Below are 57,671 nucleotides of genomic sequence, written 5' to 3'. Positions count from 1 at the left end.
GGCTACAACAACCGCCCCGAATCCCTCTTCCTTCGGAGTGTCCCATGCTTCGCGCGCTGCTCGCCGTACTGGTCCTCACCCCGGCCGCCCTCGCCGCCGACCCGCCTTTGATCCACCTCTGGCAGAACGGCCCGCCCGGCTTCGAGGGCAAGAAGGACGAGAAGGAAGTCCGCGACCGCGAGAGCAAGACGACCGGCGAGTACCGGCTCACCAACGTCCACAACCCCTACGTCACCGTTTTCCTCCCTTCGAAAGAAGCGGCCACCGGCGCGGGCGTCGTCGTCGTGCCGGGCGGCGGCCACCGCGAGCTGTGGGTCAAGCACGAGGGCGAGAACCTCGCCGCGTGGCTCGCTGAAAAGGGAATCGCGGCCGTCGTGCTGCGCCACCGGCTCCCCCGCGAGAAGGACTCGCCGTACAAGCTCGACGTTCACCCGGCCCAGGACGGCCAGCGCGCGTTGCGACTGATGCGGAGCAAGGCGAAGGAGTGGAACCTCGACCCGGCCCGCATCGGCATGATCGGGTTCTCCGCCGGCGGCGAGACGGTGGCGATGGTCTGCCGCAAGAACGAGAAGGGCGACCCGAATGCAACCGACCCGATCGACCGGGAGAGCGCCGTGCCGAGCTTTCAGGCGCTCGTTTACGCCGGGCCGCTCGGCATCCGCGGGGCGGACGTGACGAAGGAGAACTCACCGCCGACGTTCCTGCTCGTCGGCGACGAGGACGGGGCCGGGGCGTGGCTGGTGCAGCACTACCTCGACCTGAAGAAGCTGAAGGTCCCGGCCGAGCTGCACGTCTACGCGAAGGCCCCGCACGGGTTCGGGTTCCGCCCCGGCCGCGCGACCGGCAAGCCGTGGGAGACGTGGCCGGCCCGGTTCCACGAGTTCCTCGAAACGCAGGGGATGCTGAAGAAGTGATGCCCGACCGCGCGGCGGCCGGAACTTGAACCGAACTTCCGAGCCGGGCCGGATTGCCGTTGAAGCACGGCAACCCGCGCCCGGTTTGTGCATTATTTCGCCCTGCGTGTCCGAAATACCGATTCCCCGGCTTACGATTCCTCTTCCTCGCGTGCCGGGAATGTCGCTTCTAGGGATGAGCGGCGGTCGCACGACGGCGGCCGGCCGAACCCTTCCCCGAGGTCGCCATGACGGCGCGTAACAAACTCCTCGCCTTGGCTTGCGGCATCGTCGGCCTCTCCTCGCCGCTGGCCGCGCAAGACCCCGGCATCGAAACGGTCTCTTGGCCGTTGAAGAGAGGCCCCCGGCTCGCGCCCGCGGCCCCGCCGTTGGTCTGCCCGCCGGCGGTCGCGCCGGCCTGCCCGCCGGCCGTCGATCCGACCGCGCCGACGCCGCCCGTCGCCCCGATCCCGCCGATCCAGCCGGACACGAACGCCGCGCCGCTGCCGTCCAACCTGACGGCCGCCCTGACCGGGGCGGAAGCCGGCGGCACGTCGGCCCGCGCCACCGGGTTGCCGCAGGTGTTCGGCGACCTGCTCGGCGGCGGGTTCATCGCCGGGCCGCTGCCGGTGCTCGTCAACCCGGACGGCACGTTCGCCGGGCAACTGCCGGTCGTCGTCAATCCGGACGGCAGCCGAGAACTGGTCGGCGGCATCGGCCGGTTCGAGCCGACGGACGAGAACATCCTCGGCCGGGCGTCGTCGCCGCAGCCGGGGGCGCGCGTGATCGGCGTGCTGCCGGGCAAGGGGCAGGTGTTCGACCCGTCGCTCGCGGACTTCGTCGCCCGCGTGCCGCAGGTCGTCCGCGGGGCGTTCAAGGTGACCGAGAACGACACCCCCCGGCCGACGACGCGGGCGTACTTCACGTACAACTTCTACGACCAGGTGAGCCGGTCGATCGGCGGGTTCGAGGTCCCGCGGATCGTGCTGCACCAGCAGGTCTTCGGGTATGAGCAGGCGTTCGCCGACCGGCAGTTCTCGGTCGGGATTCGGTTGCCGTACAACCAGCTGACCAGCCCGCGGTTCGTGAACGAAACCAGCCTCGGCGACATCACGCTCACGTCGAAGGCGGTGCTGCTGGAGAACCCGCGGACCGGGAACCTGATCTCGGCCGGCATGTTGCTAACCGTGCCGACCGGCTCGCTACCGTTCCCGAGCAGCATCACCGGCACGAACATCCGCGGCGTGCTGTTCCAGCCGTACCTGGGGTACATCTTCACCGGCCTGAACGGCCGGGCGTTCGCCCAGGGGTTCAGCTCCGTCATCATCCCGTCCGAGGACAACGACGTGACGTTCATGTCGAACAGCGTGAACGTCGGCTACCGGCTGTTCGAGTTCGAGACGGGGCGGCTGGCGGCCATCGTTCCGGTCGCCGAGTGTCACGTGAACACGCCGTTCGACAACCGCGGCCGGCGGTCCGAGCCGGTCGGGTTCGTGGACTCGGTGACGTGCCTGGGCGGGACGCACTTCCTGTTCCGCAGCGGGGCGAGCATCGGGTTCGCGGTCGGCACGCCGATCACCGGCCCGCGGCCGTTCTCCTTGCAGGCGACGCTCCAGGCGGGTTTCCAGTTCTGATTTGAAACGTGGAAACGGCGTGGCCCCGGTCGAAACACGACCGGGGCCACGCCGTTTGTTGCTTCGATCAACCGACGTAGATGCTCGACGTGCCGATGTCGCCAAACGGCAGGATGGTGTCGAGCGTCTCGAGCGTGTCGCCTTCGGTCAGGCGGAGCCGCTTGATTAGCCCGTCACTCCGGGTTCCGGGGCCGATCACGATCGTCGGCTCGCCGTTGACCGGATCGCCGCCGGCCACCCGGACGCCGCCGCGGAACGACGGGTCGAACCCGGACGCCGCCGGCCCGGCCGTGACACCGGCGTCCGTGACGAAGAACGTCCGCACCTCGGACGGGCGGTCCAACTCGTCGAGGATCGCCCGGCGGCCGGCCTGCAACCCGTCCGTGTTCGGCAGCGACGGGAAGAATGTCTCCAACAGCGTGCCCCGCGGGTCGGCCGTGCTCTCCGGCCCGACGACGATCACGCCGCCGCCGCCGAACTTCGGGGCCACGCCGACGAACACGCCGCCCCGGTACGTGCTGTCCAGCGCGAAGAAGCTGGCCTGCTTGGACAGGGTGTTGTCGGCGTCGATGTCGTAGACGATGACGTTCGGCCCGCCGGAGATGCCCGGCCCCGTAACGATCTCGGCGGTGTCGTCGCCGGCCTCTTGGTCGCCGTCCACGTCGCCGACGGCGACCCGCACGCCGCCGCGGAATCCGGGGTCGTAGGCGAAGAAGTCTTGCACCACCTCGAACGTCGCGCCGTCGCGGACCTGGACCCGCGGCCCGCCGAGCGACCCGGCCCCGACGACCACGTCCGCCCGGCCGTCACCGGTCACGTCGCCGACTGCAACGAACACCCCGTTGGTGAACGTCTGTTCGTAGGCGAAGAACGACGCGAGGACGCCGCCGGTCTTGCCGTCGATAACGACGACCCGCGGCCCGCCGCCCGGCCCGGCCCCGGCGGCCACGTCGTCGAACCCGTCGCCGTTGAAGTCCCCGGTCGCGACCCGGACGCCGCCCCGGAACGTGGACTCGAACGGCTGGAACTGGCGGCTGAACTTCCCGTCGTTCGTGAACAGCCGGACGAGCGGCAGCGCCCCGGCCCCGGTGGACGCGGCGAACAGCTTGCCCGGATCGACCACCTCGTCGTCGCCAGTGATGGTGAACGTGTGCGTGGCCGGGTTGCCGACGACGGCTTGCGTCCCGGTCGCGTCCGCCTGCACGGCGAGGGCGAACACGATCGTCTCGTCGCCCTCCTTGCTAAAGTCTTCGACGAGGTCGAACGCGATGTCCTTCGTCGTGGTCGTGAAGTTCCCGGCGGGGAACGTCAGGTCGGTCGGGTTCGTGAACTTGTAATCGACGCCGTTGGTCGCGGTGCCGCCGCTGCTGACGCGGACGGTGATCGGTTGGTCGAGGCCGTCCGGCCCCGCGCCGACGGCAGTGACGGTCAGCTGCACGGTCGCCGTCACGCCCGTCACGTCGTCTTCGAGCCGGCTATTCGCGGCCTGTGTGAAGCTGAACACGGCCGTGTCGTTGTCCGTGATCGTCGCCGTGTCCTGGGCCTTCGCGACGGTCACGAACGCGTCCACGCCGGCGTCCGTCGCCTTGTTGGCGACCTTCGCGTCGAACTGCTCCGCCCCCTCGACCCGGCGGTCGTCGATGATCGGCACGGCGACGGTGACCACCTGCGCCTTCGCCGCGAACGTGAGCTTCGACGCCGTGACGGTGAAGTCCGCCCCCGCCGTGGCCGGCCGTACGCCGACCCCGGCGAGCGTCGAGAAATCGACCGACACGTCCTTCGACACCGGGTTCGACAGCGTCACCGTGTAGATCAGGTTCGTCCCCTCGGCGCTCGTCGCACCGGCGAGCGTGATCGTGGCCGTGTCGTCGTTGGTGATGACCCCCTTCGCCGTGTCCGTCGCGTCGATCTGAGTCGGCGACCTGAACGACCCGAGGAGGACGACGTTCGCCAGGCTGACGGTGAAAAACTCGTCGTTCGGCTCGACGAGGTTCTCGTTCAGCACGACGACCTGGAACGTCTTCGCCTCCCCGGCCGTGCCCGCGAACGTCAGCGTGCCGGTCGTGGCGGTGTAGTCCCCGTCCGCGACGAGGGCGGTGCCGTCGGCCGTTTTGTAATCGACCGTGAACCCGCCCTGGACCGGGTTGGACAGCGTGACGGTGAACGTCATCGGGCCACCCGCCTCGGCCTGCGTCACGTCCTGGATCGTGAGCGTCGTCGCGTCGTCGTCGAGAATGGTGCCGGTGCCGACGTTGTCCGTCGCGGAGATGAAGACCGGCTGCCCGCCGTCCACCAGCCCGCCGAGGGTGACGGTGAACGTCTCGTCCGCCTCGACCGCGGCGTCGGCGGCGGTAAGGACCGTGACCGTCTTGCTCGTCGTCCCCGCCGGGAAGCTCACGACTTGCCCGGCGAGGGCCGTGTAATCGTTGCCTGCCACGGCGGTGCCGTCGGCCGTCGTGACCGTCACGGACGTGTCCGCGTCCACCGGGTTCGACAGCGTGACGGTGAACGTGACCGGCCCGCCCTCGACGGCGGAGGCGGTCCTCGTGATCTTGAACTCGGCCCCGTCGTCGTTCGTGATGGTGCCGGTGGCCGTGTCCGTCGTGTCGATGCCCGCCGGGTCCGTGCCCGCGGCCGGGACGACGTTGAACAAGCTGACGGTGAACGCCTCGTCCAGCTCGACCGTGTTGTCCGCGATGATCGTCACCGCGAACGTCTTCGTCTCCCCGGCCGTGCCGGCGAACGTCAACGTCCCACTCGTGCCTACGAAGTCGCTGCCCGCGGCCGCCGTCCCGCTCGTCGTCTGGTAATCGACCGTGAACCCGCCCTGGACCGGGTTGGACAGCGTGACGGTGAATGTGACCGGCCCGCCGTCCTCGGCCTGCACCACGTCTTGGACCGTGAGCGCCGTCGCGTCGTCGTTGACGATCGTGCCGATGACCGTCCCTTTGGCGATGGTCACGGCCCGGCCGTTTGCGTTCAACCCGCCTAACGTGGCGGTAAACGTCTCGTTCGGTTCGACCACGGCGTCCGCGACCGTGCCAACCGTCGCGCTGGCGTTCAACGACCCGGCCGGGATCGTGATGACCTGCGGCGCGGTCGCGAAGTCCGTGGTCTCGGTTGCCGTGTCCCCCGCCTGCTTGCTAGGCGTCAGCGTCACCGTCACGGCCGTGTCCACCGCGTTCGACAGGGTTGCGGTAAACACCACCCCCGCCCCCTCGACCGCCGCCGCCGGGGCAATCGTCACCGTCGCCGAGTCGTCGTTCAGGATCGTCCCGGTCGCCGTGCCGTCCGCGATGGTGTCGTTGATCGACGGGTTGCTCAACGTGACGGTAAACGTCTCGTCTAGCTCGACGGTCGTGTCGCCGTTGACCGTCACGCTGATGGTCGTGCTCGTGTTCCCGGCCGTGATCGTCCCGGTCCCGACGAGGGCGACGTAGTCCGTACCCGCCGTCGCCGTCCCGTCGGCGGTGGCGAAGTCGAACGTGATGTCGCCGGGACTGGCGGGCACGTCGGACGTGACGGTGAACGTCAGCGTGTTCCCTTCGATGGCGACTGCGTCCCCGATGCTGATCGCCGCGGGCGTCACCCGGTCTTCCAACTGTAGAAGGGTCGGCCGGAGGCCGGGGCGGGCGGCGGGTTTGCGAGCGGTCGTCCGGGGGAACCGGGCCTTCAACCAGGTAGGGGCCATGGGAGGGACTCCGCGCGATGTGGACGAACGAGGGTGAGATTCGACGGCCGACCGCGTCGTCGTGGCCGTTGCGGACGGATTACGGGCATCGTAATGTATGGAGCAAACCCGGGCCTGGTACAAGCCCTTTCAGGTGGTACAGTCGGAATAACTTCGCCGAGCGCCCGGAAAGAATGCCCAAGTCGATCAATCCGACCTAACTGAGTACGACGACCCGTCCCGAACGGATTCCGAACTCATGGACCCGCCGTGCAGACCGCCCAGGGCGGCCCGCGGCTCAGCCACCTGGCCACGACGAGCAGCGGCCGCCGGCCCTTGTTCGTCTCGCCGTTCATCTCCGGCGGCTAGCGAATCGGAAACCGGGCCGCGGTCCAGGCCGTACTCTCAGTGCGGGCGTCGCCTTGTGTTCGGCCGGTTCGTGCGGGATGATGGCATGGTGTCTCGGTCCGCAGCCTTCTCATCGGAACGCGGGGTGACGGCGTGAGGTCGTTTCTGTTCGTCGTGGCCCTCGTCGCCGTCGGAGACGCTCCCCGCGCCGCGGCGCAAACCGCCCGGCTGCGGGAACTCGACCCGGCGATGGCCGTCCGGTCGCTCGGCCGCAGCGGCGCGTGCGACGCCCTCGCGTTCACCCCGGCCGGCGAACTACTCGGCGTCGGCGACGACAAGGTCCTCCACCGCTGGGCCGTGACCAACGGCCGCCTCCGCTACCTCGAACCGTACCTGTGGAACACGTTCCGCGAGACCCGCGGCGCGATCTACGCCCTCGCCCTGTCGCCCGGCGGGAGGTTCGCCGCCGTCGCCGGGTACGGGCGGTTCACCTCGGACGTGTCGGTCCTCGCCCTGGCCGGCGACCGTACCGGCGAGATCGTTCACGGCCTGTCGTCCGGCACGCACAAGGACTACGCCGCCGGCGAGGCCGTCTGGGCGCTCGCATTCGACACTTCCGGCAACCGGCTGGCCGTCGGGCACGACGACGGCTCCGTCTGGGTCTGGACGCTGACGACGAACGCGATGCAACAAGTCGCACGGCCGAAGGCAGACAAGGCAAAGGAAGGAACCCGCGTGCTGTGGGTCGGGTTCGCCGGCGACCGCGTCCGGTTCGTCCGCGCCGACGGCGGGGTGTTCGACGTTGCCGCCGATGCCACCGCCGACCCGCAGCCGACGTGGGCGTTCGAGAACGGGCCGCTGTATCAGGTCCGGGCCGCCGCCGCGGCGGGTACGTTCGTGGCGTCGCCGCTGCGACAGGCGGGTGAGTTTTCCGCTCTGGAAGTCCGCGACGACCGCGGCCGGCTTCGAGGACACTTGAAGTACAACCGCGAGAAAGTGGTCAACCGCGTGGCCATCGACGCCGACGGGCAGCGGGTCGCCGTCGGGCTGAAGGACGCCGCCCAGGAAGGCCGCACGTTCTTCCAGTGGGCAGATGGGTCCGTCGAGGTTTTCGACATCAGCGGTTCGCGACCCCGCAAGATCGCGACCTCCGACAAACCCCTGGGCTTCGCGCCGGAGGCGTTGGCGTTCGACGGGACCGGCACGCGGCTCGCCGTCGCCGCGGGGCCGGACCACGAGACGAGCCTGTGGGCCATCGAAGGAACGTCCCTCAAGCAGACCGGCATTCAGTCCGGCGTCGGGTCGAGCCTGTGGGAACTCCGCGTCGCGCCGGACGGGTTCGCCGTCGGCTTCCGCGACCGGCCGGCGCTCGACCCGAAGCACCCGAACGCCCGCGGCGACGGCCCGTGGCGCGTCTTCGACCTGAAGGCCCGCCAGTGGAAGCGCGACGAGCCGCCGGCCGGGGCCGCGCTCAACACCGTCAACGGTTGGAAGATCGAGTTCGACGCGAAGGACGAGTCGAAGTGGACGCTCGTGTCGGCCGACGGCACGTTCCGCTACCCCATCGTCCTCGACCCGCTGCGGGACGAGCGGCCGATCTGCTACACGTTCCTGCCCGCGAGGCCGGACACGGACCGGGTGCGGCTGGCCGTCGGACACTACTGGGGGTTCAGCGTGTTCGAGGCCGGGCCGGGCGAGAAGCCCCGCCGCGTCCGCTGCGCGTCCGGGCACGCCGGGTACGTCACGTCCATCGTCCCCGCGGCCGACGGCAAGCTCCTGTTCACCGCCTCGCGGGACCACACGCTCGCCGTCTGGAGCACGGACGACTGGAAGCACCACGGGGAACTCGGGGCGGCGTTCGGCGTCGAGGAGAACAAGCTCGTCGTGAAGGAGATCGACCCCGGCGGCCCGGCGTGGGAGGCAGGGTTACTGCCGCGGGACCGGATCGACCGGCTGATCGTGGACGGGGCGGAGGTCGTGAAATCGACGGAGTGGCTCGAACGCCTCGGCAGCCCGGTTCCGGGGCACGAACTCGCGTTCGTCGGCAAGCGGCCTGGCGCGACCGAGCCGGTACGGGCGAAGACGCTCCTGTTCCAACGGCCGCAGTGGCGGTTCTTCCCGACCCGCGACGACGAGTGGGTCCTCTACCGCTACCAGGACTTCTATTACGATTGCAGCACGAACGGCGACGCCTACGTCGGCTGGCTGGTCGGCGGAAAGACGGCCGCCGACTCGCCGCGGTTCTTCCCGGCCGAGCAGTACCGGAAACTGTTCCACCAGCCGGACCGCGTGCGGCAGTTGCTCGAACGGTTCGCCCGCACCCCCGGCGAGCCGTTCTCCCCGGACGTGCTGCCGCCCACCATCGCGGCCAAGCTCTCGGCCCCGGCCGCGGACGGGTCGGTCGCCGTGGACTTCACCGTCACGCCGCGGCGGAAGTACGCCGCCCCGGACCAATCCATCCCGCTGGAGCGGGTCGAACTCTGGCTCGGCGACACGGACAACCTCGACCACCTCTTCTGGGAGGAAGTCCCGACCCGGCCCGAAGAGGTATTCGAGCAGAAGAAGCTGACGATCCCGGCCACGCTGTTGCGGAACGGGACGAACCGGCTCGTCGTCGTCGCCTACGCCCAGGGGGTGCGGACGGAGCGGGCGCTGGACTTCGAGACGAAGATCGTCGTGAAGCGTGCCCGCAACCTCCGCGGGCTGGTCGTCGGCATCGACGCCTACCCCGGCGGGAAGTGGAAGAAGCTGGAGGCGAGCGTCGCCGACGCGACGGCCGTGCACGCGGCGTTCAAGTCGCTCGCCGACGCCCGGTTCTTCGACAAGGTCACGTTCGAGGAACCGCTGCTCAACGAGAAGGCCACGCCGGAGGCGATCTTCGCGGCCATCGACAAGCTGACGGCCGAGGCCGGGTCGGAGGACTGGACGATGATCTTCCTCGCCGGGCACGGGCACGGGAAGGTGCGGAACGGCGTCGTCGAGCCGGGGACGTGGTACTTCGTCGGATACAATCCGGAGAAGAACGCGACGGCCGAGGTGTCGGGAAAGGCGATCTTCGACAAGTTGAAGGCGGCGAAGGGGCGCAAGTTGATCTTCCTCGATGCGTGCCATTCGGGGGCGGCCGACGAGTCGCGATTGGGGGATGGCGCGCGGGACCTGCGGCCGGACGGCAAGGGGCCGGTCGTGCTGACGGCCGCGGCCCCGGACCAGTTCGCGTGGGAGGCCCCGGTCGAGGTCGGCGGGAAGCTCACGACCCGCGGGTTCTTCAGCACCGGCCTGGGCGAGAGCCTGAACTTCCGCCGGGCCGACGCGGACACGGACGGCGACGGCATCCTGACCGTCGGCGAGGTGTTCCTGTTCACCCGCGGCCGCGTCCGGGAGCTGGTACGGCAGTACGAGAAGCCGCCGCAGACGGTGCAGATGTCGCCGAACCCGCTGTGGGGCCTGCCAGTGACGCGGGTGAAGTAGGGTGGGCCGAGTCTTCGAGGCCCACCGGTGGGGCGAACGCCGACGCGGTGGGCCTCGAAGACTCGGCCCACCCTACACATTGACGGAACGAGGTGCGTTGTGACTCGGTTGCTCACGGTTGTCGTCGTCGCGGGGCTGGCCGTCGGCGGCGTTCGCGCGGACCAGATCGACAAGAACATGGTCGCGCAGGCGGACCAGATCGCGGCCGCCGTCGGCAAGCTCGGCGTAAGGAACGTCGCCGTCCTGAAGTTCGAGTTCAAGGCCGGGGCCGGGGACGGCTCGTTCACCGCCGGGACCGTCAACGCGCGGATGGCGACGCGGCTCGAAAACCTGCTCATCCTCACGAACGACCCGAAGAAGCCGCGGATGATTTTGTCCGACGCCGGGCTCGTGCTGGCGGAGACGGCCGAACGCACAAAGACGCCGATCACCTGGCGGACGCAGGCCGGCCGCAAGCAGATCGCGCAGGTCGGCAAGCTGCCGCTCGCGTGGGACGATTCGACGAAGCTCGCCCCGGACGGGTTCGTCACCGGCGAGGTCGTCACCGCCCCTGACTACCAGACCACGACCGTGAGGTTCTACGGGTTCACGACCGCCGACCCGGCCGCGCTCAAGGAACTGTACACGCTCGACGACAAGGCGGGCGGGAGCGGCATCCGGACCGACCGCGGCATGTTGGCGAGCTTCGGCCAGAGCTTCAACCTGACGGCCAAGTCGCGGTCCCTCGGCATGGAGGCGGACGACGAGGAAGCGGCCCAGGACGCGGCCAAGCGGGACCAGTCGAACGCCCCACCGGTCGCCGCCCAGGGCCAACAGCCGGACGACACGCAAAGCCCCGTCCGGCTGCAAATCTTCTTCGACGGCAAGGAGCAGCCGTGGGCCCAGGACAAGGGCGAGCCGCGGATCGCGGTGACGCCGGGGGCCAAGCAGAAGGTCCACTTCGTCCTCACGAACACGAGCGCGACGGAGAGCTACGGCGTGCTCCTCGCCGTGAACGGCAAGAACACGAACGCGATCAGCAACGACTCGCTCATGGACAAGGCCGCCCACGAGCAGCGGAAGTGGGTGCTCGGGCCGAAGGACTCGTACAAGATCGAGGGCTTCTACATTAACGCGGACGGGAAGTACAACCCGTTCGAGGTGCTGCCGGAGGACGAGTCGGCGCGGGCCTACGACCAGTTGAACCCGATGTTCCGCGGCAAGATCAGCCTGCTCGTGTTCGGCAAGCGGGCCGAAGAAACCGAGAAGAAGGTCGAAGTGAAGCCGGAGGCGCAGAAGGTCCGCGACGACACGGCTACGGCGACGGCCCTCGACCTCGGCGGCGGGGCGTGGAAGATTCGCAACACCGGCAGCCTGGTGGCCGCGCAGAAGCTGCTGAAGGACTCGACGCACGTTTCCGACGCCAACGGGTCGCTGGCCGTCGCGGTCGTCGAGAAGGCGAAGTACGCGGCCGGCAAGCGGGGGCTTCTCGCCGCGTCCGGGGAGACGCGGACGAGCGGCGAGATCAAGAAGGTCGCCATCGAGTACGACCCGCTGCCCATGTGCTGCGTCCACGTCGTTTACTACGTCCCGGCCGCGAAAGGTCGCTAGATTTGACGTAGGGCGGGTCAAGGCTTTGCGCCGACCCGCCGCGGGGACCGCAACCGCTTCGGAGAACCGCCGAACCGGCCGGGGGGCGCGACGGCGGGTCGGCGCAGAGCCTTGACCCGCCTACGAGGACCGAGCGGGCCGCCCTCATCACCTTCCGCGGGAATTCGCATGGCTCGGCGCAAGCTCGACGTGGGCGACCAACCGATCGCCGGGTATCAACTCGTGGAGTTCCTCGGGCAGGGGAACTTCGGCGTCGTCTGGAAGGCGGTGGACACCGAGTCCGGCATCTTCGTCGCCATCAAGATGATCGACCTGTCCCGCAGCCCGAGCGCCCGCAAGGAGCTGAAGGGCCTCAACCTCGTCCGCAACCTCCGCCACCCGAACCTCATCCCGATCTACACCGCCCGGCTGAAGGACAAGGACGGCCACGAACTCCCACTTCACAAGGCGCAGGAGGTTCAAGAGAAGGATCAACTCAGCGAACTCGTCATCGCGATGGGCCTCGGCGAGCAGAACCTGTCATCCCGGCTGAAGGAGGTTAACCCGCCGGACACGCCGCCGGCCGAGTTGCGGGGCCTGCCGCTGGAGGAAGTCCTCGGCTACGTCCAGGGGGCGGCGAAGGGGATCGACTTCCTGAACAAGGCCGACCACGGGATCGGCGCGGGCGACGGGCCGATCATCCACTGCGACATCAAGCCGGACAACATGATGCTCGTGTCCGGCGAGGTGCAACTCGCGGACTGCGGCGTCGCCGTGCTCGTCACCCCGGACGCCCGGCAGACGAAGGCCGCGTTCTCGCTCGCGTACAGCGCCCCGGAGCTGACCGGCAACAAGCCGATGCCGGGCACGGACCAGTACGCGCTGGCCATCAGCTACTTCGAGCTGCGGACCGGCGGGCTGCCGTTCGACCGGGCCATCGGCCAACTCGGCCTCATGCTCGCGCACGCCGAGGGGTCGCTCGACTTCGCCCACCCGGCCCTCTCGCCCGGCGAGACGCAGGTGCTGAAGTGGGCCACGTCGCCGCAACCGAAGTCCCGCTACCCGTCGTGCCGGGAGATGGTGAAGCAACTGGAGCGGGCGGCGGCCGGCCTCGACCCGGTGTCGCCGGCCGGCGTCGTGCCGAGCAAGTCCGGGTCCGTGGCGATTCCGCATCAACCGCCGCGGCGGGTTCCGGAGAAGCCGGCCCCGCTCGCCGGGACGCAACCGCCCGCCGTCGGGTTGGAAGTGAGTTCGGCCGCGATCATCCTCGACGTTCCGCCGGACGACGCGCTGTTCGAGACGCACATCCCGAACGTCGGGACCGACCCCCGCGAGACGCCGGTGGCCGAGGGCAAGACGCAGACGCCGGCGTCCGGCATCGACGTGGGGCCGTACAACAAGACGCTCACCGGCCCGGACGTGTCGCTTCCCGTGGCCGACGAGAAGCCGGCGAAGGTGGACCGGCCGAAGCTCAACCGCGAGGCCGACGACCCGGCCGGGCCGCTGCTCGGGACCGTCGCCCTCGGCGACGAACTCCAGGCGATCCTGCGGGGCGAGCAACCGCCGAAGCCGTCGCCGCCGCCGACCGTGCCGGTCGCGGTGACGCCCCCGCCGCGGCCGAGTCCGCCGGTCACGCCGAGCCACCACAAGACGAAGTCGTTCCCGGTCGTCGAGGAGGAGGAATCGACGCTGCCGTCGCCGAAGTGGCGGTCGAAGCCGAACATCTCGCCGCCCGCCGACCCGCGGCCGACCTCGCCGCCCCTGCCGGTGAAGCCTCCCGCGCCGCCGCGGAAGGCCGGCCTCGGGCTGCCGGCGAAGGTGCTCATCGGCGGGCTGCTCGCCGGCGGCGTCACGTTCGGCGCGCTGGCGGTCTTCAAACCCTTCAGCGACCGCCCGCCCGAGAAGAAGATCGACGAGACCAAGACCACCGTGCCACCGCCGCCACCGCCACCGGTGGACGACGACTTTAAGATTCTCGACACCGTCCCGGCCGACCGCTTTCAGGAGACGGTCAACGAACTGTCGAAGAAGCAACTCGCCCCGGAACAGCAACAGAAGCTCGCGCGGAAGCTAATCGAGATCGGTAAGGCGGCCCCGGACCGGCGGGCGTTCGTCACGGACGTGCTGACCGCGGACAGGAAGTTCGCCGACCGCGTCCCGGACGCCGGCAGCCGTTCCGAGGTCGTCGGCTGGCACGTCCCGAAGCTAGAGGCGAACGAGTACGCGGCCGCAACGTCCGCGATGCAGAAGGTCGGGGTCGCGGCCACGGCCGAGAACGTCGAGGCCGCGAAGAAGCGCGTCGGCGAGCTGCGGGCGGCGGCCGACGCCCTCGGCGAACGGTTCGGCCGGACCGAGTTGCCGGCGAAGGTGCGGACCTTCCTCGCCGCCGCCGACGTGTGGGCCGCCGCCCGGTCCGGCGAGAAGCCGAACCTGACGGCCTACGCGGCCCTGTTCAAGACCGAGGCCGACGTGCCGCTCCCCGGCCCGTTCGCAGTCGAGCTGATGCGGCTCGGCACGAAGCACGCCACGCCCGTCGCCGACCTCCGCTCTCTCCGCGACCGGACGAAGGCATGGACGACCATCCCCGCCGCTGAGAAGCAGCAACTCCAGGACCTGTTCCAGGAGGCGCTGGCCGTCCACGTCCGCGACGCCCTGACCGCGAACGAGCCGAACCTAGAACTCCTCCGGCAGGCGTGCGGCGAGGACGACGCGCAGGGGTGGGTGCGGCTCGCGGCCGCCGAGCAGACGACGGCGCGGCCGGACGCCCCGGCGGCCAACCGGTTGCTCGACGAGGCCGAGAAGTTCCCGGCCACCGAGTCAACGGCCGCGGACAAGAAAGCGTTCGTCTCCTTCCTCCGCGCCGTCTCGGAGAAGGGCGAGGCGTCCGCCGAGAAGCTGTTCGAGCTGTACCAGAAGCCGCCGAAGATTCTGACGACGCCCGCCCGACAGGCTCGCGCCGCGACGGCCCTGGCCGCGCCGGTCCTTCAAATGAAGTTGCAGGACAAGACGAGCGAGGACCTGCTCGGCGAGAAGTCCAACCCGTACCCGAAGGACGTGAAGGCCCTCGGCTGGCTGAAGAAGGCCGACGAGCTGAACGGCAAGGACCACAAGGAGTGGGCCATCCCGCTCGCGCTGCTCGCGGCCGCGTGCGGCGACCGGCCGACGGTCCGGGCCGTGACCGGCATGCGGACGCTCGACCCGGCGAAGGTGCTGGACGAGGACCTGCCGCTGGCCGCCGCGTTCCTCCGCCTCCAGGCGCAGGACAGCGAGCTGCCGGACGAGGACCGGGCGACCGCGGCCGCGGCGTTCGCCCGCGTCGGCTTCCGCATCGTCGAGAAGAGCTTCACGGGGTACGAGAAGCAGCGGGACGTTCACGCCCTGGAGCGGAAGCTCCTACCGAAGATCGACGCCGTCGTCGAGGACGCCCTGCCCCGCGCCCCGATGGGCAGCGGGGACGCCCTGGCCCTGCGGGTGGCGCGGGTCCGGTCGCAGGTCGCCCTGGACGCGCTAGCCGCGGACCGGCAGACGGCCCTCGCCGCCGAGCTGACGTTCCTCATCAACCAGATGGCCGGCCAACACCCGGACAAGGCCGACGCCCACGCCTTCCGGGCCTACGTCGCGATCCAGGGGTTCAACGCCTACTCCGACGGGTCCGGGAAGCCGGTCGGAAACCTCGTCGCCGCGCCGGAGGACGACCGGGTCAAGGCGTGGCAGCAGATTTCCCAGGACGCGGCCGCCGCCCTGCGGCTCGACCCGGCCAACCGGGTCGCGCACACGATAACGGCGTACCAGGTCGCGGCGGAGTTCGACGCGCTGCCGCCGTTCGCCGCGCCGAAGGCGGCCCGCAAGGCGGACTTCGTGGCGAATGAGCCGCGGGGGGCGAAGGCCGTCGCGGCGTTCGAGGCGGCGGACAAGGCGATGGGGCCGCGGAAGTCGGTCGCGTTCCACGCGGCCCGCGCCGGGTTCCTCCTCGCGCTGGCGACCGACCTCGCGAAGGCCGGCCGCGCGGCGGCCGCGAGGCCGTACCTGGACGCCGCCGAGGCCGCGGTGGCGAAGGCCGACGCCCAGGCGTCCGACCCGATCCCCGGCGTCCCGGCGGACAAGCAACTGTTCGCCAAGCGGTACGACGAGCGGCGGCTCCGCGGGTGCGTTCAGGAGGCGCGGGCGTGGGTTCTGAAGGAAGCCCCGGCCGAGAACTTCAAGAAGGCCGTCCTGGCGCTGAAGCTCGACCGCGCCCCGCGGACGGACGTAGAATTTGAAGGCTCGGTCGATCTCGCCCGGTGTCTCATCCGCGGCGTCCGGGCCGGCCACCTGCCGGAGGCGCAGCGGCTGGAGGCCGAGGGCGTGCTCGACCGCCACCTGAAGGCGCTCGACGACCTGGCCGTCGAGCTGCAGCGGAACCCGGCCCTCGCCCGCGACCTGAAAGCCTCCGTCGAACGCCACCGGACGCGCGGCGAGTACTGGCGGTCGATCCTGTTCGTCCACCGGGCGGAGGCGCAACTGGACGACCCGAACGCGACGCCGCGGGCGAAGGCCGACGCGACGAAGCAGCTCGAAGACGAGGCCGACAAGCTGGAGCGGCTGGCGAAGGCCGACCCGGCACTAGAGCAGACGACGGCGTTCGTGCCGGACTCCCTCCGCGGCCGGGTGGCGCTGAAGAACAACAAGGCGGCGGTCGCGGCCGGGCACTTCCGCAAGGCGTTCGACGCGCTCGCCCGGAAGACGCCGGCGGAGCGGCCGCTGCGGATCGACGACACGTTCGCGGTGAAGGCACTCGTCCACGAATTGACCGGCTGCTACACGTTCCTGACGAACACCGACCGCGGCCGGCGGAAGGCCCTGCTGACCGACCTCGAACGGCAGTACGGCTGGCTCCTGACGGACGCGGACCGCGAGTTGTTGAAGACCGTCAGTAAGTTGAAGTGACCCCCCGCCCCTCGCGAAAGGCCGTCGCCCATGACGTGGAAGCTAATCGTCGCCGCCGTCCTCGCCGTGACGCCGATTCCCGCGTTCGCACAAGCCGAGAAGGCCGCGGCCGACCCGCTCGACGGCCCGCCGTTCGTCACGGCGAAGAGCTGGATCGTCATCGACGCGAAGGCCGGCACGGCCCTCGGCGGCGGGAACGAAGCCGAGGCCCGGCCGATGGCCAGCACGTCCAAGGTCATGACCGCGTGGGTCGTCCTCCGGCTCGCGGCCGCCGACGCGAAAGTCCTCGACGAGACGGTCACGTTCTCGGACCGCGCCGCCAAGACCGGCGGCAGTTCGGCGAAGCTCGAAGCGGGCGAGAAGCTGGCGGTGCGGGATCTCCTCTACGGCCTCCTGCTGCCGTCCGGCAACGACGCGGCCGTCGCGCTGGCGGAACACTTCGGCCCGCGGTTCGGCACGGCCGACGACGGCGACGGCCTCGCCCGGTTCGTCGCCGAGATGAACCGCCGGGCGAAGGTCCTCGGCCTCAAGGAGATGGCATACAAGGACCCGAACGGCCTGAGCCGGGAGAACGTGTCGAGCGCCCGCGACCTCGCGGCCCTCGCGCGGGAGGCGATGGCCGACGACCGGTTCCGGGCTTACGTGGGTACGCGGCGGCATTCCTGCGAGGTCGTCGAACCCGGCGGCGGGAAGCGGGCGGTGACGTGGGCGAACACGAACAAGCTGCTCGACATCGAGGGGTACGAGGGGATCAAGACCGGCACGACGACGCCCGCCGGCAACTGCCTCGTGGCGAGTGCCAAGCGGGGCGACGACCGGTTGATCGTCGTCGTCCTCGGCGCGACCGCGACCGACGGCCGTTACGCGGACGCCCGGAACCTGTTCCGGTGGGGTTGGCTCGAGCGCGGGGGTAAGGTGGGGGCGAAAAACGGGAAGTGACTTCGGACCGCAGCACGAATCCGGCCGCGATTCAGGCCGCAACCGACGCGGCCGAAACGGCCGGCCTCCGTTCAACAATTCTTCTCACATTTTTGCATTGTACAGCCGTCTAGTTTTTGGTACTTTTTCGCCACTCATCCCCACTTGCAATCATTCCCGCCCACGCCCGGAAAGACCCTCCCATGCCCGACCGCTCCCGCCGACGGAAACCCGTCCCCAAGTTCGACCGTCCGGTTGCCCGCCTCTCGTACCTGGAGCTGGAAGACCGGGTGACGCCCGCCACCCTCGGCGACTTCGTCTTCCGCGACGCGGACGGCGACGGCCTGCAGGACGCCGGCGAGGGCGGTGTGAGCGGCGTCGTCGTCCGGCTCATCAACAACGGCGCGGAGGTCACCCGGACCACGACCGACGCCAACGGCAAGTTCGGGTTCGAGACCGCCGGCCTCGCCGCCGGGTCCGGGTACTGGCTGCAACTGCTCTCGATCCCTGCCGGGTTCACGCTCAGCCCGGTGAACGCCGGGGCGGACGCCATCGACAACGACTTCTACAGCACGTCCGCGTGGACGGACTACATCACCGTGGACCCGGCGGTCAGCAACTTGAACGTGGACTGCGGCCTCGTGCCGGACAGCCCGCCGCCGCCCCCGCCGCCGGGCGGCGCGGTCTGGGGCGACTTCGTGTTCAAGGACGCGAACGCCAACGGCCTCCAGGACGCGGGCGAAACCGGCGTCGCCGGCGTCGGCATCCGACTCATCGGGCCGACCGGTGCCACCGTCGGCACCGCCACGACCGACGCGAACGGCCAGTATTCGATCAACGTCGGCGGCCTCGCCGCCAGCCAGTATTACTACCTTCAACTCGCGTCGATCCCCGCCGGGTACGCGCTCAGCCCGGCGAACGTCGGCAACGACAACCTCGACAACGACTTCTACAGCTCCTCCGCGTGGACGAACTACTACACGCTGTCGCCGACCACGACGAACCTGTCGATCGACTGCGGCCTCGTGCCCAACAGCCCGCCGCCGCCCCCGCCGCCGCCGCCCGCGACGACGTTCACCGTCAGCAACGGGACGGTGGACGAGGGCCAGGAGACGAGCTTCACGATCACGATGTCCCAGCCGCAGGCGGCGCAGGTCGCGGTGTCGTACACCCTCGACGGCATCGGCACGGCCAGCCCGAACGTGGACTTCGTGCCGGTCGGGTTCGTCTACGGCGGCCTCCTGATCTTCCCGGCCGGGACGACCACACGGACGGTCGCGGTGCAGACCATCGGCGACACGGTGGCCGACTCCGGCGAGACGATCCAACTGCGGATCAGCGGCGGGACCGGGGGCGTGACGACGCCGCCGGTCACGGGGACGATCACCATCACCGACGTGCCGAACCCGAAGCCGGCCCTCCGCACGCTCTACCCGACGGTGGACGAGGGGAACGCCGGGACGACGCCGCTGACGTTCAACCTGACGCTGACGGCCCCCAGCCCGAACCCGATCACGGTGGACTACGCCACCGACGGGTTCACCGCGACGGCCGGGGTGGACTACGAGGCGACCGCCGGCAGCGTGACGTTCGCGCCGGGCGAGACGGTCAAGTCGGTGACGGTGCTGGTGTACGGCGACACGCAGTTCGAGGGGAACGAGTCGTTCAACCTCGCCCTGACCGGCGGGGCGGACGTGGCGATCATCGAGCCGCGGCCGGTCGGCACGATCCGCAACGACGACCCGACGCCGACGCTGGTGATTAGCGACGTGACGGTCGTGGAGGGGAACGACGGCACGCGGAACGCGGCGTTCACGCTGACGCAGTCCGAGCCGTTGGCCGGGACGTTCCAGTACAGCTACTCGACGCAGGCGGGGACGGCCCTGGCCGGGGCGGACTTCACGGCCGCGGCCGGGTCGTTCTTCATCCGGGCCGGCGAAACGTCGTTCACGATTAACGTCCCGGTCCTCGGCGACACGTTCACGGAGGCGGACGAGACGTTCACCGTCACCGTCGCGCCGGTCCAGGGCGGGGCGAACATTATCGACCGGATCGGCCAGGCGACGATCCAGAACGACGACCCGACGGCCGGCACGATCCGGCTGCCGGCCGCGGCGTGGGGCACGGTCCGTGACGCCGGCAACGACGGCACGTACGAGACGCTCACGTCCGGCGGCAGCCCGACCGTCACGACCTCGTACATCGCCCCGAACAACCAGCAGGCGGTGTTCGAGTTCGACGTGTCGGCCGTCGTCGAGTCGGACGTGCAGTACGTCCTGTTCGAGTACACCTCGCCGCACAGCCCGACGGCCGGGGCGTTCCCGATCTACGTCTCCGCCTACGGCGGCAACGGCGTCATCGACCTGACCGACGGCACGACCGGGATCAACTTCGTCGGCGAGGGGACGGTCAACAACCCGGACGGCGGCCGCCGGTCGGTCCTGCTGAACCGCGACCTCATCCTCAGTCTGGTCGGCAACGGCACGCCCTGGCTCGGCATCCGCCTGCAGCTCGCCGGGTTCGCCGGCGGGTTCGGCGCGATCAGCACCCCGCCGGCCGGCCCGGCGACGGCCCCGGCCCTCGTGTTCGGGACGACCACGCCGGTCGTGCCGGCGCTGACCGTCGGCGACACGTCCGTGTCCGAGGCCGCAACCCCCGCCCTGCCGCGGCTGACGTACACGCTCACCCTCTCCGAGCCGACGGTCATCCCGGTGCGGGTGCGGGTGAACACGTTCCCGTTCTACGGGACGGCGACCGAGGGCGTGGACTACAACCCGCTCGACGCCTACGTGACGATCCAGCCCGGCCAGCTCACGACCACGGCCGAGGTCGTCGTCCGCACGGACAACGTCTTCGAGTTCGACGAGACCGTCGATCTGTTCGCCACCGAGGTGTACGGGGCGACGCTGACGAACCCGAACGGGTACGCGACCGGCACGATCGTCAACGACGACCCGTACCCGGTCATCTCGTCGTCGGACGTGACCGTGGTGGAAGGGAACAGCGGGACGAGCCTCGCCGTCTTCACCGTCACCCTCAGCAACCAGTCCGCCCTGCCCGTGTGGGTGACCGCCTACACCACCAACGACACGGCGATTTACCCCCGCGACTACGAGCAGACCGGCGCGTTCCTGTACTTCCAGCCGGGCGAGACGACGAAGACCGTCGCCGTGCCGATCGTCGCCGACACGTATCCGGAATCGACCCGCCGGTTCTTCCTGAACTTCGCGGAGGCGAACGGCGGCGAGATCGGCACGCCGCAGGTGAGCGGGTTCATCACCGACGACGACCCGAAGCCGGTGGTCAGCCTTTCCGTCCCCGGCCCGCTCGCCGAGGGGAACTTCGGCCAGACGGACGCCGAGGTCGTCCTCACGCTGTCCAACTACAGCTACGACCCGGTGACGGTGACGTTCGTCACCGAGGACGGCGGGGCCGTGCCGGGCGTGGATTACATCGACGTGTCCGGGGCGGTCACGTTCGCCCCCGGCGAGCTTCAGAAGGTGGTCCGCGTCCCGATCCTCGGCGACCTGCACCTGGAGGCGGACGAGCAGTTCTTCTTCAAGATGCGGACGACGCAGAACGCCATCATGGGCACGCCGACGCACCTGCCGGTCACCATCGTCAACGACGACATCCCGTTCCTCGCCATCACCCCCGGCACGACGGTCGGCGAGGGGACGCCGATGACGTTCGAGGCGGTCGTCAACGACCCGGACCCGGTGACCGGCATCACGTACTGGTGGGCGGTCCTCTCGAACGGCGTCCTGATCGACTTCGGCTCCGAGCGGGTGTTCAGCTGGACGCCGCAAGACGACGGGCCGTACCTGCTCGTGTCGAACGTCGCCGACGGGAACGCCGGGGGCATCTACCAAGATCGCGTGCTGACCGTCACGAACGTGGCCCCGACGCCGACGCTCGCCGGGCTGCCCGCGAGCGTCCCGGAGGGGACGGCGATCAGCCTGACCGCGACGGCGACCGACCCCGGCCCGCTGGATACGGCCGCCGGGTTCACGTTCGCCTGGACGGTGTTGAAGGACGGGGCCGACTACGCGGCCGGGAGCGGGGCCGCGTTCGACTTCACGCCGCAGGACGAGGGAACCTACGCCGTCCGCCTGACGGCGACCGACGCGGACGGCGGGGCGGGGACGACGACCGCGACGCTGACCGTCACGAACGTTGCCCCGACGCCGACCGTCGCCGGCGTCCCGGCGAGCGTGGCCGAGGGCACGGCGATCAACCTGACCGGCTCCGCGACCGACCCCGGCGTCCTGGACACGGTCGCGCTGACGTGGGCCGTCACCAAGAACGGGACCGCCTACGCGACCGGCAGCGGGGCCGGCTTCTCCTTCACGCCCGACGACAACGGCCGCTACGTCGTCACGTTGACGGCGACCGACGACGACGGCGGGGCGGCCGCGACCTCGGCCACCATCGACGTGGCGAACCAGGGGCCGGCCCCGACGATCCTGAACGCCCCGCCGACCGTGGCCGAGGGGACCGCCCTGACGCTCACCGGCGTCGCGACCGACCCCGGCGTCCTGGACACGGTCACGCTGACGTGGGCCGCCACGAAGAACGGCGACCCGTTCCTGACGGGCAGCGGCTCGACGTTCACGTTCACCCCGGACGACGACGAGGACACGTACTACGTCACGCTGACCGCCACCGACAACGACGGCGGGTCGGCGACGTACACCACCCTCGTCTTCGTCACGAACGTGGCCCCCGCGCCGACGATCCTGGGGCTGCCGGCGACGGCGGCGGAAGGCACGGCGATCGACCTCACCTCGGCGGTCGCCGACCCGAGCGGGTCCGACACGGCGGCCGGGTTCGTCTACGCCTGGTCGGTGACGCGGGACGGGACGCCGTTCGCCGCCGGGGGCGGGCCGGCCTTCACGTTCACCCCGACGCCGGCCGGGACCTACGCCGTGACGTTGACCGTCACGGACGACGACGGCGGGAGCGGCACGACGACCGCGAGCGTGACGGTCGAGAGCGTCACCCCGACGGCGGCCGTCGCCGGCCCGGCGGCCGCCGTCCGCGGGCAGGCGGCGGCGTTCACGGTTTCCGCGGCCGGCCCGGCCGCGACCGCCCCGGTCACGTACACGATCGCCTGGGGGGACGGGTCGCAGGAGACGGTCACCGGCCCAGCCGGCGGGGTCGTGGTGGCGCACGCCTACGCCGCCAGCGGCAACTACACGGTGAGCGTGACGGCCCGCGCCGCGGCCGGGGCGACGAGCGCCCCCGCCACCCGCGGCGTCTCCGTCGTCGCCGCCCTGCTCGCCGACGGCACGCTCACCGTCGGCGGCACGGCCGCCGCGGACACGATCACCCTCCAGCCGGTCACCGCGGCCGGCGACGTTCGCGTGACGATCAACGGCAGCGTCGTCGGCACGTTCGCCGCCCCGGCCCGGATCGTGACGGACGGGTACGGCGGGGGCGACGCGGTCACGCTCCTGGACAGCAAGATCGGCGGCACGACGTACCGCGTCGCGGCCCGCACGTTCCTGATCGGCGGTGACGGCAACGACACGCTCGACGGCCGCAAGGGGTCCGGGCCGATGGTCGTCCTCGGCGGCACGGGGGCGGACCTGCTGTACGGCGGTTCCGGCCGGGACATCCTGATCGGCGGGACCGGGGCGGACACGCTCCGCGGCGGCGCCGGCGACGACGTGCTGATCGGCGGCTCGACCGCCCACGACTCGAGCCTGTCCTTGCTCGGCGTGCTGCTCGACGAGTGGACGCGGACGACCGTGTCCTATGCCACCCGCGTCGGCCGGCTCCAGGGCACGCTCTCCGGCGGGCTGAACGGCACGACGTACCTGAACGCCACGACCATTTCCGACGACGCCGGGGTACGGGACGACCTGTGGGGCGACGGCGACACGGACTGGTTCGTGATCGACGTGAACGACCGCGCCCGCGACCGGGCGTCCGGCGAGACGCAGACGAACATCTGACCCCGTCGCCCGGCACGGCCACCGCCGGCCGTGTCGAGCGACGGCGGCCCGTCCGACGGAGCCGGCCGAAGGCCGTCCTGCCTTCAACGACCAAACCGGGCGAAACCGAATCGGTCCAAAAAAGGCACGACAATTCGCACCGGCCGATTGACCGGGCCGGTATTTCGCGGTACTGTTGAGCGGAGTCGCCGGCCCCACCCTGAGGCTCTCATGGCGGAATCCTTGACCTGTCCGCGGTGCCACCACCCCGTCCTGGACCACACGCCGAGCGGCGTTTGCCTCTCCTGCGGGTCCGCCCTCCGAATCCCCCCGGACACCCCGAAGGCCCAAGACACCCCGGCCGTCCCGACCGCCCACCCGGTCGAGTCGGACCTCGCGAACACGCGGATCGAGTCCACCCTCTGCCAGGGGGTGGCCTACCGGAACGTCGCCTTCGTCACCCCGACCATCCCGAACTACACCGACCTGGAACTCATCGGCCGCGGCGGGATGGGCGTCGTCTACCGGGCCGTGCAACGGCCGACGGACCGGCCCGTCGCGCTCAAGGTGATGCTCACCCTCTCCCCGGACGGCCAACTCCGGGACCGGTTCGCCAACGAGGTCCGAGCGCTGGCGAAGGTTCGGCACGCCGGCATCGTGCCGATCTACGAGGTCGGGGAGTGCGCCCTCGGCCCGTACTACACGATGGAGTACGTCCCCGGCGCGAACCTCGCCGAGCGGATCCGGGCCGGCAACCTGGACCCCGCCGAGGCGGCGCGGATCGTCGCGGCGGCCGCGGACAGTGTCCACGCGGCGCACCAAGAGGGGATCGTCCACCGCGACCTGAAGCCGTCCAACATTCTGATCGACCGCGACGGGACCGTGAAGGTCGCGGACTTTGGCCTCGCCAAGCACGCCGACGGCCTCGACCTCACCGAGAAGGGGATGGTCGTCGGCACGCCGAGCTACATGTCGCCGGAACAGGCGGAGGGCGACCCGGCGAAGGTGACGAAGCTGGCGGACGTGTACTGCCTGGGCAGCACCCTGCACCACGCGGTCACCGGCCACGCCCCGCCCAAGAAGCCGCGGGCGACGCCGCCGCGGACCCGCCGGGGGCCGTGCCCGGTCCTCGACGCGATCATCCGGAAGAGTACGGCCCACGACCCGGCCGAGCGGTACCCGTCGGCGGCCGCCCTCGCGGCCGACCTGCGGAACTGGCAGGCGGGCGAGCCGACGGCCGCCCGGCCGTTGACCCGCGGGCAGGCGGTCGGGCGGTTCCTCCGCCGCAACCGCGCGGCCGTCGCGGCGGCCGCCCTGCTCCCGTTCCTGGTCGCGGCCGTGGCCGTTGCCGCGTGGCCGTCCGACGCGGAGCGGGAACTGGCGGCCGAACTCGACCGGCGGGGGAAGGTCAGCCTGCTGGACGAGACCGGGCGGCCGAAGTTCCACGAGTGGCGGTCCGGCCCGGTCCCGTTGGAACCCGCCGGCGACGGCGTGCTGACGTTCCAGACGCAGGACCAGAGCGACCTCGTCCTCCTCCGCGACCCGGTCCACACCCGGTTCCGCCTGACGGCCGAGCTCCGGCAACACCGGTCGCCGGATCACTACGGACACGTCGGCCTGTTCGTCGGCGGGTCTGCCGTGACCCTGCCCGGCGTCGCGGGAGCGACCCGTTGGCAAGGCGTCCAGTTTTCCGAGCACCTCACGCCGTTGGAGCGGAAACGGCCGGACCTGGCCCCGAGGCACGGGTTCAACTTTTTCGACAACCTGACGTTCCGCCGCAACGGCGACCTCGTCGCCCCGAACATGTCGATCAAGGCCCCGTACCCGGACGGGCTGTTGAAGAACCCGCGGTTCGAGTGGCGGACGATCGTGATCGACGCGACCCCGTCCGGCCTTCGCTTCTTCTGGAAGCAACCGGCCGGCGAGTTGGCCCTCGTCGCCGAGATGAGCGACGCCGACCTGAACGAATCGATCCGCTTCCACAACTTGGCCGAAGGGCCGTTGTACTGGCCCGGCGAGACGCTCACGGCCCCGGCGTGGACGCCCCGCGGCGCGGTCGGCGTGTATGCGTACCATGCGATCGTGTCGGTCCGGAACGTGACCCTCGAACCGCTCCCGGACTGAGTTCCCTTCCCCCACCCCGAGCGAGATCTCATGCCCCAGGTCAACATCGGCTACCCGCCGAGTAACGAGAGGATCACGGATTCTTCGTTTTCCGTGGACGGGTCGCTAACGCCCGGCCCAGGCGAGGGGGAGACGGTCCGGGTGACCGTCACCTTCACCCTCACGTCCTCCACCGGCGGCCCGGCCCCGGCGTCGCAATACACGGACACCGACCAGGACACCTGGACGATCATGTTCGACAACGTCAACAACGGCACGTACACGATCGCCGCGGCCGCCTCCGGCTACCTGACGGGCAGCTCGACGAACGTGACCGTGGACGCCTAGCCGCCCGGTTGCCATTCCGCCGCGGCCCGTATCTTGACGAGGGACGAAATCCCTCCCTCGTCGGCGACCCCCCATGCCGCTGCTCGCGCTCTCCCTCTACCACCACGACGACGCCGGCCGGCTGGTGCTGCACGCCATGCCGGTCATGCTCGGCGTCCTCGTCGTGCTGGCCGTCGCGTACCGGTACTACTCGGCGTTCCTGGCCGCGAAGGTCGCGGCCCTGGATGACTCCCGCGAGACGCCGGCGCACCGGCTGAACGACGGCCAGAACTACCACCCGACGAACAAGTGGGTGGCGTTCGGCCACCACTTCGCGGCCATCAGCGGGGCCGGGCCGCTCATCGGGCCGGTGCTGGCCATCCAGTACGGGTACATGCCGGGGCTGTTGTGGCTGGTCATCGGCGTCTGCCTGGCCGGGGCGGTGCAGGACATGCTCGTGCTGGCCGCGAGCGTCCGGCGGGACGGCAAGAGCCTGGCCGAGATCGCCCGCCACGAGCTGGGCAAGCCGGCCGCCGTGATCGCGTCGCTGGCGATCCTGTTCATCGTGGTGATCGCGCTCGCCGGGCTGGGGTTCGTGGTGGTGAAGGCCCTCGGCGGCGAGGAGGTGAAGCTGCCGGCGGGGATGCAAGTAATCGTGCCGGCGGGTCAGAAAGTTTCCAGCAGTTGGAATCAAGACACGCCGGGCAAGAACTGGGTTTTCAGTTTCCCGGCAGGTTCTGCCGTTCGTTACTCTCCGGGGGAACCAATCAGCCCAAGATCGGAGCAAATGCACATTCGCGTTCCCGGAATGCGTTTGGCACACAAGCCCCTTCACCCCGAGAAAGCAAACTGGGCTGAGGGAGGCGGTCCTCTCGCGAACGATTTGGAATTTTCAAGCTACGAGTACGTCGAGGAGACGGTTTGGACCTTGCCCGCCGGTTGCACGCAGGTCATCCCCGGCTCGTCGTGGGGCACGTTCACCATCGCCTGCACGATCCCGATCGCGCTGTTCACCGGCCTCTGGATGTACCGCGTCCGCAAGGGCCGCGTCGTCGAGGCGTCGCTCATCGGCGGCGGGCTGACGCTGTTCGCCGTCGTCGCCGGCGGGTGGGTTCCCGGCTCCGCGATCGAACCGGTCTTCTCGCTGTCGCGGGACTCGACCATCCTCGCGCTCGTCGTCTACGGGTTCGTCGCCGCGGTCCTCCCGGTGTGGCTCTTGCTCGGCCCGCGGGACTACCTGAGCAGCTTCCTGAAGATCGGCACGGTGATCCTGCTCGTCGTTAGCGTCGTGATCGCGAACCCGCCGCTGCGCGCCCCGATGCTCAACGAGGTGTTCCTGAACGGCGGGCCGACCTTCCCCGGCAGCATCTTCCCGTTCGTGTTCATCTGCGTCATGTGCGGGGCGGTTAGCGGGTTCCACGCCCTCGTGTCGTCCGGCACGACGCCGAAGATGGTCGAGAAGGAGTCGCACGTCCGCACCATCGGCTACGGGGCGATGCTCATCGAAGGGTTGGTCGGCGTCGTCGCGCTGATCGCGGCCGCGAGCCTGCCGAACGACCTGTACTACGACATCAACATCGCCATCGACCGGACGCAGGAGTACCAGAAGCAGGTCGCGGAGATTCAAGAGAAGTACGGCCGGGACAAGATGCTCGCGGTCGGCGGGAACCTGCAGCACCTGGACCTCGGCACGGTCGAGCAGAAGGTCGGCGGCGAGTCATTGCGGGGGCGGACCGGCGGGGCGGTGACGCTGGCCGTCGGCATGTCCGTCATCTTCGAGGACGCCTTCCGGTGGCTCGGCGTCGCGGGCGACTCGGTGCTGAAGTACTGGTACCACTTCGCGATCATGTTCGAGGCGCTGTTCATCCTGACGACGATCGACGCCGGGACGCGGATCGGGCGGTTCCTGTTGCAGGAGACGCTCGGCCGCGTCGAGCCGCGGTTCGCCCGGCCGGACTGGCTGCCGGGGTCGATCCTCGCGAGCGCCGTCATCACCGGCGGGTGGGGGTGGCTCATCTGGTTCGGCAGCATCGAGACCATCTGGCCGATGTTCGGCATCGCGAACCAGCTGCTCGCGGCCCTGGCCCTGGCGCTCGTGACGACGTGGCTGGTGAACAGCGGCCGCGGCCGGTATGCGTTCATCACCGTACTCCCGATGCTGTGGGTCTGCACGACGACGCTGTCCGCCGCCGGGATCATGGTGACGCAGCGGTTCCCGGCGATGATCCGCGGCGGCCGGGAGGTGGCCGGCTACCTGAACCTGGGACTGACGGTCTTCGTGGTCTGCTCCGTCGGGGCGCTGTTGCTGATGGCCGCGGCGAAGTGGGCGAGCGTTCTGCTCAAGCGTCGGGGCTGACCCCGGCCCATTCCCCTCCGCGGGCGAGCTTCACGGAAGATTCATCGACCGTTCGCGTCAGGCACATCTGTCGAGCTAATTGATAAGTCGTCACTCTTTTATTCGACTCGCAAGGTGTTCCATGCCCCGCTCCGTCGGCCGCGTGCTGGTCGGGTTGGTCGTCGTTTGCCTCGCCGGCTGCGGCGGCGACGCCCGCGTTCAGAAGACCCATGCCGTGAAGGGCCGCGTGCTGCTCGACGGGAAGCCGTTCAAGGGGGCGTTCGTCGCGCTCATCCCGAAGGACGCGAGCAAGTTCGTGATGAACGAGCGGCCGCAGGCGACGACGGACGGGGACGGGAACTTCGTCCTCTCGACCTACGCCACCGGGGACGGCGCGCCGGCCGGGGACTACTGGGTGGGCATCGACTCCCCGAACGCCCCGGCCGAGGACGACGGCAGCGACCAGGCCGTGCGGAAGAAGAAGGGCGCGCCGTCGATCCCGGCGAAGTACAACACCGCCCAGAAGTCCGGGCTGGAAGTCACCGTCCCGGCCGGCGGGACCGAGTTGAAGCCGTTCGAGCTGACTTCGGGCAAGTAGCCCCCTACGTCGTCCTCTCTTTTCGTTCCGTTCCTTCATCCGTGGAGTGTCGTCATGCGTTCCCGTCGTTCGGGATTTACCCTCATCGAGCTGCTGGTGGTGATCGCGATCATCGCGATCTTGATCGGCCTGCTCCTGCCCGCCGTTCAGAAGGTCCGGGAGGCCGCGGCCCGGATGACCTGCTCGAACAACCTGAAGCAGGTCGGCCTCGCCGCCCACAACTACGAGAGCGCCTACCAGTTCTTCCCGCCGGCGCGGGTGGACACGCAGTGCGGCGTGCTGGCCCCGGAGGTCGGGGTGACGACGCCGAACGTGTCGCACGGGTTCTTCACGTTCATCCTGCCGTACATGGAACAGGAGAACGTGTTCCGCCTGTACAACCTGAACGTCACCTGGTCCGACGCGGCGCAGCAGCCGGCCACGGCGAACGTCATCAAGACGTTCATCTGCCCGTCCAGCCCGCTGGCGGACAAGTTCGATCCGGGCAACTTCACGACGCCGACCCGCCGGGTGGCGGTCACGGACTACGCGGTGGTCAACGGCGTCAACCGCCGGCTGTTCACCGGCGTGTTCGCCCCGCCGAACAACCTCGTCGACCCGATCCCCGGCGTCGCCGCCACGGCCGGCTCGACCGACGCCCTCCAGTACAGCGGCGCGCTGCTGCCGATCGGCGCGATCTCGTCGTTCTCCACCGGCTGCTCGCCGGCGTTCTTCAACCAGAAGTCGTTCGTCAAGATGACCGGCATCACGGACGGGCTGTCGAACACCGTGCTGGTGAACGAGGACGCGGCCCGGCCGGTCCGGTACGTGCGGAACGCGGCCCAGGCCGGCGTGTACACGAGCGGGTCCGGGTGGTCCGACCCGGACAACGAGTACTGGGTGGACGGGTTCACGACCGACGGGCTGACGACCGGCGGGCCGTGCTGGACGAACTGCAACAACAACAACGAGGCGTACAGCTTCCACACCGGCGGGAACATGTGCCTGTTCGGCGACGGCAGCGTCCGGTTCCTCCGCGACACGCTAACCGTTCGGACGTTCTCGCAGATGGTCAGCAAGTCGCAAGGGGAAGTCGTCAGCGAGAACTGACCCGTACCCCGTTCCCCGGCCGAGTCTCTTCGGCCGGGGTCATTATCCGCGCGGCTTCAAGCACTCGACCACCTCGCCGACCTTCGGCTTCGCCGGGTGCGCCTTCCACGCCTTGCGGATGGCGTTCGCGGCTGTCTGCCCCTTCGCGGCGATGGCGACCCGTTGCACGCCCGCCGGCGGGGCCGCGTCGTGGTCGTGGGCCACGTGCGGCCGCCCCTCGCTGCACGCCTTGCACAGCATCCGGACGGAGTGCGTCCAGTTCTCGGCGTACCCGTCGCGTGCCACCGCCAGGTCGGTCAGCTCGATCATCAGCTCGTCCGAATAGTCCATCTCGATTTCGACCCGGTACGTGCCGTACACGCTGGGTTTGAGCAGGTCGAGGGCGTTGAACACGGGGACTTCCTCCCCCTTGTACTGGCGATAGCCGACCGGCGCGCCGTCGTTCAGCACCACGTCCTGCCAGGCGTGGTACGACTCCGGGAACGGGATGTTGCGAATCTCCATCCGGGCCGGGCACAGGCGGTCGGCCCACACGACTTCGACGTTGTCGCCGTCCGGGTTCAGCCGGACGGGGCCGAAGCCACACGGGAAGTCGAGCGGCCCGTCGCCGGCCGGCAGTTCGATGCCGAACCCCTTCCACGCGGCCCGCGCCGTCGGCCAGTCGCCGAGGGCGGTCGCGGCGATGCCGAGGTTCCACCACGCGGCCTCGTCTTTCGGGTTCAGCGTCACGGCCTTCCGGTTCCAGTCGCGGGATTCCTCCCAGCGGTTCTGGTACTTGTAGACGAGGCCGAGGTTGTACGACGGCGAACCCCACTTCGGCGCGAGGGCGGCGGCCTGCTCGTACAGCTCGACGGCCGCCTGCCAGTTCCCGGCCTCGCGGCAGACGTTGCCCCGCTCGTTGAAGGCAATGGCGTCGGATTTCTTGGACATCGGACGGCCCCCGGCGAAGTTCGGCTGGTTGGCGGGACGGCGACAGTTTACCATGCGGGTCTGACGAGGGGTGACATGAGTACCACCGCCGCGACGCGATTGATGACGGCCGACGAGTTCCTCCGCGCCCACGGCGACGAGTCCGGCGTGGAGTTAGTCCGGGGCCGCCTCGTGAGGTCTCCCATGCCCGGCGCGTTGCACGGTCAAGTGTGCGTGAAGGCGACGCTGATCTTCGGGAACTTCATCGAGGCCAACGGCCTCGGCCGGCTGATGAGCCACGACACGTTCGTCCGCACCCGGACGGACCCGGACACGTTCCTCGGGGCCGACCATTGCTTCATTAGCTACGAAACGTTACCGGCTGACCGTCCCACGCCGGTCGGCCCCCTCGTCCCGCCGCTGGAACTCGTGATCGAAGTCCGGTCCCCCTCGAACAGCATCGCGGACCTGACGGAAAAGGCGGCGGACTACATCCGTGCGGGCGTGCGGGTTGTCGTCGTCCTCGACCCGCAGACGGAATCGGCGGCCGTGTTCCGCGCGGACGAGCTGCCGCAGCGATTCCACAACGGGGACGAGCTGGCACTGCCGGACGTGTTGCCGGGGTTCGCCGTGCCCGTCCGGAAATTCTTCGGCCGATAATGCGAAACCGCCGGACGAGCCGGCGGCGATGGAGAGAAGCGCCACCTCGGACTGCGGCTCAGACCTTCACGCCGTTGGCGGCCTTCCGCACCGGGGAGGCGTGGGCGTCGCTGGTGCCGAGTTCCGCCAGGATCGTCGCGGCCTTGTTCCCGTCCGCGGCCGTGTCGAACGTCACGTACCCGACGAACCGCCCTTGCAGCACGCTCATCACGAGGCCGTGCAGGTTGATGCCGGCCATCTCCCACGCCTGCGTCAGCTTGCCGCTGAGGCCGGCCCGGTCGTCGCCCTCGACGCGGAAGACGAACGGCTCGGGAACCTCGTGCAGCCCGGCCGCCTTCGCCGCCTTGAGTTCGTTCGACCCGGTGAGCGGGGCGACGTACAACTCGCCGATGCCCGCCTTCGACGCGGACCGCTGGCTGTACACGTACTCCAGGTGCGCCCCCGCCTCGGCGAGCGTCTTCAGCTTCGCCGCGATGCCGCCCGGCTTGTCGTCCACCTCGGCGTGGTAGACGTGGACGCGTTGCATCTTGAAGCTCATGATTGAGTCCCTCCGGTTACGAGTTTGTCGAGTCAGCGACGGACGTGAACTAGGCGCATCTTAACCCTGGTCGCGGGGAAAGCAACCGCTTAACCTGCTGGAACCGCGTCCTTTTTCCCGGAAGGTTCGACATGTTCCGTCTGACAATTTTCTTCTCGTTTCTGCTCACGCAGCTCAGCCCCGCGGCCGACCCGCCGACGGCCTTCCGCAACGCCACGATCCACACCGCCGCGGGCGAGCCGATCATCGGCGGCACGCTCGTCGTTCGCGGCGAAAAGATCGTCGCCGTCGGGAAGGACGTGGACGTGCCGGCCGACGCGAAGGTGATCGACCTCAAGGGCGCGGTCGTCATTCCGGGCATCGTGGACACGCACTCGCACGTCGGCATCTACCCGAAGCCGAGCGTCCCGGCGCACTCCGACGGCAACGAGATGAGCGGCCCGGTGCAGACGGCCGGTCGCGCGATCGACGCCATCGACCCGAACGACCCCGGCGTCCGCATGGCACTCGCGGGCGGCATCACGACGGCGAACGTCATGCCCGGCAGCGGCAACGTCATCGGCGGGCAGACGCTGTACGTGAAGTTCCGCGGCAGCACCGTCGAGCAGATGCGGGTCACCGGCAAGCGGGCCGACGGCGTCGAGGTGGTCGGCGGGCTGAAGATGGCCAACGGCGAGAACCCGAAGGGGTACGGCCGCCGCGGGCAAGCCCCGTTCACGCGGATGAAGATCGCGGCGCTGCAGCGAGAGCAGTTCGTGAAGGCGAAGGAGTACGCGGAGAAGCTGAAGGGCGAGAAGAAGCCGGACCGCGACCTGGGCCTGGAACCGCTCGTCGAGGTGCTGGAGAAGCGGCGGACGGTCCACTTCCACTGCCACCGGGCGGACGACCTGATGACGGCCGTGAGGATCGCGGAGGAGTTCGGCTTCGAGCTGGTGCTGCAACACGCGACCGAGGGCTACCGCGTCGCGGAGGAGCTGGCAAAGCGGAAGATTCCGGTGTCGCTGACGCTCGTGGACAGCCCCGGCGGGAAGGCCGAGACGATGGGCCTGCTGGAAGAGAACGCGGCGATCCTGGACAAGGCCGGCGTGCCGGTGTGCGTGAACACGGACGACTTCATCACCGAGTCGCGGTTCATCCTGGCGACCGGGGCGCTGGCCGTCCGCGGCGGGCTGAGCGAGGCGGCCGCGCTGCGGACGTTGACGATCACCCCGGCGAAGGTGATGCACCTCGACCACCGCGTCGGGTCGCTGGAGCCGGGCAAGGACGCGGACTTCGTGGTCCTCGGCGGCAGCCCGTTCAGCGTCTATACGAAGGTGCAGGAGACGTGGATCGAGGGGAAGAAGGTGTTCGACGCCGCCGACGCGAAGGACCGCCCCTACCGCGACGGCGGGTTGTGGTTGCCGAACGCAGAACAAACCCCGACAGTCCGATTAGCGGAGCGGCCAACGGCCGCGAAGCGCGCTCCCGCCATTAAGCCCGCCACTCCGGCGAACGCCAAGAAGATGGTCGTCGTGGCGGACCGCGTTCACACCGGAGCGGGCGAGGTCGTTTCCCCCGGCGAAGTCGAAATCGAGAACGGCCGGATCACCGCAATTCGCGAGGCAAAGCTCGGGCGGGCGTTTCCGGACGATGTTGCAATCCTTTCCGCGACTGACGTGACGCCCGGCCTCATCGACGCGCACACCACGTCTGGCGTCAGCGGGGCGTGGAACATCTCGGCCGACCAGGACCAGGACGAGCCGAGCGACCCGAACCAGGCCGACATCCGCGTCCTCGACGGGTTCAACCCGACCGAACCACTGCTGGAGTTCCTGCGGGCGAACGGCGTCACGGTCGTCCACGCCACGCCCGGCCGGGCCGCGGTGATCGCCGGGCAGGGCGGCGTGTTCCGCACCACTGGCCGGACGGCCGAGAGTGCGGCCTTGAAGTCGGTGTCCGGGATTCTCGTGAACCTCGGCGAGTCGCCGAAGGAGGCGTTCAAGGACAAGGGGCCGAAGACCCGCATGGGCGTCGCGGCCCTGGTTCGCAAGGCGTTCGCCGAGGCCCAGGGCTACAAGCAGAAAAAGCCGACGGCGGCTTCGCCGAAACTGGAAGCCCTGCTCCCGGCGCTGGTCGGTAAGGTTCCCGTCTACTTCGCCGCGCACCGCTCGGACGACATCCTCACGGCCCTCCGCATCGCCGACGAGTTCGGCCTGAAGCCGGTCCTCGTCCTCGCGACGGACGCCTTCCTGGTCGCCGACGAGCTGGCGAAACGCAAAGTGCCGGTGATCGTCCACCCGACGACGCAGCGGCCCGGCGGGTCGATGGAGACGCGGCACACGCTGCTGGCGAACGCGGCCTACCTGAAGTCGAAGGGCGTCCCGGTCACGATCTGCACGAGCTTCGAGGGGTACGTGCCGAAGCAGCGGAACCTGCGGCACGAGGCGGCGGTGGCGGCCGCGAACGGCCTCGGCCACGCCGGGGCGCTGCGGGCCGTCACGCTCGACGCGGCGAAGCTGCTCGGCATCGACAAGGACCACGGCAGCCTGGAGGTCGGCAAGGTGGCGGACCTCGTGCTGTACGACGGCGACCCGTTCGAGCACGCCACGCACGTCACGCACACGGTCATGGGCGGCAAGGTCGTCTACGACCGCGGCGAGTACCTGAAGCTGCCGTTCGAGCGCCGCATCCTGCCGATCCTCGGCGGCGGCAGCGGCGTCGGGTGCTGCCTGGGCGTGTGGTGACGGATCAAGGAATTTGAACCGTCGTTCCGGCGGGGTCGGTGTACGAAACGAAACTCGGTTTCTTTAGCCGGTTGGGGAAGAGGACAAGGTTCCGCTTCGTTGGAACTTTGGCCGAGAACGTCAGGAGGCCCTCGAACGTCTTGGCCGCGTGAATCTCGTGTGCGAGTCGGTGCGTCGGCACGTTCGACCAGTGCGGCCGGGTCAACGCCGGCACGGGCGGCAGCCGAAGCCCGTACCCCCGCCAGTCGCCGGTGAGTTCTTGCACCGAGGTGTCGAGCTTCACGAGTTCGGGTGGCGAAGTCACGTCCGCGACGGCCCCCACGCTCACGGTCATCGGCAGGAAGGACCAGCCCACGGCGAGCGGGTTCGGAACGAAGGAGTGCCCAGGGATCGGTGACCCGAGCAGCGCCCCGACCTCAAACTGAGCCACCAGCAGGTCTTCGGTGAGGTAGAGCACTTCCATCCCCGGGTGCGTGGTTGTTCCCGCGTTGAACCGGCCCGGCGTTGTATTCGTGTGCGTCGTGCCGAGCGGATTCGGCAGGTGGCGGACTTGAACGGCCCGCCACCACGTACCGGAAATCGAGATGGGTGTGAGCGAGCCGACGCCCGCGAGGTTCACGACAGAACCCCGTACTTGTACGCGAGGACGATTTCCCGGACGCGGTCTTCCTGGTCCGTGTCGAGCAACTCGCGCGGCGATTGCCCGCCGAGCGCGGCGTTCGGAGAATCCAACCACAGGTCGTGGTTCGGGACGACCTCCGCGACGAGCGGCAACAACGGCCCCTGATCGGCGGCGGCCTTGTTCGCGGGTCGGGTCGGCCGAACGGTGACGGACATGGGGTTCTCCTTTCCGTTTAAATTACCGCGCGCGTTCCGCGGGCGAAAGTGCAGTCGTTCACCCATCCGGTCGCAGCCGCAAGCTCGTCACAGCCGTGCGAATCACCTCGTCCGCGCCCCACGGGATCGGGATCGAACCGCCGGCCTGCCACAGCTCGAACAGGTCGGCGAAGTTCGCCGAGCACGGGTTGCCGCTCTGCCCGCCGGCGAGGGCGAATCGCGAGTTCGACCAGTTCGACACGTCGAACACGGCCCGCAGGTTCGGGACGTTCTGCGTGAACCCGAGCGGGTCGAGCGGGTGGGCCGCGGCCTGGAAGACGGTGTTGCCGTCGCCGCCGACCGGGACGGGGCCGGCGTTGAACACGCGGCCGAGCCAGTGGTCCTTGAACAGCGGGTGTTCGAGCCGCAGTTGCCGGAGGTCGCCCCACTGCCAGAACGCCGGGCCGGGGCCGTGCGTCGTCCGCAGCTTCCGCACGACGGCCGTGAGCGCGGCGTGCAGTTCGTCCGCCAACTCCTCGGCGTTCGACTGCAACAGCTTGACCAGATGCCCGACGCGGCGGTCGCCGAACAGGCTGTTGGTAAACGGGCCGAGGTCGAGGCCGCCGCCGAGCGCCGCCCGCCACGCGGTCGGGGCCTTCGCCTTCGCCACCCGCTCGCACATCTCGGCGAGGAGTAACTCGAACACGGCCGCCGCCGGGGAGGTCGCGGAAACGTGGCCGTCCCAGTCGCGGAGCAGGCTCAACCCCAACTCGGCGTCCGGGTTGTCGCTCGGCACGGCCAGGACGATCTCGCGGACCAGTTCCCACGGCTTCGACCGCTGGTTCCGCTGCAACTCGCCGCACACCGTCACGTCCCAGTTCGACCGCTTCGTCAGCTCCTCGCGGATGACCTCCGCGCGGTACGGGTCCACGTAATCGACGCCGAACTTCGCGTTCGCGTCGGTCCGGTCGTTGGCCGTGGCGAGGAACCCGGCGTCCGGGTAGACGGCGAACGGCATCTCGTGGAACGGGACCAGCCCGTCCCACCCGCCGACCTCCGCGGGCAGCGGGAGCGTGCCGTTGCCGACCTTCCGCTTCGGGAGCTGGCCGACGAGCTGGTACCCGATGAGGCCGGTCTCGTCCGCGTACAGCACGTTCAGCGGCATCGTCGGCCACGCGGCGAACGCCTCCCGGAACTGCTCGAAGTTCTTGGCCCGCGGCGCGTCGAAGAACCCCCGCACGGGTAGCGGGTCGAGCCACACGGCCCGCATTGTAATCAGCTCGTCGGCCGACCCCGCGACCGCGGGACCGTGCGGCGTGACGACGACTTCCTCCACCTCGTCCGGCCCGTCGGCCACGCGGATGACTTCCCGAACTTTCGGGAACTGATCGCTCGGCTTCACCAGGAACAGGTCGGTGTTGTCGGTCAGCCCGGCCGTCACGCCCCAGCACGCGAACCCGTTGTGCGCGATGGAGAAGATCGGCGTTCCTACGAGCGTCGCCCCGGCGACGGCCCACGCCGGCGTGTTGACGTGCGCCAGGTACCACGGGTTCGGCAGCGTCGGGGCGAGGTGCGGGTCGTTCGCCAGGATCGGCTTGCCGGTCGCCGTCCGCGTCCCGGCCAGGACCCAGTTGTTCGACCCCCCGCCGCGGCCGAAGTGCCGGGTGAAGTGCAACAAGTCTTCCGCCAGCACGTCCGCCGGGCCGCGCTTCGTGTCGCGGACGAACGCCGATGCGTCGCCGACGGGATCGAGTTCCCGTACCGCTTTCGAGCCGTCGGCCCGCAGAATCTGAAGCCGGGCGAGTTCCACGTCCCAGTTCGACGGCAGCAGGAACGCCTGGAACTTCGCGAGCGCCAGCACGTCGGCCGGCTCCCACGGCGTCGGCGTCGCCTTTAGGAAGTGGAACTCGTGCGGCGGCCGCGGCTCCAGTCCGCGGGCGGCGTTGATCCCCGCGACGAACGCCGTCATCGCGTCGCGAACGTCGGCGTCGAGGGCCGGCAGCTGCGCGTCCGCGGCCCGGCGGAACCCGATGCGGCGGCTCACCCGGTCGAGCGGCAGCGCGACCTTCCCCACCAGTTCGCTCATCGTCCCGCGGGCGGCCCGCAGGTGCGATTCGAGCTGGAACCCACGGTCTTGCCCTTGCACGAATCCGACGCCGAAGTAGGCGTCGTGGTCGTTCTCGGCCTCGATCGTCGGCACGCCGAACTTGTCCCGGCGGATCGTGAGGTCGGCCCGCAGGCCGGGGACGCGGTGCTCGCCGGAGGCGGTCGGGCGGCGGCTCCCGAGCAAGAGCCGCATCAACAGTCGGGGCCACGTCATGTTTCGCTGTTACCCTGGCGGCGGTGTCGATTCCGGTTTATGAACCGGCTCGCGGGCGCACCACATTCTGCCTAAGAATTTGAGTAACCGACCGCCCGCGGCGGCATCCAACGGCCGACGAACTCTCCAACGGGTCCACGAACATGAACACGCAGCTCGTCGCACTGGTCACCGGCAGCGGGAAGAAGCGGGTCGGGTCCGTCGTGGCCGACGCCCTCGCCCGCCGCGGGTACGCCGTCGCCGTCCACTACCGCTCGTCCGCCGCCGAAGCCGAGGAGACGGCCGCGGACCTCCGAAAGCACGGCGTGGCGGCGAAGCCGTTCCCCGCCGACCTCGGCGACGAGGCGGCCGTGCGGAAGCTGGTGCAGCAAGTCCGCGAGGCGTTCGGCCGGATCGACGTACTCGTGAACTGCGCCGCCGTCTGGAACAGCAAGCGGCTCGAAGAAGTGACGGCCGCGGACGTGAAGTTCCACTTCGACACGAACGCCCTCGGCACGTTCCTGATGTGCCAGCACGTCGGGTTGCTCATGGTGAAGCAGGACGCCGGCGGGGTGATCGTGAACGTCGGCGACTGGGCCGAGGTGCGGCCGTACTTGAACTACGCGGCGTACTTCCCCAGCAAGGGGGCGGTGAGCGCCATCACCCGCTGCCTGGCGGTGGAACTCGGGACGCGGAACCCGCGGGTGCGGGTGAACGCGATCCTGCCCGGCCCGGTCATGCTGCCGCCGGACCTGCCCGAGGAGGAGAAGCGGGAGGCGATCAACGCGACGCTGGTGAAGCGGGAGGGCAGCCCGCACAACATCGCGCAGGCGGTGCTGGCGTTCCTGGACAACGACTTCGTGACCGGCGTGCAGATGCCGGTGGACGGCGGGCGGACCGTCTACGCCCCGGAGTGAGACGGCTTCGCGATCCGCTCGAACAGCATCCGCGCCCGCGCCGCGTGCGGCGCGGCTTCGTCTTTCGCCAACTCCGCGTGTGCCTCGGCCTGCTCGAACGGCATCTGGTACTGCTCCGCCGCCGCGAGGCTCCGCCGGAACAGCCGCGAGGCCGACCGCCGCCAACCCCGCATCCGGTAGTACCGCCCCTTCACCAGCAGCGCCGTCGGCTTGCCGATGGGGTACATCAGGCTGAACTGGCCGAGCACCTTGCACAGGTGGCGCATCCGGCGGTCCATCTCTTTCGCGGTCGCCGGGTCGTTCGTGCTGTCCGCCCACAGGCCGAGGTAGACTTCCGAGAGGCCGCTGTACGCCGGCGGCAGGTAGTGCGAAATCTGGTTCGTTTGCGAGATGATCCGCTCGGCCGCCTCCGTCGTCAGCCGGGCGGCGAACTTCTCGCCCCGCCGCCACTGCGAGAGGGCGAGGACGCCGTAGCCGAGAATCTGGTCCGCCAGCGGGACCGTGCGGTGCGATTCCAGGCAGTTCGCGAGTGCCGTTTCGAGTGTGAGCAAGGTCGGACTCTGCGGCTCGATGCCGAGCAGGCAGGCGAGTTGCCAGCTCAGCCCCCACACTTGAACCTGCGGCACGCCGCGTTGCGTGCCGACGCGGTGCAGCTTCTCCGCCAGGGCGACGCTGGCGCGGAAGTCGCCGCGGCGGGAGAATGCGTTCGCCAGCGTGAACCCGCTCTCGTACCACCGGCGGCGTTCGCCGATGCGGTCCGTGATCTCCATCGCCTTTGACAGGTTGCGGTCCGCCTCGTCCCACCCGCCGACCGTGACCCAGTAGACGCCGCAGATGAACTCGACGTAGGCGGAACACGACTGCTGGTTCACCCGCTCCGCCATCGCACGGGCGCGTTTCACGTAAGCGCGTGCGGATGCGTGCATCATGAGCAGGCCGCTGAAGACGGCCGCGTGCGAGTAGTTGCGGGCCAACTCCGGGCACTCCCCGACCGTCTCCGACAGGTTGAGCGCCTTGTAGGCGGCGTGGACGGACGGGACCTTCGCGTTGTTGAGGTAGTGGATTTGCACCAGCCGTTCGTAGGCCCGCGCCGCTTCGAGCCGGGCCTCGGCCTGGTCCTTGCGGCGGCCGACGAAGAACCGCGGGACGGCGCGGTGGACCAACTGCTTCGCGAACTGTTTCATCGCCGCGACGACGTACCCCGCGGCGGTGACCGGCATCGGGTAGCCGAGCTGGTCGAGGGCCGTCTTGTAATGGCCGAGGGCCGTGCCGAGGTCGCTGAGGTTGTAGTGCGCCTCCGCGAGCTGCCGCTGCCACCGCGCCCGGCGGAACCGGTCGGCGCGGAAGCCCGTCTCCCCGTCGAGCGCGAGGGCCTGCGAGAAGAACGCGACCGCCTCCTCCGGGGCGCAGTCCCGCATCGCGTTCTCGCCGGACTTCTCCAGGTAGTCGATGGCCTTCGCCCCGCGATCGGTGTTCGACCAGTGCTTCGCGAGCAGCGGGAAGAACGGCGACAGGTCGCCCTGGTGGTGGGCCTCGTACCACTCGGCGACGACCTGGTGCAGCTTCTTCCGCTGCGCCGGCGGCATCATCTGGTACGACACCTCCTGCGTGATGACGTGCTTGAAGCTGTACGCCGGGTCCGGGTCCGGCGCGTCCTGCGTCGTCAGGCTCTGCGAGATGAGCGTGTCCAGGTGGCGGTCCAGGTGCGGCTTGTCGTCCTCGATGGGCGACACGTCCCGCAGCAGGTTCTTCGTGAACGTCCGGCCGATGACGCTCGCCACCTTGAGCGTCAGTTGCTCCGGCGGGGCGAGGCGGTCGATCCGGCTCGTGACCACGCCCTGCACGTTGTCCGGGAACGGCAGCGTCCGCAGGTCTTCCGCCGCGGTGATGGTGCAGTGCCCGTCGCGGACCTGAATCTTCCCGGTGTCGCGGAGCGAGTACGCCAACTCCTCCACGAAGAACGGGTTGCCCTGCGCCTTCGCACGCAGCACCTCGGCCATCGGCCCCGGCACGTCGGCCACGCCGAGCCGCCGCTTCACGAGCGCGATGCTCTCGTCGGACGACAGCGGGCTGAGCGGCAGCTTGTGCGTAGAAGGCGCGTTGGCGATTGGTAAGTAGTCGCGCGGGTACGGCTCCGTCAGCGGCCTCGTGACGATCACGATGAGCAAGGCCGGGACGTGTTCGGCCGCCTGCCGGACGAGCGCCCAGGACGCCGAGTCGAGCCAGTGACAGTCTTCGAGGATCAGTTGCAGCGGGGCCGCCTCCGTCTCGCGGGTTAGCAGGCGGATCAAGAGCGCGTTCGTGTTGCTGAGCCGGACCTCGCCGAACATTTCGGCCGTCCGCGGCGTCGGCGGGAAGTCGAGTGACAGCACCACGTCCAGCAGCGGGGCGAGGTGTTCCAGGTCCGGGTCGAACGCGAGGTGCTTCAACACCTGCTGCCGCTGGACTTCGAGCGAATCGTGCGAGTCGAGCTTGAAGAGCTGGCGGAAGATCGACCGCCAGAGGAAGTACGGCGTCGAGCGCTCGATGGCGAGGGCCGCGCCGAGCCACGTCGTCAGTTTCAGCTTGTGGGCGCGGCGCAGGACGTTGGCGACGAGCGTGGACTTGCCGATTCCGGCCTCGCCCTCGATCAGCACGACGGCCGACTTCCGGTCGTCGAGCAGGTCGCGGGTGATCGCGTCCAGCCGCTGTTGCTCGGCCGTGCGGCCGACCATCTCTTGCGAGTGCTTGAGGCCGACCACGTCCTGCGCCACCCGCAGCGGGCGGAAGATCGGCGTGAGGTGGGCCTTCCCCTTCAGTTGCACCGCCGGCAGGATTTCCCACTCGAACCGCTCGACCCCGGCCTTGAACGTCGCCTCGTCGCACAGGACGCCGCCCTTCGCCGCGGTCATCAGCCGGGCGGACAGGTTCACCACGTCGCCGATCATGGTGAACTCGCACCGCACGTCGCTGCCGATCGTTCCGCAGAACGCGCGGCCGCTCGTCACGCCGACGGAACACTTCCAACCGAGTTCCCGCAGCTTCGCGTGGATCGCGAGCGCGGCGAGCGTGCCGCGGACGGAATCGTCCTCGTGCGCCAGCGGCGGCAGGCCGAGGGCGGCCACGAACGTCACGCCCTTCTCGTCCGTGCTCAGCTTGTTGACGCTCCCCTCGTACCGGTACAGCTCCGTTTGCAGGGCGACCATCACCTCCTGCGACTTCGCCAGCGTCGTGCGGAAGTTCAGCTCCGGCAGGTTCACGAACAGCACCGTGACGCGGCGCATCTCCGCGAGCCACCCGGTCTGCCGCGCGGCGAGGCGGCGGTGGATCGCGGCCGGGACGAACGCGAGCAGGTTCGGCACGGCCTCGTCCGGCACGGGCACGGGCACGAGCGGCGATGCGTCCGCCGGCGGCAGCGCGTCGATCCGGGCGAACTCCGGCGTCAGTTCCGTGCCGCGGCCGGTCTCCTTCAACAAGCCCCACGCCCGCAGGCCGAGGACCACCTGCCCGGTCTCGCCCGCGCCGCTGGCGAGAGTCGCCTCGATCACCGGCGGGCCGACGACGACGAACTCCCACCGCTTGAACACGCCGCCGACGCTGACGACGAACACCGGCCCGGCCCCGACGCCGACCCGGAGGTAGAGGCGATGACCCGTCGCCGCGACGAACGTTTTCAGCGCCTCCTGCACGTCTAACCCGCAACTCGCCGCCACGCCGGTGACGGCCTCCAGTTCCCGCTCCGTGTTCACCGGCCAGAACGCGAGCATGGCGTCGCCGGCGAACTTCACCACGTCGCCGCCGTGCGCGGTGACGACCTCGATCATCTTGCCGAAGTACGAGTTGAGCGCCTGCGTCAGCTCCTCGACGCCGTCGGCCCCCTTCGCGGCTAGCCGCTCGCTGAGGGCCGTGAAGCCGGAGATGTCGGCGAATAGCACGGCGGCGTAGGCTGCCTCCGCGGTCGCGTCCGTCAGTGGGTCGGTGTACGTGGCCGTCCGCGCCCGCAGGAACGCGGGGACGTACCGGGCCACGTCTTCTGGTCGGACGGAGGAACTCATGCCAGCCGGGGAGTGAGGGTGCGGATAGTTTGAGGGGGCGATGAGAGAGGGTCAACGAGAATCGGACCGGCGACCTGCCGGAATGGCAGCGACACCGCCACCGCCGCCACCGCCACGGGTGGCCCCCCCGTGGCGGAATCGCCACCTGGGTTGACGCGACACCTATAATGATAATTCGTACACATCACGCGCGAGAATTGTTTTCACCCCGAAGGGGTGGCAGCGCCTAGCCCAGGGCAACGCCCTGGGCGCGGGGACGCGGGCGCATGTGCGTGTCCGGGACCGCCTTGTCACAGGCTTACAGCCTGCGGGTGGTTGCGACCGCCACCCAGGGCGGCGGGCCTGCGGCCCTTGCCCTGGGCTAATATCTCCCACCCCTTCGGGGTGAAAACGGGCCGACGCTCGCTGATGTCGGGCGGGGCGAATCTTTACCGAATTGCTATCATTTCCTCCGACCCTCCCGTTTCATCGTGCTTCGCCCCCCGGAGTGCTTCATCCATGCGGAAACTCTTACTGTCCCTCGTCGCCGTCGCGTCGGCCGCCGCCGCGAACGCCGCCGAGGACACGCGGCTGCTCTCGATGCCCGCCGTCAGCGCGAAGAAGGTCGCGTTCGTCTACGGCGAGGACCTGTGGACCGCCGACCTCGACGGCAAGAACCCCAAGCGGCTCACGACCGACATGGGGATCGAAGCCTACCCGGTCTTCTCGCCGGACGGCGCGATCCTCGCGTTCAGCGCCCAATACGACGGCAACCTGGACGTGTACACGATCCCCGTCGAAGGCGGGTCGCCGACGCGGCTGACGTACCACCCCGGCCCGGACCAGGTCCGCGGGTTCACGCCGAAGGGGGACGCCATCCTCTTCTCGTCCAACCGGAACGTCTACTCGAACCGGCACGCTCAGCTCTTCACCGTGCCGCTGGCCGGCGGGATGCCGACGCAGCTGCCGATCCCGTGGGGGTTCGAGGCGTGCTACTCGCCGGACGGGAAGTACATCGCGTACACGCCGGTCCGCGACGCCACGGCCCAGTGGAAGCACTACCGCGGCGGCACGCACAGCCGCATCTGGGTCTACGACGTGGCCACCCACGACGTGGTGGAGATTCCGCAGCCGAAGGACCGGTGCAACGACCTCGACCCGAACTGGCTGGGCGACACGATCTACTTCCGGTCCGACCGGGCGGGCGAGTACAACGTCTTCTCGTTCAAGCCGAACGGCCAGAAGCCGACGACCGAGGACGTGAAGCAACTCACCGAGTTCAAGGACTTCCCGGTCCTCGACATCGGCCACGGCGACGGCCGACTGATTCTCGAACAGGCCGGGTACTTGCACCTGATGAAGCCGGGCGAAACGTCGCCGACGCGGTTGAAGATCGGCATCGCCACGGACTCGCCGGAGGCCCGTGCGCGGTTCGTGAAGGGGGCGAAGTACGTCCGCGACGCCGGCGTGTCGCCGAGCGGGTCGCGGGCCGTCGTCGAGTTCCGCGGCGAGATCGTCACCGTCCCGGCCGAGAAGGGCGACCCCCGCTACCTGACCAGCACCCCCGGCGTCCACGAGCGGGCCCCGACGTGGTCGCCGGACGGGAAGACGATCGCGTACTTTTCCGACGCCGGCGGCGAGTACCAGCTCGTCCTCGCCCCGCAGACCGGCAAGGGGGAGAAGAAGACGGTCAAGCTGCCGGGCGGCGGGTTCTTCTACGGCGCGGCCTGGTCCCGCGACTCGAAGAAGCTGCTGTACATCGACAACGCGCTGTCCCTGTACTGGCTGGACGTGGAAACTGGGAAGGCGACGAAGATCGTGACGGCCAGCGAGGGGGGTAACCGGAGCATCTATCACTCGTCGTGGTCGCCCGACAACAAGTGGGTGACGTACGCGATGGACACGCCGGCGAAGGTGTCGCGGGTGTACGCCTACTCGCTCGAAAAGAACGCCTCGTTCCCGGTCACGGACGGGCTGAACGAGGCGACCAGCCCGGCGTTCGACGCGAACGGCAAGTACCTGTACTTCCTGTCGTCGAGCGACACGGGGATGAGCAAGCACGGGTTCTCCCAGTCGGCGTCGGACACGCGGTCGCCGCGGTACAGCGTGTTCATGGCCGTGCTGCAAAAGGACACCGCGTCGCCGTTCCTGAAGGAGAGCGACGAGGAGAAGGGGCCGCAAGCCCCGACGCCCCCCGGCCGTCGGCCCGGCCCAACGATCGACAAGGAGAAGGAGGAGAAGAAAGACGACGCCAAGAAGGACGAGGAGAAGAAGGACGACAAGAAGGAGGAATCGAAGGAGAAGAAGGACGACGCGAAGTTCCGCATTGACTTCGAGGGCATCGACCAACGGATCATCGCACTGCCGATGCCGTCGGGCAGCTACGGCAGCCTGCAGGCCGGGGCCGCGAATCAGGTATTCGTCCTGTCCCGGCCGGACCGCGGCGAGGGCGGCCCCGGCGGGTTCGGCGGCGGCGGGACGCTGTTGCGGTTCGACGTGGAGTCCCGGAAGGTCGCGACCGTGCAGGCCGGCGTCCGGGCCTACGAGCTGACGCCGGACGGCAAGAAGATGCTCTACCAGCAGGGCGACGACTGGTACATCACCAGCACCGGCGGCGGCAGCGTGATCCCGTCCGGGTTCGGCGGCCGCCGCGGCGGCGACGCCACGCCGACGGCCCTCACCCCCGCGCCGACCGGCAGCGGCGGCGGGCAGAAACTGAACCTCGACGCCATTGAAGTGCGCGTCGATCCGCGGGCCGAGTGGAAGCAAATCCTGCACGAGGCGTGGCGGATCAACCGCGACTTCTTCTATGACCCGAACATGCACGGCGCGGACTGGCCGGCCGTCAAGAAGAAGTACGAGCCGTTCCTCGAGCACGTCAACAACGGCGGCGACCTGTACAAGGTCATCCGCTGGATGCTCTCGGAGCTGGCCGTCGGGCACAGCTACACGACGCCCGGCGAGCGGGTGACCGAGAAGAAGACCGTCGGCGGCGGCCTTCTCGGCGCGGACTACGACATCGCCGACGGCCGCTACCGGTTCAAGAAGATTTACAGCGGGTTGAACTTCACGTCCGAGTTGCGGTCGCCGCTGACCGCGCCGGGGGTGAACGTCAAGGAGGGCGAGTTCCTGCTCGCCGTCCGCGGCGTGGACCTGAAGCCGCCGACCTCGATCTACTCGCTGTTCGAGAACACGGCCGGGAAGTCGGTCGAGCTGACGGTCGGGCCGACGGCCGACGGCAAGAACAGCCGGACGGTGACGGTCGAGCCGCTCGGCAACGAGCTGGCCCTGCGGAACCGCGAGTGGATCGAGGGGAACCTCCGCAAGGTCGCGAAGGCGACGGACGGCAAGGTCGGGTACGTGTACGTGCCGGACACGGCCGGCCAGGGGGTGGCGTACTTCAAGCGGTACTTCTTCCCGCAGGTGGACAAGGACGCGCTCATCATCGACGAGCGGTTCAACAGCGGCGGGCAGATCGCCGACTACTACATCGACATCCTCCGGCGGCCGTTCGCGTCGTACTGGGCACCCCGGTACGGGACGGAGTGGCGGTCGCCGAGCGCGGCCGTGTTCGGCCCGAAGGTGATGATCGCGGACGAGGGGGCCGGGTCGGGCGGGGACATGCTGCCGTACATGTTCAAGAAGTTCAAGCTCGGCCCGGTGGTCGGCAAGCGGACGTGGGGCGGCCTGGTCGGCATCAGCGGCTACCCGGTGCTGCTAGACGGCGGCACGGTGACTGCGCCGAGTTTCGCGATCTGGACGCCGGAGGAGGGGTTCACGGTCGAGAACGAGGGCGTTGCGCCAGACTACGACGTGGACATGCTGCCGAAGGACCTGATCGCCGGGAAGGACCCGCAGTTGGAGAAGGCGATCGAGCTGGCGCTGGAGGCGCTGAAGAAGGAGCCGCGGAAGGAGATCAAGCGGCCGGACTACCCGAAGCGGGCGAAGCCGTAAGGGTCGCCATAGTAGTAGGCACACTCCGTGTGCCGTCTGCCAAGCGCCGCGGTGACCTGCACACGGTCCCGGCGGCGTGAAGGAGACGGCACACGGAGTGTGCCTACTACTATGAAAACATCGCCGCGATCGGCGTGCCGCCGTCGGTGATCGGGACGGGGCGCGAGCCGTCCATCAGCTCCTTCGCCGGGTCGATGCCGACGGCCGCGTGAACCGTCGCGTGGAAGTCGGGAATCGACACCGGCTTCTCCAGAATCGTCTTGCTCAAGTCGTCGGTCACGCCATAAGCGCCACAATGCCTCAGCCCGCCGCCGGCGAGGACGAGCGAGAACGCCGTCCCCTGGTGGCCGCGGCCGCCGCGGGCGTCGAACTCCGGCGGCCGCCCGAACTCCGTGCCGACGACGATCAGCGTCTTGTCCAGCAGCTTCTTCTCCCGCAGGTCCGCGATCAGCCCGGCGAGGGCCGCGTCGAGTTCCTGGATGAGCAGGTGCTGGTTGTCGATCCCCTCGTTGTGAACGTCCCAGCCGGTCCCGTTGAGGAAGTTCAAGTTGTGCGACACCTCGATAAACCGCACCCCGGCCTGCACTAGCCGCCGGGCGAGCAGGCAGCGCTGGCCGAACTCGCCGCCGTAGGACTGCCGCACGCTTCCGGGTTCCGACTTCAGGTCGAAGTGCTTCATGAACTTCGGCCCGGCCAGCCGCAGGGCCGCGGCTTGTGCCTCCTCGTACTCGGCGAGCGGCGAGCCGGTCTCGGCCTTGCCGGAGACCGCGCCGAGCAACTTCTGCCGGGCCGCGGCACGGTCTTCACTCACGTCGGCGGGGCGGGTGAACCCGGCCGGGCCGGTGGCCGTGTCCGTGAGGTAGACGTACCCGGCCTTCGACCCGAGGAACCCCGGCCCGCGGCTGACGTTCGGGTAGCCGATCAGGATGTACGCCGGCACCGTCGGGTCGGCGGCCCCGCGCTCGTGGGCGACGATCGACCCGACGGACGGGTACGTGACGTTGCCGCTAATCATCCGCCCGGTGTGGACGAGGTTCGTGGCGAACGCGTGCTCGTCCACGACCTTGTGGTTCACCGTGCGGACGGCGGTGACGTGCTCCATCAGCTTCGCGGTCTTCGACAGGTGCTCGCAGAGCCGCACGCCCTTCACGGATGTTTCGACGGAACCGTAAAGGGAGCCGGCCTTCTTGTTCGGCCCCTTGTTGGCGGCCTTCGCTTTCGGGTCGAACGTGTCGAGCTGCCCCATGCCGCCGCCGAGCCAGAGGAAGATGACGTGCTCGGCCTTACCCTTCAGCGAGGCGGCGCGGCCGACGGCTGGCAGGGCCGCGAGGGTGGCGGACGATGCGAGGAAGTCGCGGCGGTTCATGTCGGTCTCACGGCGTAAACAGGAACTCGGATGAATTCAGCACGGCCCACAGCACGTCCTCGGCGCGGCCTCGCCAGTCGGCGGACAGCCGCGTGGTCGGCGGGTCGCCGGCGCGGGCGGCGGCCTCCTGGGCCTGGCGAACGAGCGTCGATTGCGGGTCGAGGTGGTTCGACCACGACACGTATGGCTCCGGCAGCCGCTTCGCCTTGACCTTCGGCGGCATGTCGCGAACGCGATTCTCGAACCCCGGCGTGAGGTACGCCGCGTACTGCTTCCTCTCCGCGTCGGTCGGCGGGCGGGTGAGGATTCGCAGGAACATCGCGTCTACCAGCTTCCCCGGCGACTCCGCCTCGATCGCGAGCCGGGTGAACCCGTGGTCGTCGGACAGCCGCGTCAGCCACGTGCCGAGGACGCCGTTCTGGAGGATCGCCGGTTGCAGCACGTTCGGGGACAGCTCGCGAACGCTCGTCGGGTCTTGCCGCGTGCCGCGCCAGCCGAACGCGGCGAGTACGTCCGTCACGGCCTGGATGCGCGGCAGCGCGAGGCTCGGCCGGTCCCGCTCGTTGGACGTGGACGTGAGCATCCACGACCGCCGCGGGTTCCCCAGCGAGATCGAGTTGCCGAGGTCGCGGGAGCCGTCGATGTCGAGGCTGACTTCCTCCAAATTCATCGGCTTGCCGGTCGCGGCGAACAGGGAATCGACGACCTGCTCGGCCGCCAGCCGCCGCCGGGCCGGGGCGGTGAACAGCACCGGCGTTTCCTTCAGCGACTCGTCCGCCGCCCGCTGGTAAGCGTGCGACGCGAGGATCAACTTCGACAGCTTCCGCACGTCGTACCCGTCCCGCACGAACTCGCGGGCCAGCCACTTCAGCAACTCCGGGTGCGTCGGCTTCGCCCGCTCCCAGTCGTCCACCGGCTCGACGATGCCGCGGCCCATGAGCCGCTTCCAGATTCGGTTGACGATCACCTGGGCGAACCGCTCGTTCTGCGGGGCGGTGACGAGCGCCGCCAACCGGTCGCGGGTCTCGTTCGGGAACTCCGCGAGTTCCTTCCCCACGTTCTCGGGCACGAACGCGGCGAACGGCCACGCCGGGGCGATGTCCGCGCCCGGCTTCAGCGTGATGCTGATGAGCGGCTTGCGGCCGCCGCCGTGGACCTTGTCCAGCGGCACGGTACTCGTCGCCGGCAGTTTGATCGTCTTCCCGTCGAGCATCGCGGCCAGTTGGAACAAGTCCTCCTGCGTCGAGCGGTGGGCCGGGGCGTCGTGGCAGCGGGCGCACTTCATCTCCACGCCGAGGAACGCGGTGCTGACGATCGTGCCCTTCGCGGCCATGGGCACGTCGTTCTGCGACGCCACCGCGAACCCGGCCGGCCCGCCGAACCGGGAGCTGCCGCGCATTCGCAACAGCTCCGTCACGAACAGGTCCATCGGCTTGTTGTCGAGGAGCGACTCGTACAGCCACCACCGAAACGGGCCCGTGTTGTTCAAGGTCGGGTTCAGGATGTTCGGGTTCTCGGCCAGCACGTCCTGCCAGTAGCCCATCCCGTGGTCGGCGGCCCGCGGGTCGGCGAGCAGCTTGTCGATCAGCTTCTCGCGTTTGTTGGGGGAAGCATCGGCGGTGAAGGCGACGATCTCGTCGAGCGTCGGGACCACGCCGACGGTGTCGAGGAAGACGCGGCGGAGGAACACGAGGTCGGGTGACAGCCCGGTGACAGTCGTGTGATCGACCTTCAGTTCCGGCCAGTTCGCCCCCGCGCGGACCCAGGTTTCGAGCGTGCGAATCTGCCCCGCCGTCAGCCGCTCGCCCTTCGGCGGCATCACCGTCTCTTCGTCCTGCGACTTCACCCGCGCGAGGATCGCGCTCTCGACCGGGTTCTTCGGCGTCACCGCCGGGCCGTCCCGCTTCCCACCGGCGAACGCGGACGCGCGGTCGTCCAGTCGCAAGCCGCCCTTCGCCTTCGCGCTCGTGTGGCAGCCGACGCACTTCGCTTCGAGGATCGGCTGGACGTGCTGGAAGAAATCGACCGTGCCCGCCTTCGCGGTCGCGGCGTCGGCCTTCGCGGTCTCGATCTTCGCGGCCAGGAAGTGGTCGATGGCGTTGTTCGCCGGGTAGCCCTTCGGCAGCGCCGGGACCGGCACGGCCTCAGCCTTCGCGAGCCAGTCGCGGGCCGCGTCCCGCCGCTTCTGCCAATACGCGGCATGTTCCTGCCGCTTCGCCTCGCGGGCCTCGGCGTTCCGCTTGGCGAGCCACTCGCTGCGTTCCGCGTGATACGCCGCCCAGCCGTCGTCCGTGTACGGGACGGCACGGGCCGGCGCGAGCAGTTGCCAGTCTTGCTTCCCTGCGTGGGAAATCGCGACGACGGTTTCGCCGAGTTCCGGCCGCCGCTTGTTCTTGTTCATGAAGCTGCCGACGATCGTTTCGAGGATGACGAACTGCTCGCCGCCGGGCGACGTGAACTCGGCCCACGTCTCGGCGTTGCCCGGCGGGGCGAACCGGAAGTCCGGGCCGAGGTTCAGGTAGCTGTCCGGCGTGCGGACGTGGCCGTGCCCGCTCCCGTCGCCGGACGGGAACGGCGTCGTGAGGATTAACTTGTTGTCGATGTAGAGGCGGCTCGCGCCGCGGCCGCGGAGGAGCAGGCGGTGCTTGCCGGCGGGAACGTTCATCACGGCCGCGGCGCGGAGGAGCGTCGGGAACCCGCGGTCGCCGCGGACGCCGGTATCGACGTACTTCTGCGGCAGCTCGAAGAACCCGAACGCCTCCTCGGAATACGTCTCGGTCGCGGGCGGCGGCACGTCCGGCCAGACGTTCCGCTGCGGCATCCCCTGCTCGCACAATTGCACCAGCACGCGGCCCTTCGGCACGTCGGCGCGGTTCAGCACCGGCGGCGGCGGCACGAACTGGTAGCGGCTCGTCAGCACCGCGTCCGGCAGAGCCGTCCGCCAGATCGTCACGTCATCGACCTGACCGCGGAAGGAGTTCGCCGCCCCGCCGCCGTTGCCGGTGCCGAGCGTCAGGTCGTCGCCGTCCGCGACTGGGGCGCGGTCGGTCGCGCCGCCCATGTCCCACGCGCCGGGGACGGCCTCGCCGTCGATGTAGCCGCGGATCGACTTCGCGGTGCCGAACGTGAAGCAAACCGCGACGTGGTGCCAGGCGTTCGACGTAAACCCCTTCGTCGTCGTCCACCGATGCCAGTCGCCGGGCTTGTTCTTCGTGCCTTCGCTCGCGAACAGGAAACTGACGCGGGCCTCGCCCTTCTCGCCCTTCAGCCGCAGGGCGTAGTTCTGGTTTTTCTCGGCGAACCCCTTCTTCCCGTTGCGGCCCTTGCCGACGACGTAGGCGTACGCGCCGTCCTTCAACTCCGCGACCTTCACCCAGGCTTCGAGCGTGATCGCGTCCTTCGGCCCGAACCGCAGGTTGGCGTTGGGCAAATCCGATTCGCGGACGGTGACGACGGATTGGGCGGCGAAGTCGTAAGCGCGGTTCGCGGCCGAGAAGCCGGGGTAGGTCGGCGGCCGCGGGCCGGCGTCGAGCGTCGCGTTCTTGACGCCGAGTTCGTTCGGCTTGTCGAAGTGCCACGCGAGGAGCGGCACGTCGCCGGGGCCAGAGTCGTTCTGCGCGACGGCGACGGGTGCGAGCAGGAGGAGGATCGCCAGGGAGCGGGAGAGCATCTCGGGGTCCGGAAGGAGCGGGCGGGTTACTCAGACTGTACCCGCAACGAGGCACGCGAGCAACCGGCGTTCGAGATCGGTCCAGTCGGTCGAGTCGGAAAACACCTCGACGCGGCTGTCGCGGCGGTACTGGGTCGGCGACACGGTCGTGGCCGTGCCGAAGCGGTTGACTGTCAGCCAGTCGTCCTCGACGCGGAAGACGCCCTTCAGCCGCGACGTGCCGGCCAGCTCGCCGAGCAGCTTCAACAGCGCCGGTTCGCGGAACACGTCCCGCGGGGAAAAAATCCAACCGCACGCGGGTGGCGAACCGTCCGAGATGAACCGTAGCGGCATCCCCGGCTCCGGCGAGCGCGATTCCTGCGGCGGGAGGTCGGCCGCGCCGCGTTCCGCTGTCGAGAGTGAGAGAGAAGTCCCGCCGAGGTCGAGCCAGCCGCGTTCGAGGCGGCCGCCCTGGGTCGCGGCGACGAGCAGTTTCGGCGGGTAGACGGCGTTCGCCCACGCCTGGAAGTCCGCGACGAGCTTCTCGTCCGCGCGGTCGAGCTTGTTCAACACCAGCACGTCCGCGAGATCGACCTGCTCGCGGAAGACCGGGTTTTCCAGCATCCCCGGCGTCGTGAAGTCGTCCGGCGAGACGACGGCGACCGTGGCTCGCACGTCGAGCCGGTCGGCGTAGCTGCCGCGGAGGGTGTCGATCAGCCGGGCCGGGTGGCCGAGGCCGGTCGTCTCGACGATCAAGCGGTGCGGCTTCGCCTCCGTGAGCAACAGGTGAAGCGCAACTTGAAGGTAAGGGGCCGTCGCGCAGCAGACGCAGCCGCCGGCGACCTCGCGGACGGTGACGCCGTCGCCGCCCCCGCCTTCGAGGATGGCGTGGTCGATGGAGACTTCGCCGTACTCGTTGACGAGGACGGCCCACCGCTCGCCGTCATTCTTGCGGGCGAGCAGGTCGAGGATGGCCGTCGTCTTGCCGACGCCGAGGAACCCGGTCACGACGTTCGTGGGAATGCGCATGGAGGAGTTGTACGGGCTGACAACCCTATATACCCGCCGGCTTGCCGGCGGGGTTTCGGGGTCGCAAAACCCCGCCGGCAAGCCGGCGGCTATATAGGCGCGGGCGATACGTTCGACTCACCCCGTCGCTACCGCTCTGGGTTCCACCGGAAGAACGCGGCCGCGGGCGACTCGCCGACCAGCGCCCAGCCCGGCCGCGCACGAAACGCCTCGGCGAACGCGCTCCGCGGCGTCACGAGGGCGAACGCGAAGCGGCCGTACTGCCGCTCCCACGCGTCGAGCCTCGCGGCCGCGTGGCCCGGCCGGTCGGCGGCCACGAACTCGGCGAGGAACTCGTCGCCGAACAACTCGGCCCGGTCGTCGAGGAACACCTTGTACCCCGGCGCGTGGTAGATCGCGAACCCGCCGAGGTTGCACGAGTTGAACAACCGGTTCGGCTCGCCGGGCTTCGGCTCGTGTTCCTTCAGCATGGGCAGCAGTTCGACCGGCCATTTCTCGCGGTCGAAGTCCGCCCACCCGCGGCCGACGACCGGCGCGACGATCCCGTTCGCTTGGATCAGCAGCACGCCGACGACGAGCAGCGCGGGAATCAGCCACGCCCACGCCGGGGCCGCGAAGCGGCCTCTCGCCGGGTCGTACAGGTCCGGCCGCTTCGCCGCGAGCTTCGCGGCCCACCGCGTCCGCGGCCACATCTCGATGACGGCCACCAACCCGACGAGCGCGAACAGCGGCCCGTGCCGGACGCGGAGGAACGCCTGCGCCAGCCACAAGAGCGGCAACAGCCAGCTCACCCGCGGCCGCTCCCGCAGCCCGGCGAGGACGAACAGGTACACCGCCGCGAACGCGAACAGCGGCCAGGCCGTGAACTCGGCCGGGTCGAGCCGCTTGTGCTCCTCGATCAGGTCCGGAATCTTCGGGCCGCTCATGATGAGCCACCACGCGCGGGGGATTTCCCACCCGTAGGGGTTCGCGAACGCGGTCAGCCCGCAGAGCAGCGTCAGCAGGAGGAAGCCGCCGATGTCCTTCGCGGTGCGGAACGGCGTCGGCCAGCCGACGAGCTTCGCCGCCGTCCAGCCGAGCCACGCGAGAACGAGCGTCGCGAACCCGCCGAGCATCCCGCCGTGCGTGTTCGTCCAGACCACGAAGAACGGCACGAGCCAGAACAGCCTCGCGAGTGAAATCCGGCCCGCCTCGTACCCGGTGAGCAGCACGGCCACGAGCGTCATACCGACCATCGTGAGCAAGAGCGGCCGGACGTGGAATTGCAACGCCCCCGCCGCGAGCGCCACCAGCACGACGAGCACGGCCGCGGCCGGGGTCAGCCCGGTGCGGAGGAGGCGGACCGTCAGCCAGGTGAAGAGCGCCGCCAGCACGGACGCGGCGAGCAGGACGTAGGCGTCGAACCCGCCGGCGCGGTGGACGAGGGCCATGACGACCTCGCCGAGCCACTGGTGCGGAACCCACCGGGCGTCGGCGTGCGTGAACGTGAACGGGTCGCCGGCGAAGAACCCGTCGCGCAGGACCTTCTCGCCGACGGTCGTGTGCCAGAACGTGCCGGGGTCGCGGAGCAGCTTCACCCGGCCGCCGACCAGCAGCAACAGCCAGAAGCCGAGGAACACGACCGGCACGGGACCGACGCGGCGGATCAGGTTCACCGGTCAGACCTTCTCGTAAAGCGAGCGATAGATGGGGCGGCCTTCCTGCCGGAACTTCCGCTCGAAGTTCGTGAGGTAGTCGAGTTCGTGCGCCGGCGCGTTCTCGGTCGGCGGCGGCAGGGCCTTGAACGCGGGCATGGCGACGAGCGTGCCGGTCACCCACTCGAAGTAGTCCTGCACGTCCGTGACGAAGTGCAGCCTCCCGCCAGGGATCAGCACGCGGGTCACCAGGTCGGCGAACTCCGGCGTGAACAGCAGCCGCTTCTTGTGCCGCTGCTTCCACCACGGGTCCGGGAAGAAGACGTGAACCACCGACACGCTCGCCGGGACCACGAAGTCGCGGAGGACGAGCTTCGCGTCGGCACAGGTCGTCCGCACGTTCCGCAACTGCCGCCGGGCGATCCGGTCCGCGGCGTACAGTTGGTACTTGCGGACGATCTCGATGCCGAAGTAGTTCGTCTCCGGGTGGGCCGTGGCGCTCGTGACGAGGAACAGGCCCTTGCCGAACCCGACCTCGACCTCGACCGGGTTGGCGTTGTCGAAGAGTTCGTGCCAGTCGATCCGCGACGGGGGCGGGGTGTCGCCGCGGGGGACTTCGCCCCAGCGGCCGTACCGGTCCGGCGGCAGTTGCCAGACGAACGGGGCGATCTCGTCGGCCGCCAGCTTCCGCGGCTTACGCACGGAGCAGGTCCTCCAGCGTGCCGAGCGTGACGCCGAGGATCGTCGCCTCGAACGCGAGGTCGTGCGTGCCGGCCCGCCTCACGTACCCGTTCACCTCGAACCGGGTCAGCTTCGGGCTGGTCCGCTTGCCGACGCCGACGAGGACGAGCCGGTCGCCGGGGCGGACCGGGGCGCGGAACCGGGCCGACTCGATCCCGCCGAGGCCGACGAGCTTGTCCGGCGGCACGATCTTCTGGTGGTACATGTAGTAGCTGGTGAGCTGCGCCGCGGCCTCGCACATCAGGACGCCGGGCATGACCGGGAATTTCGGGAAGTGGCCGCGGACCCAGAACTCGTCCGGGCCGAGGTCCTTGAACCCGACGATCGTGTGCTTCTCGGCGTCGATGGCCACGATGCCGGTGAGCAGCACGAGTTCGTGCCGGTGCGGGTTGACCGCGAGAACTTGCTCTTGGTCCGCGAGTAGCCTCGTGAAGTCGAGGGCGTCGAGATCGACGACGGGGGGTTGGCCCGGCGGCATGGGGGAGTCTCCTACGGGGGTCGCGGGGCTATTCTAAAACTTGCCCGCGGCGAGGGACACCCGTTCCCGCCTTACCCGGCCACGTCCACGAGCTGCGTCAGCTCCGTCACCAACACGTCCGGGCGGAACTCCGGCTCCTTCAGGTGGTCGGCCGTCGCGACCAGCGAGTTCTTGTCCCCGGCGAACAGGGCCGTGCGGAACCCGCACCGTTTCGCCGGGGCGATGTCCCGCACCAGGTTCGACCCGACGTGCAGCACCTGCTCCGGTTTCAGCCCCCGCGCCGCGGCCGCCGCCACCGCCGCCTTGAACAGCGTCTCGGACGGCTTCTTCGCGTGCCTCTCCGCGGAGATCACCCGCAGGTTCGCCGGGAAGAAGGCGTTCACGTCGAAGTCCGGGTCGTCATCGCGGAACGCCTTGTGAATCTGGGCCGGGGTGAAGCACTGGCCGTCCGTCAGGAGGCCGTTCGTCACGCCGCGGTCGGCGAGGAGGCGGACGGCGGCGGCCGCGTCCGGGTACGCGGCGCACCCCTGGATGCTCGCGTGGTAGAAGTACGCGACCTTCTTCACGAACTCGTTCATCGCCCCGTACACGCCGACGTCGAACTTGTACTCCTTCTGCATCAGCTTCTTGACGATGTCCTCCCACACCTTCTCGGCCGCCACCTCCGGGTGCTTCTCCTGGCCGTGGCCGAGCATCCGGAGCGTGGTCAGGGCCTTCGTGTAGTAGTCCCGCATCTGCTCGGCCGGCGCGCCGGGCTTGCGGCTCATCGAGTTCCACATGTTGAACTCTTTGATCGTCTTGTCGAGCGCGTTGTCGGTGACGAACTGCTGCGGGTGCTCGAACAGCAGCTCCCCCTGGAGGGTGTTCAACAGCGTTCCGTAGGCGGTCCACATCACGGCCTTGACCGGCAGCCGGGTGACGTGCGGCTTGGCCGTCTTCGGCTCCGGCTTCGGCGGGATCGGCCACGGCAGCCCGCGGGTCGGCAGGTAGTTGGCCGCGTACTGTTCGAGCGTCAGCGCCATGGTCCGCCTGCGAGGGGCCGAGGGAAGGGCTGAAGCGTAGGTTAGCGGTTGAATTGAGGCGGTTCAAGGGAACGACGCGATGGGCACGGACGCGGTGACGGTCGTCGGGGCGGGCGGGATCGGTTCGGCCGTCGGCGCGGCCCTCCGCGCGGCCGGCGTGGCCGTCACGTTCGTCGAGGCGAACCCGGCGAAGGTCGCGTGGGGCCGGGCGAACGGGCTAGGCGTCGTGCCGTTCGCCGAGTGGACGCCGGACGAGCACGGCGTCATCCTGCTGTGCGTGAAGTGCTACGACAACGCGACGGTGCTGGCGAAGGTTCCGTTCACGGCGACGCTCATCCCGATCCAGAACGGCTTCGACCCGCGGCTCGACAGCTTCGGCCACTCGTCGGAAGGGATCGCGTCGTTCGTCGCGGCGTGCCCGGCGGACCGGATCGAAGCCCGCATCACGCGGCCGGGGGAGCTGCACCTCGGCGGCCGCGGGGATCGGCTGCTCACCGCGGGCGTGAAGTGGCTGATGGGGAAGCTCGACCGGCCGGGAACGCGGGAGTGGTTCGTCCCGAAGCTGGTGGCGAACGTGCTGCCGGTGAAGCACACGAAGCTCCTGTACAACGCCGCCATCTCGCCGCTCGCGGCCGCGGCCGGGATCGACAACGGGCAACTGCTCAGCGACCCGCACGCCCGGCGGTTGTTCTTCGCGCTCATCCAGGAGAACTACACGATCCTGACGGCGGCCGGGATCGAGTTGGGCAAGGTCGGCCCGTTCCACCCGCGGACGGTGGCGAAGATTCTGCGCCGGCGGTGGCTGGCCCGGCTGATGGCGCGGGCGTTCGAGCCGTCGCTGCGGGGGACGTACTGCTCGATGGCCGGCGAGATCGAGCGGGGGCGGACGGAGATCGAGAACTACAACGGCCACTTGCTGCGGCTGGCCGACGGGCGGGCGGACGCGCCGCTGAACCGGGCCGTGTACGCGCTGGTGAAGCGGATGGAAGCGAACCGCGAACCGCCGCGGCGGGCGGCATTAGCTCAGTTGGGTACGAACCTTGGTTTTGGCTTTGTTCCCTCCCCCCTTGGGGGGGAGGGTTAGGGAGGGGGGTACGCCTTCCCCC

At 69.5% G+C, this 57,671-nt stretch carries 31 protein-coding genes; 17 read left to right on the top strand and 14 right to left on the bottom strand.

From position 1 onward, the window contains the following. Positions 1–44: 44 nt before the first annotated feature. Together AC5JJ2_RS12745 and AC5JJ2_RS12740 are read left to right on the top strand one after the other, a co-directional pair. Complete coding sequence (locus AC5JJ2_RS12745) at positions 45–914, top strand: alpha/beta hydrolase (protein ID WP_495858371.1); 870 nt, start codon at positions 45–47, stop codon at positions 912–914. Positions 915–1,141: 227 nt separating this feature from the next. Beyond that, positions 1,142–2,527 (top strand): hypothetical protein, encoded by a 1,386-nt coding sequence (locus AC5JJ2_RS12740; protein WP_495858370.1) that lies wholly within the window; start codon positions 1,142–1,144, stop codon positions 2,525–2,527. A gap of 67 nt (positions 2,528–2,594) precedes the next feature. Here the strand turns inward: AC5JJ2_RS12740 and AC5JJ2_RS12735 are convergent, their stop codons facing one another. Continuing rightward, positions 2,595–6,218 carry a beta strand repeat-containing protein gene (locus AC5JJ2_RS12735; RefSeq protein WP_495858369.1) on the bottom strand — a complete coding sequence of 1,208 codons (3,624 nt, stop codon included), beginning with the start codon at positions 6,216–6,218 and terminating at the stop codon, positions 2,595–2,597. A gap of 480 nt (positions 6,219–6,698) precedes the next feature. Between AC5JJ2_RS12735 and AC5JJ2_RS12730 the strand changes: the two genes are divergently transcribed. The 10 genes from AC5JJ2_RS12730 to AC5JJ2_RS12685 all read left to right on the top strand — a co-directional run bounded on the left by AC5JJ2_RS12730 (position 6,699) and on the right by AC5JJ2_RS12685 (position 29,817). Beyond that, positions 6,699–10,013 carry a caspase family protein gene (locus AC5JJ2_RS12730; RefSeq protein ID WP_495858368.1) on the top strand — a complete coding sequence of 1,105 codons (3,315 nt, stop codon included), beginning with the start codon at positions 6,699–6,701 and terminating at the stop codon, positions 10,011–10,013. Between the two features lie 99 nt (positions 10,014–10,112). Further along, on the top strand, positions 10,113–11,603 hold the full coding sequence (locus AC5JJ2_RS12725; protein ID WP_495858367.1) for a hypothetical protein: 1,491 nt from the start codon (positions 10,113–10,115) through the stop codon (positions 11,601–11,603). 168 nt (positions 11,604–11,771) lie between these two features. Continuing rightward, positions 11,772–16,508, top strand: coding sequence for a serine/threonine-protein kinase (locus AC5JJ2_RS12720; RefSeq protein ID WP_495858366.1), 4,737 nt, complete (start codon positions 11,772–11,774; stop codon positions 16,506–16,508). A 30-nt stretch (positions 16,509–16,538) separates the two neighbouring features. Next, positions 16,539–17,447 (top strand): D-alanyl-D-alanine carboxypeptidase family protein, encoded by a 909-nt coding sequence (locus AC5JJ2_RS12715; protein WP_495858365.1) that lies wholly within the window; start codon positions 16,539–16,541, stop codon positions 17,445–17,447. A gap of 182 nt (positions 17,448–17,629) precedes the next feature. Continuing rightward, entirely contained in the window at positions 17,630–23,386 is a 5,757-nt protein-coding gene (locus AC5JJ2_RS12710; protein ID WP_495858364.1) for a Calx-beta domain-containing protein, read from the top strand. A 210-nt stretch (positions 23,387–23,596) separates the two neighbouring features. Then, entirely contained in the window at positions 23,597–25,489 is a 1,893-nt protein-coding gene (locus tag AC5JJ2_RS12705) for a serine/threonine-protein kinase (RefSeq protein WP_495858363.1), read from the top strand. 30 nt (positions 25,490–25,519) lie between these two features. Beyond that, the gene (locus AC5JJ2_RS12700; protein WP_495858362.1) at positions 25,520–25,816 is read left to right on the top strand and encodes a hypothetical protein; all 297 of its coding nucleotides are present in this window, start codon (positions 25,520–25,522) and stop codon (positions 25,814–25,816) included. Between the two features lie 73 nt (positions 25,817–25,889). Then, a complete protein-coding gene (locus AC5JJ2_RS12695) occupies positions 25,890–28,151 on the top strand; it encodes a carbon starvation CstA family protein (protein ID WP_495858361.1) in 2,262 nt (753 codons plus the stop codon). A 121-nt stretch (positions 28,152–28,272) separates the two neighbouring features. Beyond that, a complete protein-coding gene (locus AC5JJ2_RS12690; RefSeq protein ID WP_495858360.1) occupies positions 28,273–28,728 on the top strand; it encodes a transthyretin-like family protein in 456 nt (151 codons plus the stop codon). A gap of 54 nt (positions 28,729–28,782) precedes the next feature. Continuing rightward, positions 28,783–29,817, top strand: a complete 1,035-nt coding sequence (locus tag AC5JJ2_RS12685; protein WP_495858359.1) for a DUF1559 domain-containing protein — start codon at positions 28,783–28,785, stop codon at positions 29,815–29,817. A 42-nt stretch (positions 29,818–29,859) separates the two neighbouring features. Here AC5JJ2_RS12685 and AC5JJ2_RS12680 read toward each other — a convergent pair whose 3' ends face one another. After that, entirely contained in the window at positions 29,860–30,747 is an 888-nt protein-coding gene (locus AC5JJ2_RS12680) for a tetratricopeptide repeat protein (RefSeq protein WP_495858358.1), read from the bottom strand. A gap of 75 nt (positions 30,748–30,822) precedes the next feature. Here AC5JJ2_RS12680 and AC5JJ2_RS12675 point away from each other — a divergent pair, with 75 nt between their 5' ends. Then, entirely contained in the window at positions 30,823–31,386 is a 564-nt protein-coding gene (locus AC5JJ2_RS12675) for a Uma2 family endonuclease (RefSeq protein ID WP_495858357.1), read from the top strand. 58 nt (positions 31,387–31,444) lie between these two features. Here AC5JJ2_RS12675 and AC5JJ2_RS12670 read toward each other — a convergent pair whose 3' ends face one another. Next, entirely contained in the window at positions 31,445–31,924 is a 480-nt protein-coding gene (locus AC5JJ2_RS12670; protein WP_495858356.1) for an ACT domain-containing protein, read from the bottom strand. Between the two features lie 131 nt (positions 31,925–32,055). Between AC5JJ2_RS12670 and AC5JJ2_RS12665 the strand changes: the two genes are divergently transcribed. Next, entirely contained in the window at positions 32,056–34,647 is a 2,592-nt protein-coding gene (locus AC5JJ2_RS12665) for an amidohydrolase family protein (RefSeq protein ID WP_495858355.1), read from the top strand. A gap of 4 nt (positions 34,648–34,651) precedes the next feature. On the opposite strand, the gene AC5JJ2_RS12660 is transcribed toward AC5JJ2_RS12665, so the two are convergent. The 3 genes from AC5JJ2_RS12660 to AC5JJ2_RS12650 are packed head-to-tail and all read right to left on the bottom strand — an operon-like array spanning position 34,652 to position 37,783. Beyond that, positions 34,652–35,266 carry an RES family NAD+ phosphorylase gene (locus AC5JJ2_RS12660; protein WP_495858354.1) on the bottom strand — a complete coding sequence of 205 codons (615 nt, stop codon included), beginning with the start codon at positions 35,264–35,266 and terminating at the stop codon, positions 34,652–34,654. Then, the gene (locus AC5JJ2_RS12655) at positions 35,263–35,484 is read right to left on the bottom strand and encodes an antitoxin Xre/MbcA/ParS toxin-binding domain-containing protein (protein WP_495858353.1); all 222 of its coding nucleotides are present in this window, start codon (positions 35,482–35,484) and stop codon (positions 35,263–35,265) included. Before AC5JJ2_RS12655 ends, AC5JJ2_RS12660 begins: the two co-directional genes overlap by 4 nt. A 58-nt stretch (positions 35,485–35,542) precedes the next feature. Beyond that, the gene (locus AC5JJ2_RS12650) at positions 35,543–37,783 is read right to left on the bottom strand and encodes a penicillin acylase family protein (RefSeq protein ID WP_495858352.1); all 2,241 of its coding nucleotides are present in this window, start codon (positions 37,781–37,783) and stop codon (positions 35,543–35,545) included. A 143-nt stretch (positions 37,784–37,926) separates the two neighbouring features. On the opposite strand from AC5JJ2_RS12650, the gene AC5JJ2_RS12645 reads away from it, so the two are divergent. Beyond that, positions 37,927–38,679 (top strand): SDR family NAD(P)-dependent oxidoreductase, encoded by a 753-nt coding sequence (locus tag AC5JJ2_RS12645; protein WP_495858351.1) that lies wholly within the window; start codon positions 37,927–37,929, stop codon positions 38,677–38,679. On the opposite strand, the gene AC5JJ2_RS12640 is transcribed toward AC5JJ2_RS12645, so the two are convergent. Continuing rightward, entirely contained in the window at positions 38,664–42,713 is a 4,050-nt protein-coding gene (locus tag AC5JJ2_RS12640) for an adenylate/guanylate cyclase domain-containing protein (RefSeq protein WP_495858350.1), read from the bottom strand. The two genes, AC5JJ2_RS12645 and AC5JJ2_RS12640, sit on opposite strands and share 16 nt — an antisense overlap. A 498-nt stretch (positions 42,714–43,211) precedes the next feature. Here AC5JJ2_RS12640 and AC5JJ2_RS12635 point away from each other — a divergent pair, with 498 nt between their 5' ends. Next, positions 43,212–46,646 carry a S41 family peptidase gene (locus tag AC5JJ2_RS12635; RefSeq protein ID WP_495858349.1) on the top strand — a complete coding sequence of 1,145 codons (3,435 nt, stop codon included), beginning with the start codon at positions 43,212–43,214 and terminating at the stop codon, positions 46,644–46,646. Positions 46,647–46,755: 109 nt separating this feature from the next. Here AC5JJ2_RS12635 and AC5JJ2_RS12630 read toward each other — a convergent pair whose 3' ends face one another. The 7 genes from AC5JJ2_RS12630 to AC5JJ2_RS12600 form a co-directional block, all read right to left on the bottom strand. Then, positions 46,756–48,012 (bottom strand): DUF1501 domain-containing protein, encoded by a 1,257-nt coding sequence (locus tag AC5JJ2_RS12630; protein ID WP_495858348.1) that lies wholly within the window; start codon positions 48,010–48,012, stop codon positions 46,756–46,758. A gap of 7 nt (positions 48,013–48,019) precedes the next feature. After that, a complete protein-coding gene (locus tag AC5JJ2_RS12625) occupies positions 48,020–51,682 on the bottom strand; it encodes a DUF1553 domain-containing protein (protein ID WP_495858347.1) in 3,663 nt (1,220 codons plus the stop codon). Between the two features lie 30 nt (positions 51,683–51,712). Further along, positions 51,713–52,690 carry a CobW family GTP-binding protein gene (locus AC5JJ2_RS12620; protein WP_495858346.1) on the bottom strand — a complete coding sequence of 326 codons (978 nt, stop codon included), beginning with the start codon at positions 52,688–52,690 and terminating at the stop codon, positions 51,713–51,715. Positions 52,691–52,818: 128 nt separating this feature from the next. Next, a complete protein-coding gene (locus AC5JJ2_RS12615) occupies positions 52,819–54,345 on the bottom strand; it encodes a hypothetical protein (protein WP_495858345.1) in 1,527 nt (508 codons plus the stop codon). Positions 54,346–54,348: 3 nt separating this feature from the next. Further along, the gene (gene trmB / locus AC5JJ2_RS12610) at positions 54,349–55,026 is read right to left on the bottom strand and encodes a tRNA (guanosine(46)-N7)-methyltransferase TrmB (RefSeq protein ID WP_495858344.1); all 678 of its coding nucleotides are present in this window, start codon (positions 55,024–55,026) and stop codon (positions 54,349–54,351) included. After that, positions 55,019–55,543 carry a 3-hydroxyacyl-ACP dehydratase FabZ family protein gene (locus tag AC5JJ2_RS12605; RefSeq protein WP_495858343.1) on the bottom strand — a complete coding sequence of 175 codons (525 nt, stop codon included), beginning with the start codon at positions 55,541–55,543 and terminating at the stop codon, positions 55,019–55,021. Before AC5JJ2_RS12605 ends, trmB begins: the two co-directional genes overlap by 8 nt. 71 nt (positions 55,544–55,614) lie before the next feature. Then, positions 55,615–56,565, bottom strand: a complete 951-nt coding sequence (locus AC5JJ2_RS12600; protein WP_495858342.1) for an HAD family hydrolase — start codon at positions 56,563–56,565, stop codon at positions 55,615–55,617. Positions 56,566–56,644: 79 nt separating this feature from the next. On the opposite strand from AC5JJ2_RS12600, the gene AC5JJ2_RS12595 reads away from it, so the two are divergent. Further along, the gene (locus AC5JJ2_RS12595) at positions 56,645–57,649 is read left to right on the top strand and encodes a ketopantoate reductase family protein (protein WP_495858341.1); all 1,005 of its coding nucleotides are present in this window, start codon (positions 56,645–56,647) and stop codon (positions 57,647–57,649) included. Positions 57,650–57,671: the final 22 nt, after the last annotated feature.

It is taken from the genome of Limnoglobus sp., from assembly GCF_059499385.1.
This window is presented reverse-complemented; position numbering and strand designations above follow the sequence as displayed.

Coding starts and splice junctions, on each gene's coding strand:
- AC5JJ2_RS12680 (WP_495858358.1), bottom strand. CDS start 30,747: ATGTCCAAGAAATCCGACGCCATTGCCTTCAACGAGCGGGGCAACGTC.
- AC5JJ2_RS12650 (WP_495858352.1), bottom strand. CDS start 37,783: ATGACGTGGCCCCGACTGTTGATGCGGCTCTTGCTCGGGAGCCGCCGC.
- AC5JJ2_RS12700 (WP_495858362.1), top strand. CDS start 25,520: ATGCCCCAGGTCAACATCGGCTACCCGCCGAGTAACGAGAGGATCACG.
- AC5JJ2_RS12635 (WP_495858349.1), top strand. CDS start 43,212: ATGCGGAAACTCTTACTGTCCCTCGTCGCCGTCGCGTCGGCCGCCGCC.
- AC5JJ2_RS12630 (WP_495858348.1), bottom strand. CDS start 48,012: ATGAACCGCCGCGACTTCCTCGCATCGTCCGCCACCCTCGCGGCCCTG.
- AC5JJ2_RS12705 (WP_495858363.1), top strand. CDS start 23,597: ATGGCGGAATCCTTGACCTGTCCGCGGTGCCACCACCCCGTCCTGGAC.
- AC5JJ2_RS12665 (WP_495858355.1), top strand. CDS start 32,056: ATGTTCCGTCTGACAATTTTCTTCTCGTTTCTGCTCACGCAGCTCAGC.
- AC5JJ2_RS12745 (WP_495858371.1), top strand. CDS start 45: ATGCTTCGCGCGCTGCTCGCCGTACTGGTCCTCACCCCGGCCGCCCTC.
- AC5JJ2_RS12595 (WP_495858341.1), top strand. CDS start 56,645: ATGGGCACGGACGCGGTGACGGTCGTCGGGGCGGGCGGGATCGGTTCG.
- AC5JJ2_RS12690 (WP_495858360.1), top strand. CDS start 28,273: ATGCCCCGCTCCGTCGGCCGCGTGCTGGTCGGGTTGGTCGTCGTTTGC.
- AC5JJ2_RS12625 (WP_495858347.1), bottom strand. CDS start 51,682: ATGCTCTCCCGCTCCCTGGCGATCCTCCTCCTGCTCGCACCCGTCGCC.
- AC5JJ2_RS12600 (WP_495858342.1), bottom strand. CDS start 56,565: ATGGCGCTGACGCTCGAACAGTACGCGGCCAACTACCTGCCGACCCGC.
- AC5JJ2_RS12675 (WP_495858357.1), top strand. CDS start 30,823: ATGAGTACCACCGCCGCGACGCGATTGATGACGGCCGACGAGTTCCTC.
- AC5JJ2_RS12640 (WP_495858350.1), bottom strand. CDS start 42,713: ATGAGTTCCTCCGTCCGACCAGAAGACGTGGCCCGGTACGTCCCCGCG.
- AC5JJ2_RS12605 (WP_495858343.1), bottom strand. CDS start 55,543: ATGCCGCCGGGCCAACCCCCCGTCGTCGATCTCGACGCCCTCGACTTC.
- AC5JJ2_RS12710 (WP_495858364.1), top strand. CDS start 17,630: ATGCCCGACCGCTCCCGCCGACGGAAACCCGTCCCCAAGTTCGACCGT.
- AC5JJ2_RS12685 (WP_495858359.1), top strand. CDS start 28,783: ATGCGTTCCCGTCGTTCGGGATTTACCCTCATCGAGCTGCTGGTGGTG.
- AC5JJ2_RS12720 (WP_495858366.1), top strand. CDS start 11,772: ATGGCTCGGCGCAAGCTCGACGTGGGCGACCAACCGATCGCCGGGTAT.
- AC5JJ2_RS12670 (WP_495858356.1), bottom strand. CDS start 31,924: ATGAGCTTCAAGATGCAACGCGTCCACGTCTACCACGCCGAGGTGGAC.
- AC5JJ2_RS12715 (WP_495858365.1), top strand. CDS start 16,539: ATGACGTGGAAGCTAATCGTCGCCGCCGTCCTCGCCGTGACGCCGATT.
- AC5JJ2_RS12620 (WP_495858346.1), bottom strand. CDS start 52,690: ATGCGCATTCCCACGAACGTCGTGACCGGGTTCCTCGGCGTCGGCAAG.
- AC5JJ2_RS12655 (WP_495858353.1), bottom strand. CDS start 35,484: ATGTCCGTCACCGTTCGGCCGACCCGACCCGCGAACAAGGCCGCCGCC.
- AC5JJ2_RS12645 (WP_495858351.1), top strand. CDS start 37,927: ATGAACACGCAGCTCGTCGCACTGGTCACCGGCAGCGGGAAGAAGCGG.
- AC5JJ2_RS12735 (WP_495858369.1), bottom strand. CDS start 6,218: ATGGCCCCTACCTGGTTGAAGGCCCGGTTCCCCCGGACGACCGCTCGC.
- AC5JJ2_RS12740 (WP_495858370.1), top strand. CDS start 1,142: ATGACGGCGCGTAACAAACTCCTCGCCTTGGCTTGCGGCATCGTCGGC.
- AC5JJ2_RS12695 (WP_495858361.1), top strand. CDS start 25,890: ATGCCGCTGCTCGCGCTCTCCCTCTACCACCACGACGACGCCGGCCGG.